The sequence below is a fragment of the Paracoccus tibetensis genome (assembly GCF_900102505.1).
Taxonomy (GTDB): Bacteria; Pseudomonadota; Alphaproteobacteria; order Rhodobacterales; family Rhodobacteraceae; genus Paracoccus; species Paracoccus tibetensis.
Map to the genome: position 1 here is coordinate 110,379 of NZ_FMVT01000001.1, position 51,734 is coordinate 162,112.

Annotated in this window: 67 protein-coding genes and 1 tRNA gene (1 of these 68 only partly in view); 29 read left to right on the forward strand and 39 right to left on the reverse strand. The window is 67.6% G+C overall.

The window, feature by feature from the left end:
* Positions 1-147 precede the first annotated feature (147 nt).
* The 9 genes from BLP73_RS00540 to BLP73_RS00580 all read right to left on the reverse strand — a co-directional run bounded on the left by BLP73_RS00540 (position 148) and on the right by BLP73_RS00580 (position 7,267).
* Entirely contained in the window at positions 148-531 is a 384-nt protein-coding gene (locus BLP73_RS00540) for a DUF3168 domain-containing protein (RefSeq protein ID WP_090739577.1), read from the reverse strand.
* Entirely contained in the window at positions 528-857 is a 330-nt protein-coding gene (locus BLP73_RS00545; protein WP_090739578.1) for a phage head completion protein, read from the reverse strand. The genes BLP73_RS00540 and BLP73_RS00545 overlap by 4 nt, the downstream gene beginning before the upstream one ends.
* Positions 854-1,369: a head-tail connector protein gene (locus tag BLP73_RS00550; RefSeq protein ID WP_090739579.1), complete on the reverse strand. Its 516-nt coding sequence runs from the start codon at positions 1,367-1,369 to the stop codon at positions 854-856. Before BLP73_RS00550 ends, BLP73_RS00545 begins: the two co-directional genes overlap by 4 nt.
* Positions 1,369-1,662 (reverse strand): hypothetical protein, encoded by a 294-nt coding sequence (locus BLP73_RS00555; RefSeq protein ID WP_090739580.1) that lies wholly within the window; start codon positions 1,660-1,662, stop codon positions 1,369-1,371. Before BLP73_RS00555 ends, BLP73_RS00550 begins: the two co-directional genes overlap by 1 nt.
* A 76-nt stretch (positions 1,663-1,738) precedes the next feature.
* Entirely contained in the window at positions 1,739-2,980 is a 1,242-nt protein-coding gene (locus BLP73_RS00560; protein ID WP_090739581.1) for a phage major capsid protein, read from the reverse strand.
* Positions 2,981-2,988: 8 nt separating this feature from the next.
* Positions 2,989-3,822: a head maturation protease, ClpP-related gene (locus BLP73_RS00565; RefSeq protein WP_090739582.1), complete on the reverse strand. Its 834-nt coding sequence runs from the start codon at positions 3,820-3,822 to the stop codon at positions 2,989-2,991.
* Positions 3,800-5,071 (reverse strand): phage portal protein, encoded by a 1,272-nt coding sequence (locus BLP73_RS00570; protein ID WP_090739583.1) that lies wholly within the window; start codon positions 5,069-5,071, stop codon positions 3,800-3,802. The genes BLP73_RS00565 and BLP73_RS00570 overlap by 23 nt, the downstream gene beginning before the upstream one ends.
* Positions 5,071-6,774 (reverse strand): terminase large subunit, encoded by a 1,704-nt coding sequence (locus tag BLP73_RS00575; protein ID WP_090739584.1) that lies wholly within the window; start codon positions 6,772-6,774, stop codon positions 5,071-5,073. Before BLP73_RS00575 ends, BLP73_RS00570 begins: the two co-directional genes overlap by 1 nt.
* A gap of 1 nt (position 6,775) precedes the next feature.
* Complete coding sequence (locus tag BLP73_RS00580; protein WP_090739585.1) at positions 6,776-7,267, reverse strand: helix-turn-helix domain containing protein; 492 nt, start codon at positions 7,265-7,267, stop codon at positions 6,776-6,778.
* A 274-nt stretch (positions 7,268-7,541) separates the two neighbouring features.
* Between BLP73_RS00580 and BLP73_RS00585 the strand changes: the two genes are divergently transcribed.
* On the forward strand, positions 7,542-7,742 hold the full coding sequence (locus BLP73_RS00585; protein ID WP_090739586.1) for a hypothetical protein: 201 nt from the start codon (positions 7,542-7,544) through the stop codon (positions 7,740-7,742).
* A 2-nt stretch (positions 7,743-7,744) separates the two neighbouring features.
* On the opposite strand, the gene BLP73_RS00590 is transcribed toward BLP73_RS00585, so the two are convergent.
* From BLP73_RS00590 to BLP73_RS19980, 9 genes are all read right to left on the reverse strand, one after another.
* Complete coding sequence (locus BLP73_RS00590; RefSeq protein WP_090739587.1) at positions 7,745-8,077, reverse strand: HNH endonuclease; 333 nt, start codon at positions 8,075-8,077, stop codon at positions 7,745-7,747.
* Positions 8,078-8,497: 420 nt separating this feature from the next.
* The gene (locus BLP73_RS00595; protein ID WP_139165864.1) at positions 8,498-9,238 is read right to left on the reverse strand and encodes a hypothetical protein; all 741 of its coding nucleotides are present in this window, start codon (positions 9,236-9,238) and stop codon (positions 8,498-8,500) included.
* A 634-nt stretch (positions 9,239-9,872) separates the two neighbouring features.
* Positions 9,873-11,702, reverse strand: a complete 1,830-nt coding sequence (locus tag BLP73_RS00600; protein ID WP_090739589.1) for a DNA primase family protein — start codon at positions 11,700-11,702, stop codon at positions 9,873-9,875.
* A complete protein-coding gene (locus BLP73_RS00605) occupies positions 11,702-12,844 on the reverse strand; it encodes a DUF7146 domain-containing protein (RefSeq protein WP_090739590.1) in 1,143 nt (380 codons plus the stop codon). The genes BLP73_RS00600 and BLP73_RS00605 overlap by 1 nt, the downstream gene beginning before the upstream one ends.
* Positions 12,834-13,085, reverse strand: a complete 252-nt coding sequence (locus tag BLP73_RS00610; RefSeq protein WP_090739591.1) for a hypothetical protein — start codon at positions 13,083-13,085, stop codon at positions 12,834-12,836. Before BLP73_RS00610 ends, BLP73_RS00605 begins: the two co-directional genes overlap by 11 nt.
* Positions 13,086-13,135: 50 nt before the next feature.
* A complete protein-coding gene (locus BLP73_RS00615) occupies positions 13,136-13,432 on the reverse strand; it encodes a hypothetical protein (RefSeq protein WP_090739592.1) in 297 nt (98 codons plus the stop codon).
* Between the two features lie 3 nt (positions 13,433-13,435).
* Complete coding sequence (locus BLP73_RS00620) at positions 13,436-13,723, reverse strand: hypothetical protein (protein WP_090739593.1); 288 nt, start codon at positions 13,721-13,723, stop codon at positions 13,436-13,438.
* Between the two features lie 350 nt (positions 13,724-14,073).
* Positions 14,074-14,409, reverse strand: coding sequence for a hypothetical protein (locus BLP73_RS19275; RefSeq protein WP_175453170.1), 336 nt, complete (start codon positions 14,407-14,409; stop codon positions 14,074-14,076).
* The gene (locus tag BLP73_RS19980) at positions 14,369-14,635 is read right to left on the reverse strand and encodes a helix-turn-helix domain-containing protein (protein ID WP_090739594.1); all 267 of its coding nucleotides are present in this window, start codon (positions 14,633-14,635) and stop codon (positions 14,369-14,371) included. The genes BLP73_RS19275 and BLP73_RS19980 overlap by 41 nt, the downstream gene beginning before the upstream one ends.
* An 11-nt stretch (positions 14,636-14,646) precedes the next feature.
* Here BLP73_RS19980 and BLP73_RS00630 point away from each other — a divergent pair, with 11 nt between their 5' ends.
* The 12 genes from BLP73_RS00630 (at position 14,647) to BLP73_RS00680 (ending at position 19,630) form a co-directional block, all read left to right on the forward strand.
* The gene (locus BLP73_RS00630; RefSeq protein WP_217630619.1) at positions 14,647-15,060 is read left to right on the forward strand and encodes a helix-turn-helix domain-containing protein; all 414 of its coding nucleotides are present in this window, start codon (positions 14,647-14,649) and stop codon (positions 15,058-15,060) included.
* Positions 15,061-15,294: 234 nt separating this feature from the next.
* The gene (locus BLP73_RS00635; protein WP_139165865.1) at positions 15,295-15,504 is read left to right on the forward strand and encodes a hypothetical protein; all 210 of its coding nucleotides are present in this window, start codon (positions 15,295-15,297) and stop codon (positions 15,502-15,504) included.
* Complete coding sequence (locus tag BLP73_RS00640) at positions 15,501-15,731, forward strand: hypothetical protein (RefSeq protein WP_090739596.1); 231 nt, start codon at positions 15,501-15,503, stop codon at positions 15,729-15,731. Before BLP73_RS00635 ends, BLP73_RS00640 begins: the two co-directional genes overlap by 4 nt.
* Complete coding sequence (locus BLP73_RS00645; RefSeq protein WP_090739597.1) at positions 15,728-15,985, forward strand: hypothetical protein; 258 nt, start codon at positions 15,728-15,730, stop codon at positions 15,983-15,985. Before BLP73_RS00640 ends, BLP73_RS00645 begins: the two co-directional genes overlap by 4 nt.
* A complete protein-coding gene (locus tag BLP73_RS19280) occupies positions 15,982-16,155 on the forward strand; it encodes a hypothetical protein (RefSeq protein WP_175453187.1) in 174 nt (57 codons plus the stop codon). The genes BLP73_RS00645 and BLP73_RS19280 overlap by 4 nt, the downstream gene beginning before the upstream one ends.
* Positions 16,156-16,157: 2 nt before the next feature.
* The gene (locus BLP73_RS00650; RefSeq protein WP_090739598.1) at positions 16,158-16,550 is read left to right on the forward strand and encodes a hypothetical protein; all 393 of its coding nucleotides are present in this window, start codon (positions 16,158-16,160) and stop codon (positions 16,548-16,550) included.
* The gene (locus BLP73_RS00655) at positions 16,547-16,813 is read left to right on the forward strand and encodes a hypothetical protein (RefSeq protein WP_139165866.1); all 267 of its coding nucleotides are present in this window, start codon (positions 16,547-16,549) and stop codon (positions 16,811-16,813) included. Before BLP73_RS00650 ends, BLP73_RS00655 begins: the two co-directional genes overlap by 4 nt.
* Positions 16,810-17,046, forward strand: a complete 237-nt coding sequence (locus BLP73_RS00660) for a hypothetical protein (protein WP_090739600.1) — start codon at positions 16,810-16,812, stop codon at positions 17,044-17,046. Before BLP73_RS00655 ends, BLP73_RS00660 begins: the two co-directional genes overlap by 4 nt.
* On the forward strand, positions 17,043-17,687 hold the full coding sequence (locus tag BLP73_RS00665; protein ID WP_090739601.1) for an HNH endonuclease: 645 nt from the start codon (positions 17,043-17,045) through the stop codon (positions 17,685-17,687). The genes BLP73_RS00660 and BLP73_RS00665 overlap by 4 nt, the downstream gene beginning before the upstream one ends.
* 64 nt (positions 17,688-17,751) lie before the next feature.
* Entirely contained in the window at positions 17,752-18,327 is a 576-nt protein-coding gene (locus BLP73_RS00670) for an MT-A70 family methyltransferase (RefSeq protein WP_090739602.1), read from the forward strand.
* Complete coding sequence (locus BLP73_RS00675) at positions 18,327-18,566, forward strand: helix-turn-helix domain-containing protein (protein WP_175453188.1); 240 nt, start codon at positions 18,327-18,329, stop codon at positions 18,564-18,566. The genes BLP73_RS00670 and BLP73_RS00675 overlap by 1 nt, the downstream gene beginning before the upstream one ends.
* Positions 18,530-19,630, forward strand: a complete 1,101-nt coding sequence (locus BLP73_RS00680; protein ID WP_217630620.1) for a tyrosine-type recombinase/integrase — start codon at positions 18,530-18,532, stop codon at positions 19,628-19,630. Before BLP73_RS00675 ends, BLP73_RS00680 begins: the two co-directional genes overlap by 37 nt.
* A gap of 81 nt (positions 19,631-19,711) precedes the next feature.
* Here BLP73_RS00680 and BLP73_RS00685 read toward each other — a convergent pair whose 3' ends face one another.
* The 6 genes from BLP73_RS00685 to BLP73_RS00705 all read right to left on the reverse strand — a co-directional run bounded on the left by BLP73_RS00685 (position 19,712) and on the right by BLP73_RS00705 (position 23,162).
* Positions 19,712-20,662, reverse strand: coding sequence for an SDH family Clp fold serine proteinase (locus BLP73_RS00685; RefSeq protein ID WP_090739604.1), 951 nt, complete (start codon positions 20,660-20,662; stop codon positions 19,712-19,714).
* Positions 20,634-20,840 (reverse strand): hypothetical protein, encoded by a 207-nt coding sequence (locus BLP73_RS18905; protein WP_139165867.1) that lies wholly within the window; start codon positions 20,838-20,840, stop codon positions 20,634-20,636. The genes BLP73_RS00685 and BLP73_RS18905 overlap by 29 nt, the downstream gene beginning before the upstream one ends.
* Positions 20,841-21,092: 252 nt before the next feature.
* Positions 21,093-21,169 (reverse strand) — tRNA-Arg (locus BLP73_RS00690).
* Positions 21,170-21,213: 44 nt separating this feature from the next.
* The gene (locus BLP73_RS00695) at positions 21,214-21,513 is read right to left on the reverse strand and encodes an MliC family protein (RefSeq protein ID WP_175453189.1); all 300 of its coding nucleotides are present in this window, start codon (positions 21,511-21,513) and stop codon (positions 21,214-21,216) included.
* Complete coding sequence (locus tag BLP73_RS00700) at positions 21,513-21,977, reverse strand: GNAT family N-acetyltransferase (RefSeq protein WP_090739606.1); 465 nt, start codon at positions 21,975-21,977, stop codon at positions 21,513-21,515. The genes BLP73_RS00695 and BLP73_RS00700 overlap by 1 nt, the downstream gene beginning before the upstream one ends.
* 57 nt (positions 21,978-22,034) lie before the next feature.
* On the reverse strand, positions 22,035-23,162 hold the full coding sequence (locus BLP73_RS00705) for an aminotransferase class V-fold PLP-dependent enzyme (RefSeq protein WP_090739607.1): 1,128 nt from the start codon (positions 23,160-23,162) through the stop codon (positions 22,035-22,037).
* Positions 23,163-23,300: 138 nt separating this feature from the next.
* Between BLP73_RS00705 and BLP73_RS00710 the strand changes: the two genes are divergently transcribed.
* Genes BLP73_RS00710 through BLP73_RS00720 form a run of 3 tightly spaced genes read left to right on the forward strand, consistent with a single transcriptional unit; the run spans position 23,301 to position 26,646 of the window.
* Positions 23,301-23,999 (forward strand): type 1 glutamine amidotransferase, encoded by a 699-nt coding sequence (locus BLP73_RS00710; RefSeq protein WP_090739608.1) that lies wholly within the window; start codon positions 23,301-23,303, stop codon positions 23,997-23,999.
* On the forward strand, positions 23,996-25,351 hold the full coding sequence (locus BLP73_RS00715) for a glutamine synthetase family protein (protein WP_090739609.1): 1,356 nt from the start codon (positions 23,996-23,998) through the stop codon (positions 25,349-25,351). Before BLP73_RS00710 ends, BLP73_RS00715 begins: the two co-directional genes overlap by 4 nt.
* Positions 25,348-26,646: an NAD(P)/FAD-dependent oxidoreductase gene (locus tag BLP73_RS00720; RefSeq protein ID WP_090739610.1), complete on the forward strand. Its 1,299-nt coding sequence runs from the start codon at positions 25,348-25,350 to the stop codon at positions 26,644-26,646. Before BLP73_RS00715 ends, BLP73_RS00720 begins: the two co-directional genes overlap by 4 nt.
* 105 nt (positions 26,647-26,751) lie before the next feature.
* Here BLP73_RS00720 and BLP73_RS00725 read toward each other — a convergent pair whose 3' ends face one another.
* From BLP73_RS00725 to cobD, 4 genes are all read right to left on the reverse strand, one after another.
* A complete protein-coding gene (locus BLP73_RS00725; protein ID WP_090739611.1) occupies positions 26,752-27,207 on the reverse strand; it encodes a tellurite resistance TerB family protein in 456 nt (151 codons plus the stop codon).
* Between the two features lie 115 nt (positions 27,208-27,322).
* A complete protein-coding gene (gene ppk2, locus BLP73_RS00730; RefSeq protein WP_175453190.1) occupies positions 27,323-28,228 on the reverse strand; it encodes a polyphosphate kinase 2 in 906 nt (301 codons plus the stop codon).
* A gap of 56 nt (positions 28,229-28,284) precedes the next feature.
* A complete protein-coding gene (locus tag BLP73_RS00735; RefSeq protein ID WP_090739612.1) occupies positions 28,285-28,755 on the reverse strand; it encodes a hypothetical protein in 471 nt (156 codons plus the stop codon).
* Between the two features lie 49 nt (positions 28,756-28,804).
* Positions 28,805-29,767 carry a threonine-phosphate decarboxylase CobD gene (cobD, locus tag BLP73_RS00740; RefSeq protein ID WP_090739613.1) on the reverse strand — a complete coding sequence of 321 codons (963 nt, stop codon included), beginning with the start codon at positions 29,765-29,767 and terminating at the stop codon, positions 28,805-28,807.
* Between the two features lie 209 nt (positions 29,768-29,976).
* Between cobD and BLP73_RS00745 the strand changes: the two genes are divergently transcribed.
* From BLP73_RS00745 to BLP73_RS00770, 6 genes are all read left to right on the forward strand, one after another.
* Positions 29,977-30,480: a type III secretion system chaperone family protein gene (locus BLP73_RS00745; protein ID WP_090739614.1), complete on the forward strand. Its 504-nt coding sequence runs from the start codon at positions 29,977-29,979 to the stop codon at positions 30,478-30,480.
* Positions 30,481-30,514: 34 nt separating this feature from the next.
* Positions 30,515-31,327 (forward strand): pyrroline-5-carboxylate reductase, encoded by an 813-nt coding sequence (proC, locus tag BLP73_RS00750; RefSeq protein ID WP_090739615.1) that lies wholly within the window; start codon positions 30,515-30,517, stop codon positions 31,325-31,327.
* The gene (locus BLP73_RS00755) at positions 31,324-31,656 is read left to right on the forward strand and encodes a tRNA-binding protein (RefSeq protein WP_090739616.1); all 333 of its coding nucleotides are present in this window, start codon (positions 31,324-31,326) and stop codon (positions 31,654-31,656) included. Before proC ends, BLP73_RS00755 begins: the two co-directional genes overlap by 4 nt.
* Positions 31,653-32,615, forward strand: coding sequence for a 2-hydroxyacid dehydrogenase (locus BLP73_RS00760; RefSeq protein WP_090739617.1), 963 nt, complete (start codon positions 31,653-31,655; stop codon positions 32,613-32,615). Before BLP73_RS00755 ends, BLP73_RS00760 begins: the two co-directional genes overlap by 4 nt.
* 64 nt (positions 32,616-32,679) lie before the next feature.
* A complete protein-coding gene (locus BLP73_RS00765; RefSeq protein WP_090739618.1) occupies positions 32,680-32,877 on the forward strand; it encodes a CsbD family protein in 198 nt (65 codons plus the stop codon).
* A gap of 76 nt (positions 32,878-32,953) precedes the next feature.
* Positions 32,954-34,168 (forward strand): glycerate kinase type-2 family protein, encoded by a 1,215-nt coding sequence (locus BLP73_RS00770; RefSeq protein ID WP_090739619.1) that lies wholly within the window; start codon positions 32,954-32,956, stop codon positions 34,166-34,168.
* 76 nt (positions 34,169-34,244) lie between these two features.
* On the opposite strand, the gene BLP73_RS00775 is transcribed toward BLP73_RS00770, so the two are convergent.
* The 10 genes from BLP73_RS00775 to BLP73_RS00820 form a co-directional block, all read right to left on the reverse strand.
* Positions 34,245-34,523 carry a protealysin inhibitor emfourin gene (locus tag BLP73_RS00775; RefSeq protein ID WP_090739620.1) on the reverse strand — a complete coding sequence of 93 codons (279 nt, stop codon included), beginning with the start codon at positions 34,521-34,523 and terminating at the stop codon, positions 34,245-34,247.
* Between the two features lie 30 nt (positions 34,524-34,553).
* Entirely contained in the window at positions 34,554-35,627 is a 1,074-nt protein-coding gene (locus BLP73_RS00780) for a M4 family metallopeptidase (RefSeq protein WP_090739621.1), read from the reverse strand.
* A 72-nt stretch (positions 35,628-35,699) separates the two neighbouring features.
* Positions 35,700-36,707, reverse strand: a complete 1,008-nt coding sequence (locus BLP73_RS00785) for a sn-glycerol-3-phosphate import ATP-binding protein UgpC (RefSeq protein ID WP_090739622.1) — start codon at positions 36,705-36,707, stop codon at positions 35,700-35,702.
* A gap of 1 nt (position 36,708) precedes the next feature.
* Complete coding sequence (gene ugpE, locus BLP73_RS00790) at positions 36,709-37,557, reverse strand: sn-glycerol-3-phosphate ABC transporter permease UgpE (RefSeq protein ID WP_090739623.1); 849 nt, start codon at positions 37,555-37,557, stop codon at positions 36,709-36,711.
* Positions 37,557-38,435 (reverse strand): sn-glycerol-3-phosphate ABC transporter permease UgpA, encoded by an 879-nt coding sequence (gene ugpA, locus BLP73_RS00795; RefSeq protein ID WP_090739624.1) that lies wholly within the window; start codon positions 38,433-38,435, stop codon positions 37,557-37,559. Before ugpA ends, ugpE begins: the two co-directional genes overlap by 1 nt.
* 69 nt (positions 38,436-38,504) lie before the next feature.
* Positions 38,505-39,824, reverse strand: a complete 1,320-nt coding sequence (gene ugpB / locus BLP73_RS00800) for a sn-glycerol-3-phosphate ABC transporter substrate-binding protein UgpB (RefSeq protein WP_217630621.1) — start codon at positions 39,822-39,824, stop codon at positions 38,505-38,507.
* A 107-nt stretch (positions 39,825-39,931) separates the two neighbouring features.
* The gene (locus BLP73_RS00805; protein WP_090739626.1) at positions 39,932-40,930 is read right to left on the reverse strand and encodes a DUF808 domain-containing protein; all 999 of its coding nucleotides are present in this window, start codon (positions 40,928-40,930) and stop codon (positions 39,932-39,934) included.
* Positions 40,931-41,120: 190 nt separating this feature from the next.
* Entirely contained in the window at positions 41,121-41,684 is a 564-nt protein-coding gene (locus BLP73_RS00810; RefSeq protein WP_090739627.1) for a fasciclin domain-containing protein, read from the reverse strand.
* Positions 41,685-41,779: 95 nt separating this feature from the next.
* On the reverse strand, positions 41,780-42,499 hold the full coding sequence (locus BLP73_RS00815; RefSeq protein WP_090739628.1) for an anti-sigma factor: 720 nt from the start codon (positions 42,497-42,499) through the stop codon (positions 41,780-41,782).
* A complete protein-coding gene (locus tag BLP73_RS00820) occupies positions 42,496-43,050 on the reverse strand; it encodes a sigma-70 family RNA polymerase sigma factor (RefSeq protein WP_245686483.1) in 555 nt (184 codons plus the stop codon). Before BLP73_RS00820 ends, BLP73_RS00815 begins: the two co-directional genes overlap by 4 nt.
* Positions 43,051-43,267: 217 nt before the next feature.
* Here BLP73_RS00820 and cobS point away from each other — a divergent pair, with 217 nt between their 5' ends.
* Complete coding sequence (gene cobS / locus BLP73_RS00825; protein WP_090739629.1) at positions 43,268-44,239, forward strand: cobaltochelatase subunit CobS; 972 nt, start codon at positions 43,268-43,270, stop codon at positions 44,237-44,239.
* A gap of 48 nt (positions 44,240-44,287) precedes the next feature.
* Here cobS and BLP73_RS00830 read toward each other — a convergent pair whose 3' ends face one another.
* Positions 44,288-44,872, reverse strand: a complete 585-nt coding sequence (locus tag BLP73_RS00830; RefSeq protein WP_245686518.1) for an NADPH-dependent FMN reductase — start codon at positions 44,870-44,872, stop codon at positions 44,288-44,290.
* Between the two features lie 202 nt (positions 44,873-45,074).
* Here BLP73_RS00830 and cobT point away from each other — a divergent pair, with 202 nt between their 5' ends.
* The 6 genes from cobT to aspS form a co-directional block, all read left to right on the forward strand.
* Positions 45,075-46,943, forward strand: coding sequence for a cobaltochelatase subunit CobT (cobT, locus tag BLP73_RS00835; RefSeq protein WP_090739630.1), 1,869 nt, complete (start codon positions 45,075-45,077; stop codon positions 46,941-46,943).
* The gene (locus BLP73_RS00840; RefSeq protein WP_245686484.1) at positions 46,936-48,318 is read left to right on the forward strand and encodes an FAD-binding oxidoreductase; all 1,383 of its coding nucleotides are present in this window, start codon (positions 46,936-46,938) and stop codon (positions 48,316-48,318) included. The genes cobT and BLP73_RS00840 overlap by 8 nt, the downstream gene beginning before the upstream one ends.
* A gap of 52 nt (positions 48,319-48,370) precedes the next feature.
* Complete coding sequence (locus tag BLP73_RS00845) at positions 48,371-48,724, forward strand: hypothetical protein (protein WP_090739631.1); 354 nt, start codon at positions 48,371-48,373, stop codon at positions 48,722-48,724.
* Positions 48,725-48,886: 162 nt separating this feature from the next.
* Entirely contained in the window at positions 48,887-49,714 is an 828-nt protein-coding gene (locus BLP73_RS00850) for a glycoside hydrolase family 25 protein (protein ID WP_175453191.1), read from the forward strand.
* A gap of 17 nt (positions 49,715-49,731) precedes the next feature.
* Positions 49,732-50,349: a CPBP family glutamic-type intramembrane protease gene (locus BLP73_RS00855; RefSeq protein WP_245686485.1), complete on the forward strand. Its 618-nt coding sequence runs from the start codon at positions 49,732-49,734 to the stop codon at positions 50,347-50,349.
* A gap of 60 nt (positions 50,350-50,409) precedes the next feature.
* A protein-coding gene (gene aspS / locus BLP73_RS00860; protein WP_090739633.1) for an aspartate--tRNA ligase crosses the window boundary here: on the forward strand, positions 50,410-51,734 show its 5' portion. 451 nt of this gene lie beyond the right edge of the window; the window shows 1,325 of its 1,776 coding nt (coding positions 1-1,325); its start codon is at positions 50,410-50,412; the stop codon falls past the right edge of the window.

Consider the following 51,734-nt stretch of genomic DNA (forward strand, 5'->3'; position numbering starts at 1 on the left):
TGCCGTTGCTGATGATGACTGCCGCGCCCCTGGCGACTGCCGCCTCGGCGCAGCGCCGGGTGACCCGCAGGCGCTGGCCGGCGCTGTAGCGCGTCACCACACCCGGATGCGGGCGCCAGCGGAAGTTGTCGGTGAACTCGACCCAGCTCATGCGTCCTCCACCATTGCCTCGATCTGAACCACGCCGTGCAGGTCGCCGCTCGGATCCTCCAGGGTCTGCGCCAGCGTCACGCGGAACGGGTGCATGGCAAAGCCATCGACCTCCCATTCTTCCAGCGCCGCCGCGACATCATCGACCAGATCCTCAACCGCGCCCTTGGCGGCCTTGCTGTGCCAGATGTCCACCTGCAGCGACCAGATCCGCCCGTCGATGCAGTCGGCGTCCTGCCGCGTCCAGTTGCTGGGTCCGAGGGTGCAGTAAGGGTATGGCGTTGCCGCCACCGCCTGGTCGCTGACCCTGTTCTCAAGGTCAGGCACCTCAACCTCGATCCGGGCGATGATCGCGCGGCGCAGCGCGCGGCCCGCCCTCATTTCCGCCGCCCCTCAACTTGGAACAGGACGAAGGCGCGGTCCTGCGACAGGAACGGGTTCCCCCTGATCTGGTAGCGGCGCCCGTTGGCCTTGATTTCCCACTCGGAGGACATGCGGCGCGTGATTTCCGTAGATGGCACAGCGACGGTGGCGGGGTCCCGGGCCGCCATGCGGGCCTGTTGAAACGCCTCGCTGCCCGGGCGATGCTGGATGCTTCCCCAAACATCGCCGCGCTCCTCGAAGTGCTGCGTGATCAGGCCGTCCTCGTCCCGCGACTGAAAGGGTTCGAGCAGCGTGATGCGGACGGAGAGGTCGCCGAGGTTCATACGCGCCAAACCCGCAAGGGTGAGATGAGCGCTTCGACTTCCGCCGGGATCCCTGCCGCAGCACCTCCATCGCCTCTGTTCTTGAAGAAGTGCGCGACCAGCATCAGCGCAGCGCGCTTGATCGCCACAGGTACAGCCTCGGGCGGACCGAAGCCCGCGGTGAAGATGATCCGGAGCGGAAGCCCGCGCCGCGTGCAGATGACGGCCCCGGTCTGGTGATGCTCAATCCTATGCGGCACGTCCTCTCCGTCAGCAGACTGCACGAGGATCTCGCTCACGTCCGGGAAGCTGAGCCTCACCCTGCCGGCCGGCGGGAGGACGTCCAGCTGCCACCTCTGCGTCACGATGCATCGCCCCAGGATCCCGCGATAGCCGTCGAGGTAAGACACAGCGGCGTCGATCGCGTTTTGCAGGTCGCGGTCAATCTCGGGGTCCGACGGCATCTTGCACTGCCGCCTGGCCTCCTCGAGGCGGATCAGCTCGGCTGGAGCCTCGAGGAGGGTGAGGCGCATCAGGCTTGCCCGTCCTTGCCGTAGACGGTCGTGTCGAGCCCCTCTCCGGCGAAATCCGCGTCATGCGGCTTCGCCCGCTTGGCGTCGTTCCAGTCGATCTGGTTCTGCTCGACCGTCGTGCCCTCGCGAGGGTTGGCATCGACGCTCTCGTGGGAAAGGTCGATTGCCTGCATCGCTTCCGGCTCGATGATCGCGCCGGAGGGATGCTCCATCTGCGTCGCCGGCGCCAGATCGGCAGCTGCGGAACCCGCCGCGTCGGCTGCCTTCGCCTTGTCGTCTTCCTTCTTCGCCATGATCGTGGCTCCTCTGTTGGACCAAATGCCGAGCCCCGCACGACGGGATCCGGCAGGTTCATCGCACGGCCTGCGATCAGGCAGCCATGCGCAGCGCGCGCAGCGCCTGCGGATCGAGCAGCCCGCCGCCGACGCGCTTCGTGGTGTAGAAGTGCACGTAGGGCTTGTTGGTGAACGGATCACGCAGGACCCGGACGCCCGTCCGGTCGATGATCAGGTAGCCGCGGCGGAAGTCGCCGAAGGCCACCGGCACGGCGCCGGCGACAGCGTTCGGCATCGCCGCCATCTCGGTCACCGGATAGGCCAGCAGCGTCTGCGGCTGCCCGGCGCTGAACGAGGGCTGCCAGAGGTAGTTGCCTTCGCCATCCTTCAGCTTGCGGATCCGGGCGAGCGTGGTGCGGTTCAGCACGAACCGGGCGTTCTGCGACATCGCCCCCGGCAGGTCGTAGACCAGGTCGAGCAGCTGGTCACCGGTGATCTCGGTCGCGGACGCCGTGGTGATGGCCCGGATCGCGCCGAAGGGATGCGCGGCGGCGTTTGCGGCGCCCTCGACATAGGTCAGGAAACCGTAGGGCTTGTTGACGCCGTTGCCCGCGACGAAGGCCAGGCCCTCCTGGTAGGCGAACTCGCTTTCGACCTCGTTCGCGATCCACTCGTCGAGGTTGATGGCCGAGTCGTCCAGCATTTGCTGCGTCGCCGCCGGGTTCGCGTAGATCTCGCCCGGGGTGTAGGTGACCACGCCGAACTCGGGCGTGACCGTTTCCGGGCGAGGCGCGACCTCGCCGACCCAGCCCGATCCCATGCCGCGCTGATTAAAGACCTTCTTGAAGCCGGTGCCGGAGATCGTCTGAACGGTCGCGATCTGCCGCATGGGCGAGACCTCGACCAGGCGATCGGTGATTGTGCGGTCCCACTCGACCGGCGCCAGATAGCCGCCCTCCTCGGATGCGCCCTTGTTCAGCGCCGCCTGAACCTCGCCCTTGCGGAAGTGGGCGCTGAAGGCGTCAGTGTACTCCGGATCGGTCGGGCGCCCGTCGGTGCCGGGTCCGCCGATCTGGAGGGCGGTCATCTGCGCCGCCTGTGCATCCATGGCCGACTGCAGGCTGCCGAGGCGGTCCTCGATCTTCGCCATGGAGGCTTGCCGGACCACGTCGTCTTGCCCGGCCTTAAGCTCCTTCAGCTGCTGGCTGTGCTCGGACTTGAAATCCTCGAACGCCTTGTTCAGCTCGGCGAAGATCTTCTTGGGGTCGCCGGACGCGTCAGCGCGCACAGCGAGGATCCCGCCCGCCAGACGGGCAGGGGAAAAGTGCTTGCTCATCGTGTTCCTCACTTTCTGAGCGTGTTGATCATCGACTGCGCGAGGGCAGCCAGTTCGGCGTCAGCGCCCGGCGTGACGCGGGCGGCAGCGCCAGGCATGCCACCCGTGATCTCGGCCAGAAGCGCGCGGCGTTCGGACCGAGAAACATTGGACTTCGCAAGGATTGTGTCGACGCGGCGGAGGGCGTTTGTACCAGCTCCTTCGCGCTCCTCGATGTCGGCCGTCAGGAGACTGTCCGCGAGACCAGCGGCCACGGCGTCTTCGCCGTTGAACCAGGTCTCGCCGTCCATCCACTCCGCTGCCTTCTCGCGGTCGACGCCGGCCTTGTCCGCATAGACTGCGGCCATCGCTGCATCGAAAGGCTCCATCGTCGCCGCCGCCTCGCGCATGTCGTGGCGGTTGCCGACCGCGACGACCCACGCATTGTGGACCATGAGGAAGCCGGCGCGGCCGATCTGCACCTCGTCACCGGCCATGGCGATTACTGACGCGGCCGAGGCAGCGAGGCCGAGCACACGCACCGTGATCCGGCGCTCGTCCTGTCTCAGTAGGTTGTAGATCGCGACGCCCTCGAAGAAGTCGCCTCCGGGGCTGTTGATGTCGACGATCACCTCATCCGACTTGATCGAGCGCAGCGCGGCCGAGATCCGTTTTGCCGTGACGCCCTCGCCGGACCAGTAGTCCTCTCCGATCATGTCGAGGATGCTGATGACGTTGGCCCGGTCACTGTCGGCCGCCCGGATGTTCGACTGCCACTTGTCCAGCATCTGCGGCGACGGCTCCAAGGCCTGAACCTGCGGCGGACGCGCGGCCTTGATTTCAGGTGCTGCGCGGAGGGTCATTGCGCTCTTCCTTTCTGGTGATCGGGCCCGGCAAGTCGTCGCGAGGCGGCAAGTCCAGCCAGTCTCGAACCTCTTCCTGGTGCAGGAACGACTGCTGGTTGTTGACGCTGAGCCCGCGGGCGAAGAAATCGGCCTGGTCCTTCATGCTGCCGCGGAGCAGGGCTGCGGCGTTGAACTTGGCGTAGTACTGGTCCTGCTCGCGCTCGCTGAGGAGGCACCGCCAGATCGCCTGCTCCCAGGCCTCGAACCACGGGTTGAGGCCGTAGCGCACGAACATCTGCCCGAGGACGTCGATGCCCGAGCCCCAGGACGTGTCGTCGACCATCAGCAGCGGGCGCGGCGTGCCGAAGATCCGCGCGATCTCCTCCACTTGGTGGCTGCGCATTTCGAGATGCTGGCTGCCCTGCGCCGACTGGCTGAACGGCTTCGGCTCCATGCCCTCTTCGGCGATCATCCAGCGATGCGCGTTCTCCGATCCCTCCCGCTCCTCCATGCTCGCGAGGAGCCGGTCATAGGCCTCCTGCGACAGCTTGCGGTTCTGCGGCATCACGAGCGCCCCGCCGACGATCATGCCGTTGCGGAAGAGCCGGGCCGCCGCTTTCTCTGCCTGCAGCGCCAGCCCGATCGCCTCGGCGGCCTGCTTGAGCAGGGAGCGGCCGCGGATGCCGTCGAGGGTGAAGCCGCGAAGGTGGAAAACGTCGCGCGCTGGAAGCCAGCGGTGGCCGCCCGAGGGCGGCGTAAACTTGTACCAGACCGAGAGGTCGTCGCGCTGCTCGACACTCATCCGCCTCGGGTCCATCGGCAGGAGGCCGATCACCTGGTCGCCGCGGCGGACCTTGGCGGCGAAGGCGTCGCCCTCGATCAGCGCCCAGCTTTGCATCAGCTGCCGGAACTCGAAGGCTGTCTGCCAGTCGTTCGGCTTGCGGTGCAGCACCCGGAAAAGCGGGTGGTCGGTCGCCTTCTCCTTCTCAGCGCCGTTCCGGTGCAGATGAAGCGGCAGCATCGCGATCGAGTAGGAGATCAGCGAGACGCAGCGGAAGACGGCCGTGTTCTTCAGCGCCAGCTCCGGCGTCACGGTGGCGCCGCTCTGAGTCAGGCCGCCGTCGCGCAGGTGCTGGAGCAGCGCAGGATCGTTCAGGCTTGCGAACTGGGCACCCTCGAACGACGCACGGGCCGCCAGGGCCGGCGCCGGGCCTGCGCTTGGCGCTTCACTGCGGCCGAGCGATCCGAGCCATCCCAGGATGCCCATCAGACCAGCCTGATCCCGCGCGTCTCGTAGATCGACGGCCCGGCAGCTTCGGGATTACCAAACATGAGCATCGCGGCGTTGAAGGTCGCCATCAGGGCGTCGATCTTCGCGCTTCCGGCGGTTTGCTTCGTCACGATGTAGTTGCTCCCCTTGAGCTCGGTTTTGGCGTTGCCGACGTTCCAGGCCATGAGGCTTGAAGCGCCGTGGATGAAGCGGCGGTCTTTCATCCGGCGGGGCAGCGTCAGGACAGCCTGCTGGAGCTTCCAGCCCTGGCCGACGCTGATCCAACGGTCCTCGCCGAAGCCCGCCTCGTCCAGCTCGTCCAGCAGCTCGGCGATCCCGGCCGCGTCGAGACCGATCGCCGGGCTCTCGAGTGGCAGGAGGCCCGCGGCTTCCAGGCGCTGGATGACCCGGAGCGCGCCACTGACGTCGTCCCCCACCTGGTGGCAGAATGTCAGTTCCCCCGCCTTCTCGAAGTCGGCCAGCCTCGAGGCGATCTCCTTGCGCTGCTGAGCCACCTCCGGAAAGGCCCAGGCATGAGCCCAGTGGAGCCAATTCCGCGTCTCTCGCTCGCGGCCGATGACCGCCAGCGCGAACAGGTCGTCGAGGCCGCCGCCGTCGACGCCGACCACGCAGACCTCGCTGCGGTCAATCAGGCGCTCGAGCGTGAGCTCCTCGTCGCCGCAATCCTCCCAGTGCGGCGCCCCGGGCCAGCGGTCAGCGCGAAGGGAGAGGCCGATCTGCACGTTGAAGTGCTGGCTGGCGAGCAGCATCAGCGCCTCGGGCCCCTCGGCCTCCGCCGCGATCAGTTCGTCCGCCAAGAACTCCGGCTGGACCGAGGCCCCGAGCGCCGGGTTGACCAGCGGCCAGGTCTTCGGGTCCTTCCAGCCTCCGTCCTTCGCGATCTCGGACGGGAGCTCGTAGAGCACCGCGAGGAGGGGCAGGGCGATGTCTCCGTCCCGCACTGCCCGGGCCTTCGACAGCTCAGCCTTGAAGACGCCTGCAGGCGGCTTCTTCGATTGCGTGGTGATCGTCAGCAGAAACCCGTCTGGCCGCGCCGCGAGTCCGCCCTTGATCTCCCGCATGACGGCCGCGGCGCGCGACATCTCGGCGAACTCGTGCAGCTCGTCGATCAGCACGTAGGCTGCCTTCGTGCCAGTCACCACCTTTGGATCAGCCGCCTTGATGACCAGCGTGGCTCCAGTCAGCCGGTGCGTGATTGTCCGCGAATGGCCCTGGACGTGGAACATCGCACTCAGATCAGCATCCAGCGCAATAATGCCCGCCGCCTGGTCGAAACTGATCGCGGCCACGCTGATCGTCGGCGCGATCAGCAGCAGCTCGCAGAGCGGGCGCTCGTTCAAGATGATCGCCGTGACCATGATGGCCGCGGCAATCGACGACTTCCCGTTCTTCTTCGGCACCAGGAGGAAGAACTCGCGGAGCATCCGCTTCTTGGTGACCGGGTCGTAGCTTCCGAAGATGGCCCTGACGAAGTCGAAGACCCACTCGCCGCAGACCTCGCCGTAGGTCGGCGTGCCGATGATGTCCGGCACCCGGAGCCGCTTGAAGATCCGCAGCGCCTTCTCTGCGACCTCGTCGTAGAGGGGCAGCGCAGGCACGAGGCTCTGCCGCGACATGAGCCGGTCGACCCACTCCGGCATTGCCGTTGACCAGGCCGTGTCGCGGATCGGCGCGTTCATGTCAGTTCGGGCGCCGGTAGCCCGGCGTCAGGTCCGACCCCCAGAGGCTGCCTTCGCCGCCGGCGGTCTCGGCCGCTTTCTGCGCTGCCTCCTTCTTGCCGAGCGGCTTCTCCGGCTTCTCGGCCGGCGGAGCGTCCTGCGCATCCTGGAACTTGCGCCCGGCGACCATCTGGTCATTGCGCTCCAGCATCTTGCCTAGTTCCTTGATGGCGCCGACGTTGCCCTTGTTCGCCTCTCCCATCAGCAGCTCGAACCGGCGAAGGTCCAGCTGGTCGCGCGCCAGGTCCCGCGTCTTGAGCTCGGCTCTAAAATAGCGCTTCAGCGTCGCCGCCGAGATCCCGACGCCGTTCGCGATGCGATCGTTCGACCAGCCGAGTGCCAGACCGAGCCTGATTTTGTTCGCGATTTCCGGCGTCGCCTCGAACCGGGGGCGGCCGCGCTCGCCCCGGCCCGGCCGGACCGGGTTGCCGAAGAGGTCGAATTTCGCGTCCATCAGAAAAAAATCTCCGGCTGAGGGGGACGTGGGTCGTGGCGCTCAGGTGCTCCGAACTTTTGACCCACCCCCCTCTCATGCAGGCTTTTTTTGGTTGCACAGTTTCTGATCAGATCGGGCAGACCAAGTGATATTTTAAGGGCCGGCCCGGCGGCTGCAGTACTCACGAGAGATCCGCTCTGCACCCCGCATCTCCGGCGAAGGTGGCAGTAGCCCCGCTGATCATTCGGTGCTCATAATCAGCGATCATCAATCAGCACGAGAGGAGGTTCTAGTGCAGGTCTTTGATTATCTCGTTATTAGGAAGTCCGATGGCGCTGAGATTGTCTCAGCATCCATTGTTGACGCCATGGATGCCGGCCTTGAGCCAATGAAGCTCGCAGTTGCCGCAGCATTGCTGCACTCGCACCCCATGGCGAAGGGGCTGAAGTTGAGTGATCTGGAGATCCACATGGCCCCGCAGCATCTGCCGTAAACCTACGCCGGAATGACGCGCCGCTCTTCCCTCTGCTTGTCGCTGTTGTGGCAGCCCGCGCATAGGCACTGCAGGTTCTGCCGATCAAAGAACAACTCATAGTCTCCGCGGTGCGGCTGCACATGGTCCGCAACCATTTCCCGGCTCTCGCCAACATGCGCGCACCGTCGGCAGGTGAAGTGCTCCTGCACCAGGACCTCCCACCGCAGCGCCTTCCATTGCGGTGTCTTGTACCAGCGGCGCCAGGTATCGACGCGGTCCCTCGCTCGGACGGGTGCGGGCGTGTCAGCGCCACGCGGCTTCATCTGGCGCCCGCGCGGCGTGAGCTGCTTCATCCTGCGCACGAGCAGCGCCCTCCCGTCAGCAGCCTATCAAAATGAGCGAGGAAGTTGCGGAGTAACGCGAATACCCTGTGCAAAAGGGCAACTTCCGGATGTGACAACCTGAGAGTAGGTAAGACGGGTAAAGAGTAACCAGAAGGTGTTCCGTGTTCCCTGCTCAACAAGTTCCAGTTTCCCGACTTCCCCTGACCACTGCAGACTGGCAGCTTATCATGACCGCAATCAGCGCCTATGGGCACAACAGCCAGTATCGCGACTTGATGAACCGTCTGCAGGCCCCCGCGCCAGCGAAGAATGTTCCGGGCTCAAACGTCTGGCTGCACCACTCCTAAAGACGAGCGCCCGCGGGGGATGATCCCTGCGGGCGCACGTCTGGATAATAGTGATTCTGGTCTCACAGAGCGCCATAACTGGTCAAGAGGTTTTTTGCGACCGGTAGCCGATCATGGCATCCAACGCCCCGCTCAACGCCTCCAGCGCAGCCTTGGCGTTGCGACCATTGTCCTGCCAGCTGAACAGCGCCAGAACCTGCTTGATGCTGTAGCCCTTCAGGCAGATGCCGTCGATCAACTCGCGGCGCGTGAAGATGTAGGGCGCCCGCTCGCCGGGCGCCAAGACACGGCCACGCTGCGACGGCCGGATACGGCGCAGCACCATTGCTGGCTCATCACCGAGGCGGAGGCGCATCCTCTCCAGCTCGGCCGTGTACTCCATCCGCAGATCCATCCAGTCGCGACCAGCGCCACTTCCGAATGAGGCTTCAAGACTTGACAGCTTTGTGCCATCAGCCGCCAGCAGCTCAACCAGGTGGCCGTAGCGCCGCCCGATGGCAATCTGGCCCGGCGTCAGCGGGGCAGGGCGCTTGGCGCGAGCAGCGGCTGCCAGCATGGCGTCGAAGACATCAGCTGCACGGATAGCCGACCTGCCGCCGTAGCCGCGGTGCACGGCCTCCACCTTGTCCGAGCCGACCGGCAGCAGTTCGACCTGCCGTGCCAGGACAAAGCCACCGCGGGCCGGGGAAGGCGCGATGTCCGGCCCGCAGCGATCGGGGATCGAGCACGCTGCCGCGGCCGCCCGCAGCCGCGCCGCCTCCGCTGCGATCCGGTTCTCGGGCTGCTTTTCGGCCATTGCCGCCATCCGATCCAGATAGGTCATCCCCTGGTCCCGCCCGTGATCCTTCATTTTGTGGTTCTTAACCATGGTTCTACTACCCGTTGTTTCTTGTCTTCTAGGTTCAGGGAGGACAGGGAGGTTCTGAAAAAAGTGAGGGAGGAAAAAGGGAGGATAGAGAAAGGGAATAAGTCAGGGAGAACAGGAGGTTGAAGCGTTCAGGGAGTGTAGGGAGGATATTTCCGGACTAACGCATATGAGAGACATCTCCATCTGACCCTCTTACTCCGCGCGCGCGCGCATATGCGTAGGTCGCAAATTACCTCCCTACACTCCCTACACTCCCTCAACGCCCCCGAACCCCCTGATTTTGCTACATCCACACCCCGCGCCCCTGTCCTCCCTATCCTCCCTGCAGGGAGGAATTACCTCCCTGATCGCAACAGGCGAGAGGGGGGTGCGGGGGCCTGCGCATTCCTGATCGAAGGCCGGCCAGTGCCACCGGCCGGCATCCTCCCTCATCTTCGCGACGATCTCGGCGACGGGCACTGGAACGCGGCCGCGCCCGCCGCACGGCTCGCAGCGCTCCGGTATGCCGATCGGCCAGCACCGGGTGTAGCCGGCGCCCTCGCAGACGTCGCAGGGCCGGCCATGGCCGCACAGGTAGAGGTTCGGGCCGCTACCCACGCCGCGCCCCTGTCCAGGTGACGTGGCCATCGATATCGGTTGGCAGGTCCTTCCTGAAGGTGTCGGCAAAGCGGATCCCGTCGTAGCGCATGATCCCGCTCGATTTCCGGTCGGTGAAGCCCTTGCCTGTCTTAGGACTTCGCCAGTTGCGGCTCTTCTCCTTCAGGCGCCGAGATATGGTCTTGTCGCCCCACTGGCCTTCGCCGCGACGGTCGAGCCAGAAGTTGAACGCGGCCACGAGGTCCTTCGTGTAGAGGCTATCGGCCGGATCACCGCTGACGACGCAGGCGGTGTCGAGGAACATGCCGATCGGGTCTGACTCCTCGCGGTACTCGCGGGTGGCATCGAGGACGGCTGCCGGCTCCTGGAGTCCGCTTACGAGGTAGGACTGAAGCCCCTCGACCAGCCAGTTGAGGATGCCGGACCGCTCGGCCCAGAGCTTGTCGCCGAGGTTCGGGTCACGCTCGTGCTTCGGGATCTGGACGTCGAATGGCACCAGGAGCACACGGCGCCAGATCCCGTCATCGAGGCCGCGGATCTCGGGCTTGTGGTTGCCGCTGATCGTCAGCTTGAAGATCGGCTTCACCTCGACGAAGTCGCTGTGGAGCGCACGGATCAGCATTGGCTCACCTCCGGTCAGCTCCTTGATGATGCCTTCCTGCAGCTTCTCCCCCTCTTCAGGCTCCGAGGCCCGGACGAAGCGGGCGCCCATCAGCGGAACGAGGTCGGGCGTGGCGTCTCCGCCGCCACGCCTGTTGCGGCCGGTCAGAGACTCGATCTTGGCGGTGCTGGCATAGTCTCCCATCATCCGGGCGATCAGGTCGACGAGGACTGACTTTCCGTTCGCGCCGCCGCCGTAGAAGAAACACAGCTTCTGCTCGCCAGTCAGCGCCGTCATGCTCAGGCCGAGCCAGCGCTGAAGGAAGCCTCGCATCTCGGGCTGCGGCTGGACCCGTTGCAGGTAGGCGTCGAAGATCGGGCAGGTGGCGCGGGGATCGAATTCGACCGGCATGATCTTGGTGGCGTAGAGGTCGCGGGCGTGCTCGAGCAGCTGCACCGTGCCGGCCGGGCCGAAGCCCATGTCGCCGGTTGGATCGACGGAAAAGCGCAGCACCCCGGAGGCGCAGTTGACATCGAGCGGCTGTGCGTCGAGCAAGTCCAGCGGCCGCGCCAGGCTCGTTTGCGCCTCGGTCATCGCAGCCTGGATACGGGCCGTGTTGCCCGAGGTCCTCGCAAAGCCTCTATGATCCTTCCGCTTGCTGGTAAGCACCTTCTCGAGGTTCGCCAAGTCCGCCAGGCGCGCCGAAAGCGTGTCGCGCTCGGTACGCGCCGCCTCGGCCTCCTCGCCGCCTCGCGAGATGACGTCGTCGAGCTCACGGGCGCGAATCCGGACCGCGCGCAGCTGGCCGAGCTTCTCCATCTGCCATTCCTCGAGGACGAGGTAGGGCACTTCCTGCTCGATCAGGGAGCTGAGCTTCTGCGCCCGGCGGCGCGCCTCGATCTCGTCCGCGTCCTTCTGCCAGCGGGTGCCGGACCAGACGAACCAGCCGACCCGAGGCACCCACAGGACGTCCTCGCCGAAGTGGCAGTAGAAGCGCTGCCCGTTGCCAAAGTCGTTCAGGGGGAAATGGGCGCAGTCGCGAGGAGGATTCGGGCCATCGGCATCAGGGGGCGCGGGGGTGTCCGAGTTGTAGCTGGCGCCGGGATCCTGTGGGTCCGGCTGCTGGTCGCCCTCGTCCGGCAGGTCCATATCCTCGGGCAGATCCACTGTCTCACCTGCGGCCATGGCCGCGCGCACCTTCTCGATACCGTCGTTGCTCATCAGTCCCCCTTGCAGACGGGTTCTGCGCCCATCAGCAGGTCGTTCATGTCGATGCCATCGCCCGGGTGGACGATCTTGGCGGTGAGGCCGCGGCGCAGCGCCATCGCACGACGCAGGCCAGCCTGAAGCTTCGCCTTGGTCAGCTTGGGCTCGCTGTCGCCATCCTGGACGTAGACGAGGTGCTTCACGCTCGCCGGGGGCACGAAGGCCTCCTGGTCCGTCAGGTCGGGAATACCGGCGTACTTCAGGCCGGGGCCAAGCTTGCGGGCGCCGGCCATGTTGCCGAGGTCGACGCCTGCCCAGTAACCGGTTCGGCCGCGCGGCCCCCCGATCATCGCGGACATCGTGGTCTCGATGCCCTCGGCCATAATAAGGTGCTCCATCTCGATCGGCGTATGGATGCGGATGGCGCCACCCTTCTTGCTGCCATAGACCTTCTTCGACGGCAGCAGCTCGTCCGGCTTCTTCGGGTGCCGTGCAACGACCTTGCCCTTAGGCTGGTCCAGGTCGATCCAAGTCCGGTGCACGCCTGTGATGCTGTGGTCGGGGCCCTGGATGGCCGCCAGCATGGCAGGGCCCTCATGCACCGTCACATATTCGCCGCGCCGGCTGTCGTCTGCCACGACCAGGCGCGCGGCCGGTTCGTACCGGAAGCAGCGGGGCAGCCGGGCGTTTGCGCGTACGGTGAGGCCGCGCCGCGCCAAGTAATCCACGACCAGCGTCCCATCGGCAGGCAGCGCATAATTCCAGATCTCGCGCGCCTGGCGGATGGCAAGGCACCGACGGCGCTCGGCCTCGGCCTCTCGCTCGCGCTTGTGCGCCGCCGCCCGCCGCGCCTGCTCGGCCCGCTGCTCTCGAGTCAGCTCCTGCGGCGCGCCGACAAGCCAGTCCAGGGCAGCCGGGAAGTCGAGGCCAAGCACCAGGCGCACCAGCGCGACCTGATCACCCTTGGCTTCGCAGCGGCGGCAAAGGAAGACGGCCTTCTGCAGGTTCACGCCAAAGCGGTCCGTGCCGCCGCAGCTCGGGCAGGGCCCGACCAGTTCTGCGCCAGCGCGCCGCAGCGAAGGAATGGCGAGCCGATCGACGAGCTCATTCATCGGCACCTGGTGGGCCAGCTGCAGGCGACCATCGTCACGCGTCATCGCTCGCCTCCTCCGCCGGTTGCCGGGCCAGCAGGAGCTTCGAAAACTCGCGCCGCGGGAGCGCGATCAGTCGCAAGGCCGAGGCAACGTTCAGTTCGATCCCGGCGCGCGCGGCGATGGTCTGGCCGTCCTTGCTGTCCAGGTAGCGGCGGGCTGCCTCGAGGACTCGGCCGCCGCCCTGCGGAGATCTTGCCTTGCGATCATGCTCGGCGTTGAAGTCGCTGATCGCGGAGAGGAGCACGGACGCCCAAAGACGCCGGCAAGCCGCCGCATGGTGTCCGCTGCGCAGAGTCACTTCACGCCCCGGGCTGCGTCCCAGTAGGCGCCGAGCGCCCACCGGTCGAACTCGTTCATGGCGTCTGCCAGCTGATGCGCTGCACCGCGATGCAGCCGCGCGTCCGGGTGGACGCTTGCGGCGCATGCGATCAGCGGCTCGAGGCAGGGCAGGGGGCTCGCGCGCTCGGCGCAGGTGCTGACGATTTCCTCCAGCATGCGGTGATCTTGCGAGTTGATGATCAGCGGCGGACGGGAGAGGACTCCGAGGCCATGGATCAGTGCGCGGTCCCAGTGGGTGAGCTTCAACGACATGGCTCACGCCTCCAGGTCGGCGCGGCTGCAGACCGGCCAGGTTGCGCGGCGCACGGCATCAAAAAGCTTTTCACCAGCCGCCTGCATCTCGAACTGGTCGAGGGGCGTGCAAGACATGCGATCGGCAAACTCATGCAAGGCGACTCGCAGTGGATCGTCAGGCGGAAATTCTCGATCTACCGCGATCACCGTGAGACGCAGCGCACCGGGTTCCGGCGTGCCGAGCTTTGCCTGCATGGCCACGGCGAGCGTGAAGCGCATGGCTGCAATTCTGCGGTGCGGGGTCTGCATGCTCGCCTCATCAGGTTGGACCCGGGGCGCCGATCGGGAGGAGGGATGCCGGCGCCCCGGTAGCCGCGCAGAGGGGCCGCGCGGATGGGGAAGAAAAGGACGCGGCGGTCAGGCCGCCGCGCCAGTGGTCGGCGCGAAGCAGTCAGGCACCGAAACGGTTGAAGTTTGCCCCACCGCCTTGCGGCAGCTCTCGGCCGGGCCAGCCGCAGGTTCCACGATCTCGGTGTTCCGACACCCGAGGCGGCCGAGATCGTAGCGGGGTGCACCGAACGCCGTTGCCAGCGCCAGCGGCCAGGTGCTGCGACCCGACCGGACTCCCCGCCCCGGGCAACCTGAAAGCCCGACGCCCATCATTTTCCGGTCATGATCTCGACGTAGCGCGGCAGGGTCCGCACCGCATGGTCGACGTGATGCCCGTACGGGGAGCAGTTCCCGTCGAACCAGTTGCAGGCGGTCTGGAACGTGACGTCGAAATGGACCGCGCAGATCTCGCGACTGGAGAAGCTGCTGATCATTAGCAGCGACCAGCGGCGCAGGAACGCCTCGCGGTCCGGGTTGATCCGGTGATGGACACGGCGCGCAGCCTCTCGACTGCGGCCGCGCCCCTCGAAGGGGCTGACATGGGACTTTTCAGAACGCAGTCGGCTAGGCTGCGTCGGACGCAGTGTCGGACGAGGATTGTGCATGAGAGGTCTCTTGGTTGGAGGAATTTGCAGCACGGGAACTGGTGACCCAGGCTTCGAAATCCACGGCGCCTCCGGTTGCCGCCTTAATGGCTGCAGCCATGTCGATGCTCGGCGACGCAACGCCGCGTACGAGCCGCGAGATGGTCGCCTGAGTAACACCCACACGAGAGGCAAAATCCTCCTGTCGGGTACCGCTTGCGCGCAGATATTCGCCAAGTGTCATCATGAGGTAAGTGTATGCGCGACACGCATATGCCGGTCAAGCATAAAAATACGCCGGGCGTATTCGACTTGCCGTGGGTTCCGCATGAGAATGACGCGATGAACAACATCGCGCGGTTACGGAAAGCACGAGGCTTGAGGCAGAACGACTTGGCCGACATGGTCGGGGTCACACAGCCGCACATTTCCAGGATAGAAAAGGGAGATGAGGGGCCGCCGTTGGCGCTTTTTCGACAAATTGCAGACGCCCTGCAGGTGCAGCTACCAGCGCTCTTTACTGACGAACGGACGGAAGTCGAAGAGGTGTTGATCTCGGTCTTCCGTGATCTTCCTGAGTCGCGTCGGCAGGCATGGCTTGAGATGGCACGCCTCGTTCAGATCGAAGCACAAGTAGCCGCTCAAGAAGCTGATCCAGCGAGCCATCGCTGAGCGATCGCACGATGTGAGCAAATTCACTACTTTCTTGCGGCATCTCATCCCCTCAATTGCAAGTAGAACGATAAGCGAACATCGACAGTGGCAGCAACCCGCCACGGTCGGGTGAGTTGCCTCTCCCATGACTGCCTCTAAGTAGAAATATGCGTAACAGGAATAAATATCCTTGACGCGCATATACCCTACAAGCATGTTTGCTCCTATCGCAACCCGATGGAGCCCACGGCCATGCCCTACGCCGACCAGCAGCGTTCCCAAGCCCTTCAGGCTAAAGCGCGCTTCCTCGTGACCCACCCCGAGCTGGCAGCAGCCGCCGGGCCCTTCATCCGCCGCGCCGCCTGGAGCATCCTTGTCAGCGAGCGCGGATCAACCCCGCGCCAACGGCACCGCGCCGCCAACACCACCAGCCCGGCCGATCCGGAAGGCGGTGCGGCATGAGCGCGGATCCCGATCTGCGGCAGCGCCGCCTGGACGATGATGACGACACCGGCAGCTTTGCTCGCGGTCTCTACTCCGCCTTCCTCATCTACGCTCTGGGCGCGGTGATCGTCTGGATGCTCTGGATAGTGGCCACTACGGCCTTTGCCGGCGCGGGCCGTATGCCCTCAGCCTGCGCAGAGGTCAGCCGGGCGGACTGTCCTGCGGCCGTCGAGGAGGCACGATGAACCCGCGCATGGCCGCCCTCCGCTTCCGCGCTTGGCAGATCAGTCAGGCGCATGACGGCAATCTGACGATGGCGCAGCTGGCCCAGATGCTTGACGTGCCGAGCCGAAGCCTGAGCGCTGCCCTACGCGGGCAGAAGTGGGTCCGCGCGCTGCGGCCGTCGGCGCTGGACATGCCGATCAAGCCGGAGTTCGCGAGCAGCGTCGGCTTCGAAGACATGGTGGACGCCAGGTCGTTTCTCGGGGTGCCGGCATGATTAAGGCGCCGCCCCTGGACGACCTGGTCAACACGGCGCTGGCAGCGCTCGTCTGCACCTTGGCGCTTACCGCATGCGAGCGCGCGCCTGCGCAGGCCAGCGCGCCCTTCCTCACCTGCAATTCCGACCGCAGCGGATGCGCGTCATCGACTTTGGAGATCACCCCGTGACCATGCTCGACATCACGCAAGAGCGGATGGGCCCGCACATGCTGAAGGTCCACGTCCCCGGACTCGGCGTCCTGCACCACTTCACCGCACCAGATCTCGGCGACTACCACGATCATCCGTGGGAGTTCCGCAGCACGATCCTCAAGGGCAGCTATATGGAAGAGATCCTGCTGCCAGACGGACGGGTGTTAACCGCTCCCCGGCACCAAAACGACTCGTTCATCATCACCGCCGGCTGGATGCACCGGATCATCGAACTGCCTGAAGGCCAGTGCTGGACCTGCATCGAGGTGCTGACGCCGAAGGTGCAGGAGCCGGCCTTTTACCGGCACGAGGGTGGCCGCCTGCTGCGGCGGCAATGGAACGAAGCGAATTTTGCCCAGGTGGCCGCATGAGTGATCCGATCCAGGCACAGTACGTGCAGCGCATGAACCGGCTAGCCCTTGTCATCGACGAGAAACTCAACGGCCGGCGCAAGCCGGGCAGGCCGCGGCAGCTCGCGTTCATTCTGCTCACGGCCGAGTTCGGCAAGATCGATGGCGGCCGCGTCAACTACATCTCGAACGGCGAGCGCGCCGACATGATCGCCATGCTGCGCGAATATCTGGCGCGCGTCGAAGGCCGCTACGTCGAGCCGAAGAAAGGAATGCAGCAATGAAGAACAAGCTCGGGGATTTGAACAATCACCTCTTCGCGGCACTCGAGCGCTTGAACGACGAAAGCCTCTCGGCCGAGGAGATCGAGAGCGAGGCAAAGCGTGCCAGCGCGATCGTCGCGGTCGCCGACCAGGTCGTCAGCAACGCGGACCTGCAGCTGCGGGCGGCCAAGCTCTTTGCCGATCATGGCCAAGCGGTTCTGCCCATGCTGCCGCAGATCGGCAAGAGCGAATGAAGGGGCGCGCCATCACCTACGAGCCGGAAGAGCTCGCTTGGATTGAGGCGCGCAAGGAGATGCCTCGTGCCGAGCTGCACGCGATGTTCTGCGCCTACTGGAGGCGAAAGGATGTCACGCCCGACGCGCTGAAGGCACTTTGTTTGAGGAAGGGGTGGGAGACTGGCCGCACCGGATGCTTTGTGAAGGGGCAAGTGCCGCCAAACAAGGGCAGGCGTATGCCCGAACACGTCAAGGCCAAGACCCGCGCGACGATGTTCAAGGCCGGCCATCAACCGGCGAACTATCGCGGCCCCGGGCACGAGCGCGTCGACGCCAAGGACGGCTACGTCATCTTGATCGTGGCTGAGCGAAACCCTCACACCGGGGCCGACACGCGTCCCGTGCAGAAACACCGCTATCTCTGGGAGAAGGCCCACGGACCGGTGCCGGAGGGCTATGTGTTGAAGTGCCTGGACGGAGACAAGACCAACACGGACCCGACGAACTGGACACCAATCCCCAAAGGCATGCTGCCACGCCTCGCCGGGCGCTGGTCGCCCTTGGCTTACGATGCGGCGCCGGCCGAGCTCAAGCCGACCGTCATGGCCGTAGCTCGGCTTGAGCACACCGCGCGCGAGACACGAAAAGCAAAGCGATGACCGCCGAGAGCTATGGATCCGCTTCGCCGTTCCAGCGCGTCCAGATGATCGGGGCGCTGCTGCCATGACCTCAACCCTTCGCCAGTTCCACGCGCTCCGACCCTTCGGCGGTTTCGACCTGATCATGGCCGACCCGCCCTGGAGCTATGAGATGCGCACCGAGAAGGGCGAGGGGAAGTCACCGCAATCGAAGTACGCTTGCATGTCGATCGATGAGATCCGCGAACTGCCCGTCTCCGCCTTGGCTGCTAAGGACAGCTTGCTTTGGCTCTGGGGCCTGAACACGATGCTGCCGCAGGCACTGAGCGTGATCCAGGCGTGGGGCTTCGAGTACAAGACCGGCGGTCACTGGGTGAAGATGACCAAGAATGGGAAGCTGAACATGGGCACCGGCTACTTGCTGCGCGGCGCTGGCGAGCCCTTCCTGATCGCGACCCGAGGCGCGCCGAAGACCACGAAGGGCGTCAGGTCGGTGATCGTGGGTCAGATCCGCGAGCACAGCCGCAAGCCTGAGGAAGCCTTTGCCGCCGCCGAGAAGCTGATGCCGCACGCCAGGCGCATCGAGGTCTTCAGCCGGCAGAAGCGGGCAGGGTGGTCGAACTGGGGCAACGAGACCGAAAAGTTTAAGGAGGCGGTCTGATGCCGCGCCAGGACATCTCATTCGCGCCGCGCCTGCTGCCGACGCCAGAGGCCGCAGCATATCTCGGCGTCAGCGAGACGACTTTGCGCGGCCTGCCCATCCCGCGCAAGATGCTCGGCGCTAAGCGCCTCTACGACCGCCTGGTGCTTGACGAGTTCGCCTCGAGCCTGCCCACTGAGGGCGAGGCGGAGGAGGTAAACTCGTGCGACGAAATCCTGCGGGCAATGCAGTGCGGCTGAAGCACCTCAAGACAGTCGCCAAGCCAAACGGTCGGACCTTCACTTATCTGGCCATACCCGGCCACAAGATGGTGCGGCTGCCCGACAGCCCGAGAGACAGCGCAGATTTTCTGATGGCCTATGCGGCTGCCATGGCCAGCGCGGATCCGCTACAGAAGGGACGAAAGCACGCGCCTGGCAGCATCGCAGCAGCCGTGTCCGCCTATCAGTGCAGCCCCGCTTTCATTCAGCTGGCGAGCAGCACGAAAGACCAGCGCCGTCGGCATCTGAGCCGAATCGCCGATGTGTGGGGCAGCGCGAAGCTCGCAGATCTCCGGGCCGCCCACATCGAAGCGGACATCGGGAAGCTCGCGCCCCACCCGGCGAACAACCGGCTGAAGACGTGGCGAGGTCTTTTGTCTTGGTCGCGCGAGACGAGGGCAATTTCCAAGGACCCCTCGGCCGAGGTCAAGAAGCGGAGCATCCGCAAGACCGACGGCTTCACGCCGTGGACCAAGTCGGATGTCGAGAAGTTCCGGGAGCACTGGGCCATTGGCACGCCTCAGCGACTCGCGATGGAGCTGGCCTACTGGACCGCGGCACGCGCGGCCGATCTGGTGCGGCTCGGCCCGGGCATGGTGACGCGCGACGGCTGGCTGACGTTCCGCCAGGAGAAGACCGGCGGCGAAGTTTCGATCCCGTTCTTTCGAGCTCTTCCGTCGTTCGCCTCGAGCATGGCCGCTGATCTCGCCTACCTGAAAGACGCAATCGCCGCCGCGCCCCGGCACATGACATGGCTGGTCACAGCCCACGGCACCTCCAGGTCGAAGAAGGCCTTCAGCAGCTGGTTCTCGCAGGCGGCAACGGAAGCAGGGATTGCCACTGAGAAGTCAGCGCACGGGCTCCGTAAGGCGCGAGCTCAGGCGTTAGCTGAAGCCGGTGCGACCGGGCACCAGATCGCCGCCTGGACAGGGCACGAAACGCTCTCCGAAGTACAGCGATATTCGAAGGCCGCTGACCGCCGTAGGATGCTAACTCGCGCCGAGCCGGAGCAACTTAGTTCTCCCGGTCAAGCAAAAGCCTGAAGCAACTGCAATGATCAGGCTTTGCGCACCGGTGTTGTCCAGCTTACTAGCCGGCGGCTCATCGCCCCACGAGTAGGCATATTAGTTTTGCTGAGGCTGCATCATCTGTAGTTGTGGCATCTGTTGAGCAACATGCCTGATGTTGGCTCTTCCTTCATGCGTTTCAACTATCTTGATAGCGGTTGAACTTGCCATCGTATGTGAAAAGCAGTGATGCACTGTGAGAACCGCGTCCTGAAGCTGCGGATCGTCTTCCAGCTGTATCGTCGCAATCCCTAAGTCGCGCACATGCTGGATGCTAAGATGCTTATCATGAGCCCGATTGGCCATCCCGTCTGACAGCTCGTTAACAATTGCTTCGGCCAACTGGGTCCTGTCTGGACGGTCCGCAAGCATGTTACGTTCCAACGCTTCTTGCACGAAGCGTTTGGACCAACTAATAGCGTTCTCGCACTGCGTCAGGAACGATGGAGTGTACCGGTTTAGGATAGGCGCCCACACGTGTGCTTTCACTGGGTCCTGCTGAATTTCCGCGTACGCACGCTGAAATTCTTTAACAACAATATCCGCAGGGATGCCTCCCAGCTGCGGATCGATTGGACCAAGCGAGGACTGCTTGCCCATCACAACCTCGCGACAGGAAAGCGCCATCATTGTTCCGGCAGACATCGCGATCTGCGGAATAATGGCGCGAATATTTTGTCCAAACATCTGACGCAAATAATGAACCAGAGCTTCCGTCGCAGCAATTCCGCCTCCGGGAGTGTGCAGAATTAGGTCAAGACCCCTTGCTCGCTCCATTCCGTGAATGCAGCTCATAAAGGCGTTCATGTCGTCATCATTGATGTCGGTGCCGTGGACGCCAGGCTTCGTCAAAAAGCCAGAGTAGTACGCGATGACGTTTCGTCCAGTCAGATCAGATAGAGCTCGTAGATACTTACGCCGAACTATATCAAGGGTGTTTTGTGCGGCGACGCTGTGAGTGGTCGCATGTTCGTGCAGTTCACCGAGAATGTCGTGCCAATTCGGCATAAAAAACCTCCTGCTGGGCCATGTTGGGATTGCGCGTGCTGGTGCTATCAAACACCGGCATAACCAACATGGCCGAAGGGAAGTCGTTCAGCGGATAGGGATTGGAGCTCACGAGGCCCGTTTCTATCAGGCTAGCAAGCTGCGCGCCGAGCGGCGACAGCGGTTCCTTGTGCGTCATGTTTTCCCCCGTCAACTTCTTCCAGGTCTAGACCTTGGGCGGCCCAAGCGGCTGCTGAGCACATCCTTCATCTACAGTCCACCATCCTACGAGCGAAATCTACAAAAACTCCTAATCGTGAGGCCGCTACTATGTTCCAAAACGGTAGCGGCGGCAATCCGAGCACAAAGATGAAGCGAATTTGGAAACCGCTCCGGCCCATGCTGGAAACCGCGACGCAGCCCGCTGAATATAAACAAACATTTCTGCTACTGGCGACCCCGGAAGGACTTGAACCCTCAACCTGGCGATTAGAAGTCGCCTGCTCTATCCAGTTGAGCTACGGGGCCGCACGTGCTGCCCTCTTAGCGCCGGGCGGGGCCGGCGGGAAGCCCTATCGCGCGGCCGTGCACTCGGACAGCAGCACCGCGTCCGCGTCCTCGGGGCCGTGACTGATCGTCGCGCTCTCGCCCTTGGTCCAGAGCTGGTAGCCCGCCCCTGCCTCGCGGTAGCGCGCGCCCGAGGCCGAGATGGCCTGCGGCATCACGCGCAGCCCGTCCTCGATCCAGGCCACCGCCAGTTCGTCCGTGAAGACCACCGGCACGCGGACCTCCCGCTCGCAGAGGAAGGTCACGGCGAGCGGCTCGGCCGCGGCCGGGCCGGCCAACAGCGCCGAGAGGAGAAGGGCACGCATCATCCAAGCTCCAGCGTCATGAAATGCGAGTTGGGATCGGGCCGGTAGCTGCCGAAAGGCGGGCAGTCGGAAAAGCCGGCCGAGGCGTAGAGGCCGCGGGCCGCCGAGAACCCCGGCTGCGTGCCGGTCTCCAGCGACAGGCGGCGGAGGCCGGCGGCGCGGGCGTGATCCAGAAGCGCGGCCAGCATCAGGCGCGAGAGGCCGCGGCCGCGATGCTCGGCCAGGACATGCATCGACTTGATCTCGGCCTCGTCCCCGTCCAGCAGCTTCAGCGCGCCCATGGCCACGGGCGCGCCGCCCTCGCGCGCGACGAAGAAGGTGAGGCTAGGGACGGCCAGCGCCTCGCGCGGCAGCATGTGGATCGACTCGGGCGGGGTCTCTGCCTGCATGGCCGCGGCGTGGCGCTGGAAGAGAAGGTCCAGATCCGCGCCGCGCGGGTCTTCCGGACGGATGGTGAGGGTCATCGGCGCCTCCTGCTGCTGCCGGCCCGTGCTAGCCGTGGGCGCAGGCGCGGGCAAGGCTCAGAGCACCTCGTCCAGCACCCGGCGCAGGCGGCCGACCGTGCCCTCCACGTCCTTCAGCTTGTCCAGTCCGAAGAGCCCGAGCCGGAAGGTCGAGAAGTCCGCCCCTTCCTCGACCGCCAGCGGCACGCCTGCCGCGATCTGCATCCCCTTGGCAGCAAAGGCGCGGCCCGACTTGATCTCGGGATCGGCGGTGTAGCTGACGACGACGCCCGGCGCCTCGAAGCCCTTGGCCGCGACCGAGCGGACGCCGCGCGCGGCCAGTTCATCCCGCACCAGCCGGCCCAGCTGCCATTGCGCCTCGCGCGCGGCGTCAAAGCCCATGCCGCGCGTCTCCTCCATCGCCGCCATCAGCCCCGTCAGCGCGTCCGTCGGCATGGTCGCGTGATAGGCGTGGCCGCCATCCTCGTAGGCCTTCATGATGGCGCGCCATTTCTTCAGGTCCAGCGCGAAGCTGTCGCTGGCCGTCCGCTCCAGCCGCTCGGCCGCCCGCGCCGACAGCATCACCAGACCTGCGGCGGGCGAGGCCGACCAGCCCTTCTGCGGGGCCGAGATCAGCACGTCCACGCCCGTCGCCGCCATGTCCACCCAGATCGCGCCCGAGGCGATGCAGTCCAGCACCATCAGCGCGCCGACCTCATGCGCGGCCTCGGCCAGCTGCGCGATGTAGTCGTCGGGCAGGATCAGCCCGGCCGAGGTTTCCACATGCGGGGCGAAAACCGCATCGGGGCGCGTCTCGCGGATGCGGGCGACGACGTCCTCCACCGGCGGGGGCGCGTAGGCGGGCTGCGGCGCGTTCCCCTGCGGGCGGGCCATCACCACCGTCGTCTCGCGCGCAAAGCCGCCGGCGTCGAAGATCTGGCTCCAGCGATAGCTGAACCAGCCGTTGCGGACGATCAGGGCATGGGCGTCCCGGCCGAACTGCCGCGCGACGGCCTCCATCGCGTAGGTGCCGCCGCCAGGGACAATCGCGACCTCGGCCGCGCCATAAACCTCGCGCAGGGTGGACGAGAGGCCGCGCATGACGCCCTGAAAGCGCGCCGACATGTGGTTCAGCGAGCGGTCGGTGAAGACGACCGAGAATTCGTCCAGCCCCTCGGGGTCGATCTGCGGATTCAGGTGCGGCATGGGCACTCCTTTCGGCTTTGCCCGGAAGCGTAGCGAAAGCGCGGAGCAGGGGCCAGCCAGCCAAAGGCCGCAGGACCCCTTGCGGGCCCCGGTGCCGGGCGACTACCTTGAGCGCAATCCGCAACTGCAAGGTTTTTCATGCGTATCGGCATACTTCAATGCGGCCAGTCGCCCGCCCAGTTGAAGGACGAGATGGGCGACTACCCCGACATGTTCCAGCGCCTGCTGGCCGGGCGGGGGTTCACCTTCCGCACCTGGCATGTCGAGGCGATGGAGTTTCCGGCCGGTGTCCATGACGCCGAGGGTTGGCTGCTGACCGGCTCGCGCCACGGCGTCTACGAGGATCACGCCTTCATCCCCCCGCTCGAGGATTTCATCCGCCGCGCCTATGCCGCCCACGTCCCGCTGGTCGGCATCTGCTTCGGCCACCAGATCATCGCGCAGGCCCTTGGCGGGCGCGTGGTCAAGCATCCCGGCGGCTGGGTGGTCGGCACGCATGACTACGACTTCGACGGAACGCCCCTGCAGCTGAATGCCTGGCATCAGGACCAGGTGGTCCAGCTGCCCCCCGGCGCCGAGGTCGCCGCCCGCAACGAGGCCTGCGAGAACGCCGCCCTCGTCTATGGCGACCGCGCCTTCACCGTGCAGCCGCATCCCGAGTTTCAGGACGACTTCGTGCAGGGCCTCATGGACACCCGCGCCAAGGGCGTCGTGCCGCCCGAGCTGCTGGAGGGCGCCGCCGCGCGGATGGGGCAGGCGCGCTCCTCCTCGGCCATCGCCGACCGGATCGAGGCCTTCCTCAAGGCGCCCCGCCAGCTTCAGGAGGGCGCGGCATGAGCGACTGGACCGACCAGATCCCGCAGGCCGCCCGCGACTTCATGGCCGGCCGCCGCCTCGACGAGGTGGAATGCATCGTCGCCGACATCGCCGGCGTCGCCCGCGGCAAGGCCATGCCCGCCTCGAAATTCGTGCGGCAGGAGAAATTCTACCTGCCCAACTCGATCTTCCTGCAGACGATCACCGGGGAATGGGCCGACAACCCCTCGGGTGCCTTCACCGAGCCCGACATGGTCATGCGCCCCGACTACACCACCGCCACGGCCGCGCCGTGGACCGCGGACTGGACCATCCAGGTGATCCACGACGCAATGGACCAGCAGGGCAATCCCGTCCCCATCGCGCCGCGCAACGTCCTGAAGCGCATCGTGAAGCTGTATGAGGAGAAGGGCTGGAAGCCCGTTGTCGCGCCCGAGATGGAGTTCTTCCTCGTCGCGCGAAACATCGACCCCAACCAGCCGATCATCCCGCCGATGGGCCGCACGGGCCGGCGCGCGGCGGCCAAGCAGGCCTATTCCATGTCGGCCGTCGACGAATACGGCAAGGTCATCGACGACATCTACGACTTCGCCGAGGCCCAAGGCTTCGAGATCGACGGCATCCTGCAAGAGGGCGGCGCGGGCCAGGTCGAGATCAACCTCAACCACGGCGATCCCGTCGCCCTGGCCGACGAGATCTTCTACTTCAAGCGCCTCATCCGCGAGGCGGCCTTGCGCCACGACTGCTTCGCGACCTTCATGGCCAAGCCCATCGAGGGCGAACCGGGCAGCGCCATGCATATTCACCATTCGGTGACGGATCTGGCGACGGGGAAGAACATCTTCTCCGACGAGAAGGGGCGCGAGACGCCCGCCTTCCTGCATTTCATCGCCGGGATGCAGAAGCACCTGCCGGCCGCCGTCGCGCTGCTGGCGCCCTACGTGAACAGCTACCGCCGCTACGTTCCCGACTTCGCCGCGCCCATCAACCTCGAATGGGGCCGCGACAACCGCACCACGGGCCTGCGCGTGCCGATCTCGGGCCCCGAGTCGCGGCGCATCGAGAACCGGCTGGCGGGCATGGACTGCAACCCCTATCTCGGCATCGCCGCCAGCCTCGCCTGCGGCTATCTGGGCCTTCTGGAGGCGGAAAACCCACGCGCCGAATGCCTCGGCGACGCCTACATGTCCGAGGACGAGCTGCCCTACAATCTCGGCGACGCGCTGGACCTGATGATCGAGAACGAGGCCATGCGCGGCGTCATCGGCCACGAGTTCACCGCGGTCTACGAATCCGTCAAGCGCAACGAATACAAGGAGTTCCTGCAGGTCATCAGCCCGTGGGAGCGGGAACACCTGCTGCTTAACGTATGAACCTGCTGCACCTCAACGACAGTCCGGGCGCCTACCCGCCCAGCCTCTACGCCGCGCAGGCCGGCGAGCCGCCGCGCCGCCCGCCGCTGCAGGGCGAGGCGCGGGCCGACGTGGCGGTGATCGGCGGCGGCTATACCGGCCTCTCGGCCGCCCTGCACCTTGCCCGGCGCGGCTACCACGTGGTGCTGCTCGAGGCGCAGCGGATCGGCTTCGGCGCCTCGGGCCGCAATGGCGGGCAGATCGGCTCGGGCCAGCGGCAGGAGGTGGACTGGCTCGAGGCGCAATTCGGCCGCGCCACGGCCCGCCGCCTCTGGGACATCGGCGAGGAGGCGAAGGCCCTGACCCTGTCGCTGGCCGCCGAGGCGGGCGTGCCCACCACGCTCGGCATCGCTCATGCCTGCCGCAGCGCCGCCGAGGTCGAGCACGCGCGCCAGCTCGCCGACCACCTCGCCCGTCACTACGACTACGACAAGGTGACGCCGCTGCACCGAGACGCCTTGGCGCGCACGCTCGGCAGCGCGGCCTACGCCGGAGGCGATCTCGACAGCGGCGCGGCGCATGTCCAGCCGCTGGCGCTGGCCGTCGGCATGGCGCGGCTGGCCGAAGCGGCCGGCGCAGTCCTCCACGAGCTGAGCGAGGTGACAGCGCTGGATCACGGCGCCCCCAGCACGATCCGCACCTCCGACGGCATCCTGCGCGCGGAGCACGTCATCCTCGCCTGCAACGGCTATCTCGGCAGCCTCGACCGGAAGATCGCCGCCCGCGTCATGCCGATCAACAACTACATCGCCGCGACCGAGCCCCTCGGCGATCGCTTCCCCGAAATCCTGCCGCAGCGCCCCGCCGCCGCCGACACCAAGTTCGTCGTCAACTACTGGCGCCTCGACGAGGAGCGGCGGCTGATCTTCGGCGGCGGCGAGACGGTCACCTACCGCTTCCCCGACGACATCAGGGCCAAGGTGCGCCCGCATCTGCTCTCGGTCTATCCGCAGCTCAAGGACGTGGCGCTGACCCATGCCTGGGGCGGCACGCTGGCGATCACGATGAACCGCATACCCTGCTTCGCGCGCCCCGCGCCGAACTGCCTCTCGGCCAGCGGTTATTCCGGCCATGGCGTCGCCCTGGCCACGATGGCCGGCCGCATCATGGCCGAGGCCGTCGCAGGCCAGGCCGAGCGCTTCGACGTGATGGAGGCAGTTCCGACGCGCCCCTTCCCCGGCGGCGCGGCACTGCGCCAGCCGCTGCTGGTCGCGGGCATGGCTTGGTACGGGTTGCGGGACAGGCTGGGGTTCTAGCGTCCCGCGACGGCCGGGGGCTCTGCCCCGTCGCCGGCTGGTTCTCGAACCAGTGGCGAACCGCCGGCGACCCCCGGGACATTTAGGCACAGAAGATGAGGGCTGCTACGGCGCCAGGCCCATGCGCGCCTTCACCTGCTGCCGGATCTCAGCGCTTTCGCGGTCGGTGATGCCGAGAAGGCTGGCGACGAGGCGGATCAGGCTCTCCTCGTCCGGGCCGCGCTGCGCGTCGGCGTAGGCGACCTCCCACATGGCGGCGATCACGCCCGCGCGATCCTCCAGTCCGATCCGCTCCTTGATCTGGCGGGTGAAGCGCACCGTGTCCGAGGCGCCGGCCTCCAGCTCCTCGGCCTCGGCGCGGCGCGCGGCGGCCTCGGTGGGCGAGAGGCCGCGGCGGCAGGCGAGGATGCGGTCGATCCGCGCCTTCTCGACCTCGCGATAGGTGTCGTCCGACCGGGCCAGCCGCACCAGAAGCGCGGCGATGGCCAGTTCGGCATCCTCGCCGTCCAGCTCCGGCGCCTGCGTTTCGCCCGTCAGCCGAGCCAATAGATCTCTGAACATAAGCCTAACCTAGGATGCTCCGCCCGGAAGGCAAGCTGCCCCCATCTTCTGTGCGGAAATGTCCCGGGGGGAGTCGCCGCAGGCGACGGGGGGCTGGCCCCCCTTGCACCGCGTCTCAATACAGCTGCGGGACATACAGCTCGCGCGGCAGCACCTCGCGCTCGTAATCGGGGTTGAAGACGCGCTCGGGCAGGCGGACCTCGTCATGGGGCACGTCCTCGTAGGGGATCATCGACAGAAGGTGGCTCATGCAGTTCAGCCGGGCGCGCTTCTTGTCGTTGCCGGGCACGATGTACCACGGCGCCTCGGGGATGTTCGTGCGCTCGAACATCTCCTCCTTGGCCTTGGTATAGGCCTCCCACCGGACGCGGCTCTGCAGGTCCATCGGCGACAGCTTCCACTGCTTGAGCGGATCGTGGATGCGCATGAGAAAGCGCATCTGCTGCTCCTCGTCGGTGACCGAGAACCAGTACTTCACCAGCCGGATGCCCGAGCGGACCAGCATTCGCTCGAACTCGGGCACGTCCTGGAAGAACTGCTCGACCTGGTCCTCGGAGGCAAAGCCCATCACCCGCTCGACGCCGGCGCGGTTGTACCAGCTGCGGTCGAAGAGGACGATCTCTCCGCCCGCCGGCAGATGGGGGACGTAGCGCTGGAAATACCACTGCGTCTTCTCCCGGTCCGAGGGCGCGGGCAGCGCCACGACCCGCGCCACGCGCGGGTTCAGGCGTTGCGTGATGCGCTTGATCGCGCCGCCCTTGCCGGCGCTGTCGCGGCCCTCGAACAGGACGACCACCCGCTCCTTGTGGTAGCTCACCCAGTCCTGCAGGCGGATCAGCTCGGATTGCAGGCGCAAAAGCTCGCGGAAATAGAGCTTGCGGTCCATCTGGTCCGGGTGATGGCTGCGGTAGATGCGGCGAATCTCGGCCGAGAGGACGGCGTCCTCCAGCTCGATCTCGATGTCCTCGTCCAGCGTCTCCTGCAGTTCGGCTTCCAGCCAGTCCTTCGCGGCGTCGTCCATGATCCTCTCCGGGGTGTCGGGCCTTGTCTCTAGGACGCTCGTGTAACGATCGCGCGTCAGTGCCGCAGGAAGTCCCGCGCACATTCCGGCGTCACCGCCAGCACCATGCCGCCGCGGCTCTGGTCGACCGTCCCGCACCATTGCCCTGCCGTGGTGAACAGGCTGCGCGTCCCTCGCGCCGGCCGGTAGGCGATGCGGCGGCCGTTCACGTCGAAGAGGTTCAGCACCCCGCCGGCGTTCTGGGCATAGTAGCCGCGCACCTCGCCATCGGCCGTGAAGATCAGCCGCTGCTCGTTGGCGGGGTTCGAGGGCCGGTTCTCCCAGGCCTGCGACGAGTTCGCCGTGTTGCCCGCCGAGTTCCACGCGGCGTGCGGCGCGTTGCTGGCGCGGGCCGGGTTGTTGGCCGGATGTCCGGGGCCCAGATCGAAGGGCAGCTGGCCGCGGTCGAGGATGACCATCGGCGCATCGGCCGCGGCGGGCGCGGGGGCGCCGAGAAGCGCGAGGATCAGGGGCAGGGCGGGTCGCATGGCGGCTCCTTTCGTCTCAACTCTGCCGCATCCGCGCGGCCTTGCCCAGTCACCCCTGCAGCGCGGCGGCCAGCCGGTCCCATTCGCCGCGATCGCCGGGAATGCCGAGCCGCAGCCAGGTCCGGGAATAGGGGAAGCGCCGGGTCCAGATCCGCGCCCGCGCCAGCCGCGCCTGCGCGGCGCCGGCATCGGGCGTGCCATAAAGCCGGAAGAGGTGCGTGCCGCCCAGGGCCTGCCAGCCCGCGCCCGTCGCCAGCCGGTCGAGGCGCAGGCTCGCCTCGCTGTGATAGACGATCTCGCCATCGGCCCAGGCCGCGTCGGCCATCGCCTGTGCGCCGATCTCGAGCGCCGGGCCGCCGACCGCCCAGGGCCCCTGCGCCTCGCGCAGCCGCGCCAGCAGCTCCGGCCGCGCCAGCGCGAAGCCGAGCCGCAGCCCGGCCAGCCCCCAGAACTTGCCGAAGCTGCGCAGCACCACGGCATTGGCCGGCAGGGCCGGTGCCAGCGACAGGTCCGGGCGGGGATCGGCGAAGCTCTCGTCCACGACAAGCGTGCCGACGCCTGCGGCCAGCGCCGCCAGCCGCGCGGGCGGCCATTCGCGGCCGTCCGGGTTGTTGGGGTTCACGACGACGGCCAGGTCCGCCCCCTCCATCGCCGCCAGATCGGGCGCCGGCGTGACCTGCCACCCGGCGGCGGCGAGGCTGGCGCCATGCTCGTTGTAGCTGGGGCTCAGCACCGCGGCCCGGCCGCGCGGCAGAAGGCGCGGCAGCAGCTGGATCGCGGCCGAGGCGCCGGCCATCGGCAGCACATGCGAAGCTGGGCAGCCGAACCAGCGCGCCGCGACCTCGACCAGCGCCGATTCGGCCTCGGCCGTCGGAAGGGCGGTGAAGGCCTTGGGCGGCAGCGCCGGGACCGGCCAGGGGCGGCGGTTGATGCCTGTGGACAAGTCGATCCAGTCGCCGGCGCCGAACTCGCGCCGCGCCCGGTCCAGATCGCCCCCGTGGTCCCGCTGCATCTGGTGTTCTCCGGCTTATCCACACCCGTCATCTGGTAGCGCCGCCCGCCTGTGGACACAACGCGTTAACGAAATATGACTTTACACGCGCCGCGCCGTTCCCCACGATATATGGTGAGAACATTCGGGCGACCCCGCCCGATATGGGACGGCGGACAAGGCATAGCGGCATCAGAACCGCAGCCCGGCCCGCCCGGCAGGAGGCAGGCATGGCACAGACCGACCCTTACATCGCCAGCGATGACATCCACCCCATCGACATCGTCGAAGCCGTGGCCAACCACCACGCATGGGAGTTCGACCGCCTCGCCGACGACCAGATCGCCATGGTGGTCGAGGGGCAGTGGCGCAGCTACTCGCTGACCCTCGCCTGGTCCCCGCGCGAGGAGGTGCTGCGCCTCATCTGCACCTTCGACATGGACCCGCCGGCCGATCGCCTGCCGCTGATCTACGAGACGCTGAACCTTGCCAACGACCAGGTCTGGGACGGCGGCTTCACCTTCTGGGCGCAGCAGCGCCTGATGGTCTGGCGCTACGGGCTGGTGCTGGCAGGCGACGCCATCGCCTCGGCCGAGCAGGTGGACACGATGATCGCGGGCGCGCTGATGGCCTGCGAGCGGTTCTACCCCTCGTTCCAGCTGGTGGGCTGGGGCAACACCGCCCCCGCCGCCGCGCTGGACATCGCCCTTGGGGAAACCTACGGACGGGCCTGAGGGGGCGTCCGGCCCCGCAGGGGAGAGGGAGCCAATGAGCGATTTCGACGATGTGAACAAGCGCGGGCTGGTGCTGGTCGGCTGCGGCCGGATGGGCGGCGCGATGCTGGAGGGCTGGCTTGCGAACAAGCTCGAGCCCGAGGCCGTCACCATCATCGACCCGCGCCTGTCCGACAACTGGCAGCGCAAGGGCTTCCGCATCAACGCCCCGCTGCTGCCGCACCCGGCCGTGCTGGTGCTGGCCGTCAAGCCGCAGATGATGGCCGAGGCGCTGACCGGGCTTCCGCCGCTGACGGACACGCTGGTCCTGTCGGTCGCCGCCGGCACCACCATCGCCACCCTCGAGCGCAGCTTCCCGGCCTCGCCCATCGTCCGCGTCATGCCGAACACGCCTGCGGCCATCGGGCAGGGCATCTCGGCCCTGATCGGCAATGCCCGCGCGGGCGACGCCGATCTCGCCCTGGCCGAGATGCTGATGCGCGCCGTCGGCCGCACCCTGCGCCTCGACGACGAGGCGCAGATGGATGCCGTCACCGCCCTGTCGGGCAGCGGCCCGGCCTATGTCTTCCACCTGATCGAGGCAATGGCGGCCGCCGGCGAGGCCGAGGGACTGCCCCGCCACATGGCGCTGGAGCTTGCGCGCGTGACCGTCGCCGGCGCGGGCGCGCTGGCGGTGCACGAGGATGCCGACCCGGCCGAGCTGCGCGAGAACGTCACCTCGCCCGGCGGCACGACGGCGGCGGGGCTCAGGCACCTGATGGACCCCGAGAGCGGCCTGCCGCCCCTGATGGCCCGCACCATCCGCGCCGCCGCCGAGCGCGGGCGCGAGCTGGGGCGCGCCGAATGACCATCACCTTCGACGACTTCCTGAAGGTCGACATCCGCACCGCCACCATCACCCGCGCCGAGCCCTTCCCCGAGGCGAGAAAGCCCGCCATCAAGCTGTGGCTGGACGTGGGCGGGCTGGGAGAGCGGAAATCCTCGGCCCAGATCACCCGCCACTACGCGCCCGAGACGCTGGTCGGCCGGCAGGTGCTCTGCGTCGTCAACTTCCCGCCGCGCCAGATCGGCCCGGTCATGTCCGAGGTGCTTGTCCTCGGCGTGCCCGACCCGGATGGCGAGGTGGTCCTGATCGCCCCGGACCAGCCGGTCCCGAACGGAGGACGCCTGTTTTGAAACTGCTCGTCACACGCCCCATGACCGAACGCGGCGCCGCTGCCGTCCGCGCCGAATTCGACGCCACCTTCCGCGACAACGCGCCGCTGACCGAGGCCGAGGCCGCCGAAGCGCTGCGCGCCTATGACGCCATCGTGCCGACGCTCGGCGATGCCTTCTCGGCCGGCGCCTTCGCGGGCGGCGGGCTGCGCTGCAAGCTGCTGGCCAATTTCGGCGCCGGCTACAACCACATCGACGTCAAGGCCGCCGAGGCCGCCGGCGTCGCCGTCACCAACACGCCCGACGTGGTGACCGACCCCACCGCCGAGGTCGCGCTGACGCTGATCCTGATGACCCTGCGCCGCGCCTCCGAGGGCGAGCGGATCCTGCGCGCCGGCCAGTGGCCCGGCTGGAACCCGACGCAGCTTCTGGGCCGCAGCGTGACCGGGCGCAGCCTGGGCATCGTCGGCATGGGCCGCATCGGCAAGGCCATCGCCCGCCGCGCGCATCTGGGCCTCGGCATGGAAGTGCGCTTCTTCAACCGCTCGTCCGTCTCGAACCTGGACTTCCCGGCCGAGCAGGTCGAGACGCTGCACGAACTTCTGCGCCTCAGCGACGTGGCGGTGATCGCGGTGCCGGGCGGCACGGCGACGCGCGGCATGATCGGCGCGGCCGAGATGGCGGCGCTTGGGCCGCAGGGCGTGCTCATCAACATCGCCCGCGGCGACGTGGTGGACGAGGACGCGCTGATCGCGGCGCTGACCAGCCACGGCATCGCGGGCGCCGGCCTCGACGTCTATGCGCGCGAGCCCAAGGTGCCGCAGGCGCTGATCGACGCGCCGAACGCCACCCTGCTGCCCCATCTTGGCACCGCGACCGAGGAGGCGCGCACGGACATGGCGCTGCGCGCCTTGGCGAATCTCACGGCCTTCCGCGACGGCCAGCCGATGCGCGATGTCGTGGTCGCTCCGCGCGGATGAAGAGGAACCTGCCGCCGGCGCTGTGAGTTGACATTTCATAACTCACCTAGCGACGGAGCAGAACATGAACTGGGATATCATCCAGGGGAAATGGAAGCAGCTGAAGGGCGCCACCAAGGAGAAATGGGGCGAGCTGACCGATGACGAGCTCGACGTCATCGACGGCAACAAGGACAAGCTGGCCGGCAAGCTGCAAGAGAAATACGGCTGGACCAAGGACGAGGCCGACCGCCAGATCGACGACTACTACCGCGATCGCTGACGCCTTGACGCCGAGGCTGAGGATGAGAGGGTGCCCTTCGGGGCGCCCTTTTTCATGGGCGCGAAGGGAGGACGCGATGCGGGACAGGGTGATGGCGCTTCTGCAGGCGGGCGTGGCCGCCGCCGATCCGGGCCGTGCCGTGGCGGCGCACATGGCCGATGTGCTGGCCGACCCGCCGGGGCCGGGCGGAGGCTGGACCGTCATCGCCCTCGGCAAGGCTGCCCGCGCGATGGCGGCCGCGGCGCTGGAGGCGCTGCCCGAGGCCGAGGCGCTGGTCATCACCAATCGCGGCAACGACGCACCCTTGGCCCGCGCGCGTGTCCTCGCCTCGGGCCACCCGGTCCCGGACGCGGCGGGCGAGGCCGCCGCGCGCGAAGTCGAGGCGCTCTTGCACCGCGCCGGACCGGCGGACAGGGTGCTGGCGCTGATCTCGGGCGGCGGCTCGGCGATGCTGCCCGCGCCGGTGGACGGGGTGAGCCTTGCGGAGAAGCAGGAGGTGAACCGCCTTTTGCTGGGTTCGGGCGCGGACATCACGCAGACGAACCTCGTGCGGCAGGCGCTGTCGCGGCTGAAGGGCGGCGGCTGGCTGCGGGCGACGCGGGCGCCGGTGACGGCCCTGATCCTCTCGGACGTTCCGGGCGACGATCTGCGCGTCATCGCCTCGGGCCCGACGGTTTCGCCCATCGGGTCGGTGGCCGATGCGGCGGCAATGGCGCGGCGGCTCGGGATCTGGGACCGGCTGCCGGGGCCAGTGCAGGCGGCGCTTTCCGGCACCCGCGCGGCAGAGGCGCTGCCACCGGCGCGCAACATCCTCGTCGGCTCGAACGGGCAGAGCGTCGCCGCCATGATCGCGGCCGGTGCCGCAGATGGTGGCGTGCCGCTGGCGGGGGATGTCGAGGAATGCGCGCGGGCGCTGCTGGAGGTCGTGCGCGATGCGGCGCCCGGCGCGACGCTGGTCTTCGGCGGCGAGACGACGGTGCGGCTGACCGGCGACGGGATGGGCGGGCGCAACCAGGAACTGGCGCTGCGCTTCGCCCGCGCGGCATCGGACCTTCCGGGGCCCTGGGTCTTCGCGGCGATGGGCAGCGACGGGCGCGACGGGCCTGGCGAGGCGGCGGGCGGGATCGTCGATGACGGCACGCTTCGGCGGATCGCGGCGGCGGGGCTGGATCTGGAGGACGTGCTGGCGCGGAACGATTCCACCCCGGCCTTGGCGGCGGCCGCCGATCTGATGGAGACGGGCGCGACGGGGACCAATGTGGCCGATCTGGCGGTGTTCCTGCGCGGATAGAGGGCAGGGGGCTGCCGCCCCCGCCGCGCAGCGCGCGGCTCCCCCGCGGATATTTGGGCACAGAAGATGAGCGGGCTCAGAGCCGGTCGATGAGGTCGAGCATCTCGGGGGGCAGCTGGCCTTCGCGCAGGGTGAAGCTGCGGGTTTCGGTTTCGGTGACGGTGATGCGGTAGCTGAGGCCGTCGGGGCAGGTCCGGCAGGGGGCGGCGGCAATGCGGGCCAGGGCGTCGGGGGCGAAGGCCTCGCGCAGTTGCCGGGCGAGCGGCGGGGCCAGCGCGTCGGGATCGATGCGCTTGTGCATTCCGGCAGCGGCGATGCCGGCGAAGCCGCCGGCGGCGCTGATCTCGATCTCCATGCGCGGCCTCCTTTGGCCGCGACGCTACGCCTAGACGCGGATGCCGACAAGCGTCCAGGCGCGGCGGAGCATCTGCTGCTCGTGGCTGCCCTGGCCCGCGAGGGTGCTGGCGGTGCGCAGCGTCTGGTCGGCCCAGTCCGTGAACGAGGCCATCGGGTTGTTCAGCTCCTGCAGGGCGCGGTACCAGATGCGGCCGGGCAGGTGCCAGGAGGGGCCGCCGAGATAGGCGCAGAAGAGATAGAAGGCGTGGTTCGGGATGCCGGAATTGATGTGGACGCCGCCATTGTCGTCGGTCGTCGTGTTGAACCCGTCCATGTGCCAGGGCTGCGGATCGCGGCCGAGAAGGTCGTCCGCATAGGCCGTGCCGGGCGCCTTCATGCTGCGCAGCGCCCGCCCGTCGATGCCGGGGGCCAGGATGCCGCGGCCGATCAGCCAGTCGGCCTCATGGACGCTCTGCCGCAGGACCCGCTGCTCGGAGAGGGCGCCGAAGACATCGGCCACATGCTCGTTCAAGGCGCCCGACTGGTTCTCGTAGATGAGGCCGCCCGAGTGCTGGATGACGCCGTGGGCCATCTCGTGTCCGATCACCGACAGGTCGAGGAACGTGCGGAAAATCTTTCCGTCGCCGGTGCCATAGGCCATCTGCTCGCCGTTCCAGAAGGCGTTGTTGTAGTTCTGCCGGTGGCGGACGGTGGCGACCAGCGGCATCCCGCGCCCGTCCAGAGAGTTGCGGCCGTATTCCTCGGCGAAAAGCGCGAAGACATGGCCCGAGGCATCATAGGCGAGGTCGGCATCGGCGATGCCGGTCGGGGGCGCGCCCTCGGGGCGGACGAGGCGGCCGGGCAGGGCGGCGCGCCCCTCGCCGTCATGGATGCGGCGGTCGGGGCAGCAGATGTCGGGATCGGGCAGTAGGCCAGGCGCGCCCTCGGGCGGGGGGCTGGCATGGGCGGCGCGTTCGGCGCGCATCGCCTCGTCCTCGGCCAGCAGCATCCGCGCCATGGCGGCGGTCTCGGGGTCGCCGCGCAGGGCGATCACCCGCAGCATGTAGGGCGGGACGATGCAGTGCAGAGGGTTGTGGTGGGACGCGTGGAGGCAGAGGCACATGGGCGGCTCCCGATCTGGATCGCCCTAGGGTAGCATCGCGCTGGCCGAGGGCAAGCGCGATTTGTTCACGTTTTAGTCCAAACGCCGCCCCGTCTCGCGCTGGAAGAGATGCAGCTGCTCGCGCCGGAAGCTCAGGCGCATCCTGTCCGTCAGCGGCGCGTCCGAGGGCAGGGTGGTGGTAATCTTCTCGCCGCCCGTCAGCCCGTGGATCAGTCGTTGCGCGCCCAATTCCTCGACCGCCATGACCTGCATCTCGATGGGGCCGTCGGGGGCCACGGTCAGGTCCTCGGGGCGGATGCCGACGGTGCCGGCATGGGCGGTGCCCGGCAGGTGCGGGACGGCGCGGGCGTCGATCAGGTTCATCGCCGGGCTGCCGATGAAGCCGGCGACAAAGGTCGAGGCGGGGCGGCGGTAGACGTCCAAGGGCGTGCCGATCTGCTCGATCCGGCCGCCGTTCAGCACCACCAGACGGTCGGCCAGGGTCATCGCCTCCAGCTGGTCATGGGTGACGTAGATCGAGGTCGTCTTGAGCCGGCGCTGGAGCTGCTTGATCTCGAGCCGCATGGTCACGCGGAGCTTCGCGTCCAGGTTCGAGAGCGGCTCGTCGAAGAGGAACGCCGCCGGCTCGCGCACGATGGCGCGGCCCATCGCGACGCGCTGGCGCTGGCCGCCCGACAGGGCGCGGGGCTTGCGGTCGAGGAAGGCGCCGATCTGAAGGATCTCGGCCGCCTCGTTCACGCGCCGTTCGATCTCGGCCTTGGGCGTGCCGCGGTTCTTCAGGCCATAGGCGAGGTTCTGGCGCACCGACATATGCGGGTAGAGCGCGTAGTTCTGGAACACCATCGCGATGTCGCGGTCGGCGGGCTCGATCTGGTTGACGACGCGGTCCCCGATGCGAACCTCGCCCTCGGAGATGCTCTCGAGCCCCGCGACCATGCGCAGCAGCGTGGACTTGCCGCAGCCCGAGGGGCCGACCAGCACGATGAACTCGCCATCTTGGATGTCGATGTTGACGCCCGTGACCGCGTTGCCGCCGCCGCCGTAATTCTTGCCGAGATTGCTGAGGGTGATGGATGCCACGTTACTTCTCCGTCTCGACGAGGCCTTTGACGAACAGGCGTTGCATGCCGATCACCACCACGACGGGCGGGATCATGGCCAGCATCGCGGTCGCCATGACAAGATGCCATTGCGGCAGGCCGTCCACGGCATCCGCCATGCGCCTGATCCCCGCAACGATGGTGTAGTAGTCGGCGCTGGTCGTGATCAGCAGCGGCCAGAGATACTGGTTCCAGCCGTAGATGAAGAGGATCACGAACAGCGCCGCGATGTTGGTGCGCGACAGCGGCAGCAGGATGTCGCGGAAGAACTTCATCGGGCCGGCGCCGTCGATGCGGGCGGCCTCGGTCAGCTCGTCCGGGATGGTCAGGAAGACCTGGCGGAAGAGGAAGGTCGCCGTCGCGCTGGCGATCAGCGGGATCGTCAGGCCGGCGTAGCTGTTCAGCATCCCGAGATCCGCGACCACCTGGAAGGTCGGCACGATCCGCACCTCGACCGGCAGCATCAGGGTGATGAAGATGCACCAGAAGGCAAGGCCGCGGAACGGGAAGCGGAAATAGACGATGGCGAAGGCCGAGAGGACCGAGATCACGATCTTCCCGACCGCGATGCACAGCGCCATGATCAGGCTGTTCAGCATCATCGTTCCCACGGCCGGGGTGCCGCTGGTCGCCAGCCCGCGGTCCAGCATGCGGCTGTAATTCTGGACGAAATGGGGGCCGGGCCACATCGGGATGGTGCCGCGCATGAAGTCGGTCGGCCCGTGGGTCGAGGCGACGAAGGCCACCCAGACCGGCAGCGCGACGATGCAGACGCCGGCGATCAGGATCACATGCGCCATCAGGTGAAGGAAGGGACGGTTCTCGATCATCAATAGGCCACCTTCTTCTCGATGTAGCGGAACTGGATCACGGTCAGGGTGATGACGATCAGCATCAGGAAGACCGACTGCGCGGCCGAGCTGCCCATGTTCTGCCCGACGAAGCCGTCGAAATAGACCTTGTAGACTAGGATGTTGGTCCCCTGCGCCGGGCCGCCCCGCGTGGTCGTGTCGATGACCGCGAAGGTGTCGAACATGGCGTAGACGATGTTCACGACCAGAAGGAAGAAGGTCGTCGGCGACAGAAGCGGGATGGTGATGTCGAAGAAGCGCCGCACCGGGCCCGCGCCGTCGATGGCGGCGGCCTCGCGCAAGCTGGCCGGGATGGCTTGCAGTCCGGCAAGGAAGAACAGGAAGTTGTAGCTGATCTGCTTCCACGCGCTGGCGATGACGACCAGCGTCATGGCCTCGGCCGGGTTGCCGACATGGTTCCAGTTATAGCCGACCTGCGCCAGCATGTAGGGGATGATCCCGATGGTGGGGTTGAAGATGAACCACCACAGGATGCCCGCCACGGCCGGAGCGACCGCATAGGGCCAGACCAGCAGCGTCGTGTAGACCCTCTGCGCCTTGATCATCCGGTCCACCGCCACGGCCAGCAGCAGCGCCAGCCCCATGGACAGGATCGTGACCGAAATCGCGAAGATCGCCGTCACCTGCAGCGAGTTCAGGTATTCGGGGCTGTTCAGCAGCCGGCGGAAGTTCTCGACGCCCACGAAGGTGGTGCGGGTGCCGAAGGCGTCCTGGCGCAAAAAGCTCTGCCGGATCGCCTGCGCGGCGGGCCAGAGGAAGAAGACGAAGGTGATGGCCAGCTGCGGCGCCAGCAGAAGCCAGGGCAGCAGCTTGTTGTTGAAGATCGTGCGCTTCATCCGGGGGCCTTTGGCTGAACGAAAGCAGGGGCCGCGCCGTGGCGGCCCCTGCGATGCGGTAAGAACCGCTTACTGGTATTGCGCCTGGAACTGCTCGAGCAGCTCGTTGCCGCGCGAGACGACCGAGTCGAGCGCGCCCTGCGCGTCCTTGTTGCCGGCCAGCATCTGCTCGAACTCCTCGTCGATGATGCCGCGGATCTGGACGTAGTTGCCGAAGCGCAGGCCACGCGAGTTCTCGGCCGGCTCGTTCTGGGTGATCTGGTTGATCCCCGTATCGGCGCCCGGGTTCTCGTCGAAGAAGCCCCGCTCGGTCGACAGGTCAAGGGCGGCCTGCGTGATCGGCAGGTAGCCGGTCGGCTCGGACCAGTCGGCCTGCACCTCGGGCTGGGTCAGGTAGTCGAAGAAAGCCGCGACGGCGGCATATTCCTCGTCCGATTTGCCCGACAGGACCCAGAGCGTCGCGCCCCCGATGATCGAGTTCTGCGGCGCGCCCTCGACATCATCGTAATAGGGCAGCATCCCGAAGCCGAGATCGAAGTCGGTGGCGTTGGCGATGACTCCCGCGCGGGCGGCCGAGCTGGCCATGTAGATCGCGCATTCCTGCGCGTAGAAGGCCGGGGGCGCGTTGTCACCGGCGACCGGGCCGCCATAGCGGAACAGCCCCTCGTCGGCCCATTCCTTCAGGTTCGTCCAGTGCCGCACCTGCACTTCGCCGTTCAGCGAAAGGCGAGCGTCGAGGCCGCCGAAGCCGTTTTCCTCGGTGCCGATGGGCTGGTTGTGGCGGGCCGAAAGGTTCTCGGTCTGGATCCAGCTGACCCACTGGCTGGCAAAGCCGCAGGGCGCGGCGCCCGATTCCATGATCTGGCGGCTGAACTCCTCGACCTGCTGCCAGGTCTGCGGCGGCTGCTCGGGGTCGAGGCCCGCGGCCTCGAACACGGTCTTGTTGTAATACATGATCGGGGTCGAGCTGTTGAACGGCAGCGACAGCATGTTGCCGTCGGTGTCGGTGTAATAGGCCACGACCTGCGGCAGGAAGGCCGAGGGATCAAAGCCCTCGCCATGCTCTTCCATCAGCTGGTAGACCGGCACGATGGCGCCTTCCGAGGCCATCATGGTGCCCGTGCCGACTTCGAAGACCTGCACGATGGCCGGCTGCTGGTTCGCGCGGAAGGCGGCGATCGCGGCGGTCATCGTCTCGGGATAGGTGCCCTTGTAGGAGGGCACGACCCGGTATTCGTCCTGGCTTTCGTTGAAGCCCTGCGTGATCTCGTCCAGCCGGGCGCCCAGTTCGCCGCCCATGGCGTGCCACCACTCGACCGTGGTCTGGGCATTGGCGCTGGCGACCGAGGCCACAAGCGCCAGCGCGGAAACGCTGCAAATCCGTTTCATTGTCTCTCTCCCCATGTGGGTTGCTCGTCGCCGTCCCGCCTAGCGGCGCAATGTGACGCTTCTGCAACCGTCTCCCGACGGAAGGGTGACAATAATTGATCGGCCGGTCAATTCTTTTTGGCTGCACCATTTCCGCCGCGCAGGCGCCTGAAGAAGGGGCTGACGGTGCGCTCGATCAGCGGGTTCAGGACATGGATCGCCAGCGGCACCAGCGCCAGCCCAAGCGCGAGGCCGATCACCCCGTCCAGCGCCGCCGTCACCAGCCAGCGCACCAGGCCGGCCGCCGCGGGCACGGCGTGGGCGGCCTCCTCGGCCATGTGGGCGATGAAGTGATGCGGCGCGCCCCAGCCCAGCTCGTAGAGGCCGTGGGTGATGATCTGCCCGCCGACCCAGATCATCGCGGCGGTGCCGACGACGGTCAGCAGCGTCATCACGCCGGGCATGACGCGCACGATCCCGCGCCCGAGGGCCGCGACAAGGCCGCGTCCGCGCTGCGCCAGATGCAGCCCCACGTCATCCGCCTTCACGATCAGCGCGACGACGCCGTAGACGGCGACGGTGATCGCGACGGCTACCACGAACAGGATCACCGCCTTCATCACCAGGCTGTCCTCGACCGGGATGGTCGAGAGGGCGATGGTCATGATCTCGGCCGAGAGGATGAAGTCGGTCTTGATCGCGCCGGCCACCCGCGTCTCTTCCAGCGAGGGGCCGTCCTCCTCGGGATGGACATGCGCCTCGGCGTCGTGATGGCCGGTCCACCAATGCGCGACCTTGTGCGCGCCTTCGTAGCACAGATAGGCGCCGCCCAGCATCAGCAGCGGCGGGATCGCCGCCGGCAGCAACGCCGACAGGGCCAGCGCGACCGGCAGCAGGATCACCAGCTTGTTGAACAGCGAGCCGCGGGCGATGCGCCAGATGATCGGCAACTCGCGGCTGGCGTCGAAGCCGTGGACGTATTTTGGCGTCACCGCCGCGTCGTCGATGACCGCCCCGGCGGCCTTGGCCCCGGCCTTGACGCTGTGCGCCGCCACGTCGTCCAGCGACGCCGCCGCCATCTTCGAGATCATCCCGATATCGTCGAGAAGCGCGATCAGCCCACTCATGTGACGTCCTGTCGATGCCGCGGCGGTTTGCCGCGGGCCATCTGGCGTCGGTGCCGCGGCTTCGGCAAGGGCGATCTTTGGGGGCGGCGGCGCGGCGCCGCCGGCGGGGCAGCAGAAAGCCCGCATCCGGGGGGCGGATGCGGGCCAGCCGCGGGGTCCGGGGGGCGGCCCCCGCGGTGTCGCGGTCCGCTTACGAGGCGGCGGGCGTCAGCACTGCGTCGATGACGTGGATGACACCGTTCGACTGGTCGACGTCGGGGATGTTCACCACGGCCTCGGTGCCGTTCTCGTCGGTGATCAGCAGCGCGTTGTCGCTCTCGCGGATCGAGGCGGTCAGCGTGCAGCCACCCACGGTCTCCAGCTCGGCCGAACCGCCGCCGGCGGCGATCAGGTCGCCCACGGCCGGCGAGAATGCCTCCATCGCCACGACGTGGCAGGTCAGGATCGTCTGCAGGGTCTCGAGGTTCTCGGGCTCCAGCAGGCTTTCCACGGTGCCGGCCGGCAGGGCTTCGAAGGCGGCGTTGGTGGGCGCGAAGACGGTGAACGGGCCTTCACCCGACAGCGTCTCGGCAAGTCCCGCGGCCTGGACGGCGGCGACCAGCGTGGTGTGGTCGGCCGAGTTCACGGCGTTCTCGACGATGTTGCGCTCGGGCAGCATCTCTGCGCCGCCGACCATGGTGTTCTGGGCCAGGGCAGGAGCGGCCAGCATCATGCCGCCAGCCAGGATCGACGCGCCGAATTTCGTGAAGCTCATGGTCATAAGTCCTCCGGGTAAGTTGCAAGGGCGCTTGTCTGCGCCCGGTGCAAACAGACACGGAGGGAATCCGGTTCGGGTGCTGCGTCAGCCTGTCACAGTCGCGTGAGGGGGGCGACGGCCACCACCGGGCCGGTCGCGACACCGGTGGGCGATCCGCCTTCGGGCTCGTCCGAAAGGGCGATCTGCACGCCGTCCTCCAGCTCCAGCCCCTCGGGCAGGGTCAGGCGCAGGACCCCCTCGCGCGGCACGAGGCCGATCGAGATGACCGCGCCCCCCTCGGGCTCGATCCACCAGATCTCCCAATCCCGGCCGGCGGGGGCGGGGCCGCGCTCCAGCGCCACCTCCATCTCGCGCCCGCGCGCCGTGGCGCTGACCGCAAGATCGGCATCCGCCGCCACCAGCTGCGCCTGATAGCCCGGCACGGCCGGGTCGGGCGCGCCGTCCCGCAGGCCCGGCAGGACGAGCAGCAGCGCCACCGCGGCGACCGCGGCCAGCCCGAGGATCGCGCCGACGGGCCCGCGCCACCAGGCGGTGCGGGCGCCCGGATCGGTCGAGAGGGGCGGGACCGCATGGCCAAGCCGCTCGCGGATGTTCTGGCGCGCGCGGGCCGGTGCCATGACCGGCACCAGCCCTTCGGCCAGATGCGCCAGCCGCTCCTGCCAGGCGCGCACGGCGGCGGCGAAGCGCGGATCGTCCTGCAGCCGGCGCACGGCCGCCTCGGCCTCGGCCCCGTCCAGCAGCCCGAGCGCCAGCTCGGCGGCCAGCGCCTCGTCCTCCTCGGGCGGGCTCAGCGGTGTGGTCTCGTCGCTCATTGGCTCACGCAGTCCTTCAGCCGCAAGAGGCTGCGGCGCAGCCAGCTGCGGACGGTATTGATCGGCTTGCCCTCGCGCTCGGCTAGGTCGGCATAGGTGATGCCTTCCAGATAGACCGCCCGCACCGCGCCCGCCTGCGGCTCGGCCAGCTGCGCCAGGCATTCGTCCAGCATCTGCCGTTCCTGCGCGCGGATCGTCGCCGTCTCGGGACCGGGCTCGGCCGAGGCGACCGAGGCCGCGGCCTCGGCCGGCGCCGTCGAGGGGCCGGAATTGCGCGAGCGCAGGCGGTCGATCGAGCGGTTGCGCGCGATCGTGATCAGCCAGGTCATCGGCGACAGCCCGTTCGCGCTGTAGCGCGCCGCGCTCTTCCAGATGCGGATATAGACCTCCTGCAGCGTCTCCTCGGCCTCGGGCCGGTCCTTCAGCACCGACAGGCAGACCGCGTGCAGCTTGGCCGAGGTGGCGTCATAAAGCGCATCGAAGGCCGCGCGGTCCCCCAGGGCCACCCGCGCGATCAGGTCTTCCAGCTCTTTGCGGCGTTGATCGCTCACGGGCGCCCCTCGGATCTCGTTCGGGCGCAGCTTATGGATGTGTGCCGGGGGCGTCAACGCGGCCCCCCTCCGGTCAGCCGGCGCCCGCCTGCCTTCCCGCGACCGGCGCGCGCTTGCACGTGCCCGGCGAATGCGCGACCCCGCGACCGGCGCGCGCTTGCGCGTGCCCGGCGAATGCGCGACTAATGCCGGCGATATGTTGGAGAGGGCCACGGCAATGCTGGACATGAACGCGAAACCCACCGAGGAGATCGACCTGCGCGAGGTCTTCGGCCTGGACAGCGACATGAAGGTGAAGGGCTTTGCCGAGCGCACCGAGCGCGTGCCCGAGATCGACAGCACCTACAAGTTCGACCCCGACACCACGATGGCGATCCTGGCGGGCTTTGCCTACAACCGCCGCGTCATGATCCAGGGCTATCACGGCACCGGCAAATCGACGCATATCGAGCAGGTGGCCGCGCGGCTGAACTGGCCCTGCGTGCGCGTGAACCTTGACAGCCATGTCAGCCGGATCGACCTGATCGGCAAGGACGCGATCAAGCTGGTGGACGGCAAGCAGGTGACGGTCTTCCACGAGGGCATCCTGCCCTGGGCGCTGCGCAACCCCACCGCCATCGTCTTCGACGAATACGACGCGGGCCGGGCGGACGTGATGTTCGTGATCCAGCGCGTGCTGGAGACAGACGGCAAGCTGACCCTTCTGGACCAGAACGAGGTCATCACCCCGAACCCCTATTTCCGCCTGTTCGCCACGGCCAACACCGTCGGCCTCGGCGACACGACAGGCCTCTACCACGGCACCCAGCAGATCAACCAAGGCCAGATGGACCGTTGGTCGCTGGTTGCGACGCTGAACTACCTCAGCCACGACGCCGAGGCCGCCATCGTCCTCGCGAAGGTGCCGCAATACAACAACGAGAAGGGCCGCAAGACGATCAGCCAGATGGTCACGCTGGCCGACCTGACCCGCACCGCCTTCATGCAGGGCGACCTGTCCACGGTCATGTCGCCGCGCACGGTCATCAGCTGGGCGCAGAACGCGCGCATCTTCGGCAACGTGGGCTACGCCTTCCGCCTGACCTTCCTCAACAAATGCGACGAACTGGAACGCCAGACCGTGGCCGAGTTCTACCAGCGCCTCTTCGACGAGGAACTGCCGGAAAGCGCGGCGGCCAAGGCCAGCTGATCGCCGCCGGATAGGGCGAGGCGCGCGGCGCGCCTCGCCTGCGGCGCGTCAGACCCGCGCGTCCTTCAGCAGTTTCGCGTAGAAGGTCAGCTCTTCCAGCGTGCCCTTCAGCGCGCCCTTGAGGTTCTCCTCGATCTCACTGATCGGCGCGTTCTGCCCGAGCGGCGAGACCTTGAAGAAGTCGCCCCCGCCGATATGGATCGCGTTGCGCAGCGGCACCATCTGCAACTCGATCGAGATGAGGCGCAGCTGCTCCATCGCCCGCGCCCCGCCGAGGCTGCCATAGGCCAGCGCCGTCATCGGCTTGCGGTTCCACTCCTTGTAGGCCTGGTCCAGCGCGTTCTTCAGCGCCCCGGTGATGCTGCGGTTGTATTCGGCCACCACGAACATGAAGCCGTCGAACCCCGCCAGCTTCTGCTGCCAGGCGACCGCGCGCGGGTCCTCGGACGGCATCCACAGGTTCGAGGCCTTCTCGTCGAAGAAGGGCAGGTCCTGGTCGCGCAGGTCGACCAGCTCGAAATCCAGCTCGGCATGATCCTTGACCTTGTCCATCAGCCAAGCGGCGGGCTTGTCGGCGAACCGCGCCTCGCGGGTCGAGCTGATGATGACGGCGATTTTCGGGTTGGCCATGATGTCCTCCATGTGAACTTGCGCCGCCGTCCAACGCGCCGCCCCTGCGCCGGTTGCCGCCGGCCCCGCACAGGCGCTGTGCGCCGGGGAACGGTGCACGAACGGTGCACATCCGGTGCATGCGCGGTGCGCGCCCGGTGCCCGCTCGGTGCGGGCGGCGCGGGCCTCTTGCGGGCCCCCGCCGGGGGTGGTCTATGATGAGGCCATGAAGAACAGCGACAACCCCGCCGACCCCTTCAAGAAGGCCCTGACCGAGGCGACGCGCGCCCTCTCGGGCGAGCACGAGCTGAACGTGACCTTCAGCGCCGACCCCTCCGGGGTCGCGGGCGACACGATGCGCCTGCCGCAGGTCAGCCGCCGCATGAGCCGGGACGAGGTGCTGCTGGCCCGCGGCACCGCCGACGCGCTGGCTATGAAGCTGCGCCACCACGACGCGGCCACCCACAGCCGCTACGCCCCCGCCGGCCCCATGGCGCGCGAGCTTTACGAGGCGCTTGAGACGGCCCGCTGCGAGGCGCTTGGCGCCCGCGACATGCCCGGCGCGCTGTCGAACATCGATGCGCGCATCGGCGTAGAGGCTGAAAAGAAAGGCTATTCCCAGATCAAGGCGCCCGCCGACGCACCTCTGTCGGTGGCGGCGGGCTACCTGCTGCGCCAAGCCGCGACCGGCCGCGCGCTGCCCGCCGGCGCCCAACATGTCGCCGATCTCTGGCGCCCCTTTGTCGAGCAGCAGGCTGGCGGCGCGCTGGCCGATGCCGATGCCGCGCTGGCCGATCAGGCCAGCTTCGCGCGCCTCTCGCGCCGGATCATCAGCGATCTCGGCTATGGCGACCAGTTGGGCGAGGACCCCGACGAGCCCGAGGAGGACGAGGGCGACGAGAACGCCGAGCAGGACGAGGAGGCCGGCGACAACCAGGCCCGCGACCAGGACGACAGCGAGGACGCCGAGGCCAGCCCCGAACGCAGCCAGGAGCAGACGCAGGACGAGCGTCAGGCCCAGGTCAGCATGGACGACAGCTCGGACGAGGAATTCGCCGACGAGGCAGAGATGCCCGAGGCCGAGATGCCCCCCGACCAGCCGCCCCCGGTCAGCGAGGCCAGCGCCGAATACAAGGTCTTTTCCCAAGCATGGGACGAGGAAATCCGCGCCGAGGACCTCGCCGACCCGGCCGAGTTGGAGCGCCTGCGCGCCTATCTGGACAAGCAGCTCGAGCCTCTGCGCGGCGCAGTCAGCCGCCTTGCCAACAAGCTGCAGCGCCGTCTTCAGGCCCAGCAGAACCGCAGCTGGGAGTTCGACAAGGAAGAGGGCGTGCTGGATGCCGGCCGCCTTGCGCGTGTGGTGGCGAACCCGACAACGCCGCTGAGCTTCAAGGTCGAGAAGGACACCGAGTTTCGTGACACCGTGGTCACGCTGCTGATCGACAATTCTGGCTCGATGCGCGGCAGGCCGATCAGCATCGCCGCGATCTGCGCCGACGTGCTGGCGCGGACGCTCGAGCGCTGCAGCGTCAAGGTCGAGATCCTCGGCTTCACCACCCGCGCCTGGAAGGGCGGGCAGGCGCGCGAGGCTTGGCTGGCCGGCGGGCGGCCCGCGCAGCCGGGGCGGCTGAACGATCTGCGGCACATCATCTACAAGCCCGCCGACGCGCCGTGGCGGCGAGTGCGGCCGAACCTTGGCCTGATGATGAAGGAAGGGCTGCTGAAGGAGAACATCGACGGCGAGGCGCTGGAATGGGCGCATCGCCGGCTGGTCAAGCGCGCCGAGGCGCGCAAGATCCTGATGGTCATCTCGGACGGCGCGCCGGTGGACGACTCGACGCTCTCGGTGAACCCGGCGAACTACCTGGAAAAGCACCTGCGCGACGTGATCGCCATGGTCGAGAAGAAGCGCGCGGTCGAGCTGCTGGCCATCGGCATCGGCCATGACGTCACGCGCTATTACGGCCGCGCCGTGACCATCACCGACGCCGAGCAGCTGGCCGGCGCCATCACCGAGCAGCTGGCGGCCCTGTTCGACGCGGACCCGCGCAAGCGCGCGCGGGTGCTGGGCATGGGCTCGATGCGCCGTGGCTGAGCTGCCCGAGGCGCTGGCCGGCCAGCTTCAGGCGCTGCTGGGACCGCGCTTCTCGACCGCCAGGGGCGACCTGGACCAGCACGCCCATTCGGAAAGCTTCCACCGCGCGCCTGCGCCGGATGCCGTCCTCTTCCCCGAAACGGCCGAGGAGATCGCCCAGATCCTGCCGGCCTGCGCGGCGGCCGGCGTGCCGGTCGTCCCCTGGGGCACCGGCACCTCGCTGGAGGGGCATGCGCTGGCGACGCAGGGCGGGGTCAGCCTCGATCTCAGCCGGATGAACCGGGTGCTCGAGGTGCGGGCGGGCGACATGCAGGTGGATGTCCAGCCCGGCGTCACGCGCGAGGCGCTGAACCGCGAGCTGCGGGCGACGGGCCTGTTCTTCCCGGTCGATCCGGGGGCGGATGCCAGCCTCGGGGGCATGGCCTCGACCCGCGCCAGCGGCACCACGGCGGTGCGCTACGGCACCATGCGCGAGAACGTCCTGGCGCTGGAAGTGGTGCTGGCCGACGGCCGCATCATCCAGACCGGCACCCGCGCCGCGAAATCCAGCGCGGGCTATGACCTCACCGGGCTCTTCGTCGGCTCCGAGGGCACGCTCGGCGTCATCACCCGCCTGACCCTGCGCCTGCACGGCCAGCCCGAGGAGGTCGCGGCGGCGGTCTGCGGCTTTGACGACCTTGAGGCGGCGGTAGAATGTGTCACCGCGACGATCCAGAGCGGTATCCCGATGGCGCGGATCGAGTTCGTCGACGCGGCGACGGCGCGGGCCTTCAACCTCCATTCCGGCGCCAGCCTGCCCGAGACGCCGCATCTGATGGTCGAGTTCCACGGCTCGCCCGGCGCGGTGCGCGAGGATGCGGCCCGCTTCGGCGAGATCGCCACCGAGTTCGGCGCGACCGGCTTTGACTGGGCGGCCAGCCCCGAGGACCGGGCGCGCCTGTGGCGGATGCGGCACGGCGCCTATCACGCCGCCTTTGCGCTGCGACCGGGTGCCGCAGGCGTCGTCACCGATGTCTGCGTGCCGATGTCGCAGCTGCCCGAAGCTGTGGCCGCCGCCGCCCGCGACATCGCCGAGGCGGGCATGATCGGCCCCATCGTCGGCCATGTCGGCGACGGCAACTTCCACTCGCTGCTGCTGGTCGATCCGGCCTCGGAGGCCGAGCTGACAGCCGCCAAGGCCATCGCGCGCCGCATGGCCGAGCGCGCGCTGGAGGTCGGCGGCACGATCAGCGGCGAGCACGGCATCGGCACCGGCAAGCGCGGCCTCATGGCGGCGCAGCACGGGGATGCCTGGCAGGTGATGGGCGCGATCAAGGCGGCGCTCGATCCCTGCGGCATCCTGAACCCCGGAAAGCTGGTGCCGGACCGGAACTGACCCCGGCGAGGTGGCGTTCGCTTGACAACCAACGAGTTGCAAGGAGGACGTCATGTCCCACAACCACGAGCCGGAGCGCGCGGCGCGGCGGCACAAGCCTGCGATCATCGCGATCGCGGTAGCCCTTCTGGCCGCCCTGCTCGCGTTCTGGGTGTTCCGCCCCGGCGTTCCCGAAGAGGGCGGCGACGGGCTGGCCAACACGCCGCCCCCCGCCGACATGCCGCTCGGCGATGCCGAAGGCCGCTCGGACACGACCGAACCGCCGGTGACGCCGGGCGCCAATACGCCTGCCGATGCCGGTATTCCGGCCGGGACGGTCGATCCCCCCTCGGGCGCGACGGCTCCGGGCGAGACGGCGCCCTCGACGGCTCCGGGCGTCGATCCGGTCACCGCGCCGCTGAACTGAGGCACGCTGACCCGGAGGTTGTGCGATCATCCGTCATCCCTCCTGACGGTTTCGTGACCTGGCTCATGCGGTGACACCGCCCGCTGTTCCTGAGATAACGGCAACAATCATGCGCAAAGCATGGCGAAGCAAAGTCTCACGAACAGACAAGGGCGGGGCAGGATGAACTATCTGGGAAAACTGGTGCTTGGCGCACTGGTGTTGGCGGTGGCCGTGGCATGTGCGCGGACACCGCCGCGCGGCGGTGGCGGGTATCCCCCCTCGGGCTACGGAGGCGGCTACCAGGTCGCGCCGGGGCCGGGCGCCAATCCCCAGCTAGGCGATCGCAAGCCGCATCCCTGGCGCAACGGCGCGCCCTACGGCCACGCGGTCCACGGCATCGACATCTCGCGCTGGCAGGGCGACATCGACTGGATGCAGGTCCGCAACGCCGGCATCAGCTTCGCCTTCATCAAGGCGACCGAGGGAGGGGACCATTCCGATCCGAACTTCCAGCGTTACTGGCGCCAGGCGGCCCAGGCCCGCATTCCCCGCGGCGCCTATCACTTCTACTACTTCTGCCGCACGGGCGCCGAGCAGGCGGCCTGGTTCATCCGCAACGTCCCGCGCGAGGCGGGCTCGCTGCCGCCGGTCCTCGATCTCGAATGGACCAACTCGCGCAACTGTCCCCGGCGTCCCCCGGCGCACGAGGTGCAGCGCGAGGCCGAGATCTTCATGCAGATCGTCGGCCGCCACTACGGCCAGCGTCCCGTCATCTACACCACCGTCGATTTCTACCGTGAGAACCGCATGGGCCAGATGAACGCCGAGTTCTGGCTGCGCTCGGTCGCGGACCATCCCAGTGTGACCTATCCGGGCCAGCGCTGGACCTTTTGGCAATACACCGGCACCGGCATCGTCCCCGGGATCAGGGGCGACACCGACATCAATGCTTTCGTCGGTTCGGCTGCGGATTGGGCGCAATGGTTGCAGAGACGCATGGTGCGGTAGCCCCGCGCCGCTGGCTGATGGTTGAGTTCGCGGCGCTCTACTTCGGCGCGCCGCTGGCCATCGCGCTGTTCCTGCCGCCGGGGCACCTCTTCACCGCGCTCGCGGTCTTCAGTCTGGCCGGGATGCTGCTTCTGTGGCTGACCGGCGGCTTTCGCTGGCGCAGCCTGGTGCGCGGCTGGCGCCGCATCCCTTGGCTCGAGGTGGCGGGCATCGCACTGGCGACGCTTGTCGCGGGCTGGGCCATCCTGTCCTGGACCCGGCCGGGATCGCTGTTCCTGCTGCTGCAGGCGCGGCCGGACTTCCTGCTGGTCATCTTCGCGCTCTACCCGATCCTCTCGGCCCTGCCGCAAGAGCTGATCTTCCGCCCGCTGTTCTTCCATCGCTACGGCGCCATCCTGCCCGCCGGCAAGGCGGCCATCGCGCTGAACGCCTTCGTGTTTTCCTTTGCGCATCTGATGTACTGGTCCTGGATCGTCGCGCTGATGACCTTTGTCGGCGGCTGGATCTTCGGCCGGGCCTATTTGCGCTACGGCTTCCCGGCGGCCTTTGTCCTGCACGCCGTCGCCGGCAACATGCTGTTCGCCGTAGGCATGGGCGCCTATTTCTACACCGGCAACGTGCAGCGCCCGTTCTGAGCGGTTGACTTCCCCACGCGCCCGCTGTTTCTGCGGGGGCTGAACAAGTGGGGACCGATCATGCACGCCTATCGCAGCCATACCTGCGGCGACCTCCAAGCCGCCCATGCCGGGGAAACCGTCCGCCTGTCGGGCTGGGTGCACCGGGTGCGCGATCATGGCGGCGTGCTGTTCGTGGACCTGCGCGACCATTACGGCATGACGCAGGTGCTGGCCGACAGCGACAGCCCCGCCTTCGCCGCGATGGAGAAGCTGCGCGCCGAGACGGTGATCCGCATCGACGGCCGCGTGAAGCTGCGCGACGCCGCGCTCGTGAACCCCAAGCTGCCCACCGGAGAGATCGAGGTCTACGCGACCGAGCTGGAGATCCTCGGCCCCGCGGACGAGCTGCCGCTGCCGGTCTTCGGCGATCAGGACTACCCCGAGGAAACGCGCCTCGCCTACCGCTTCCTGGACCTGCGCCGCGAAAGCCTGCACGCGAACATCATGCTGCGCTCGCGCGTCATCAAGTGGCTGCGCGACGCGATGTGGGGCGCCGGGTTCACCGAGTTCCAGACGCCGATCATCACCGCCTCCTCGCCCGAAGGGGCGCGCGACTTCCTGGTGCCCTCGCGCCTGCATCCGGGCAAGTTCTACGCCCTGCCGCAGGCGCCGCAGCAGTTCAAGCAGCTGATCATGGTCGCGGGCTTCGACAAGTATTTCCAGATCGCGCCCTGCTTCCGCGACGAGGACCCGCGCGCCGACCGCTCGCCCACCGACTTCTACCAGCTCGACCTCGAGATGTCCTTCGTTGAGCAGAAAGACGTCTTCGCGGCGATCCAGCCGGCGATCCAGGGCCTCTTCGAGGAGTTCGGCGGCGGCCGCCGCGTCGATGCCGACTGGCCACTGATCCCCTATGCCGAGAGCCTGCTGAAATACGGCAGCGACAAGCCGGACCTCCGTAACCCCATCGAGATGCAGGTCGTCAGCGACCACTTCCGCGGCTCGGGCTTTGCGATCTTCGCAAAGCTGCTGGAGCAGGAGGGGACCGAGGTTCGGGCGATCCCCGCGCCGACGGGCGGCAGCCGCAAGTTCGCCGACCGGATGAACGCCTTTGCGCAGGGGCAGGGTCTGCCCGGCATGGGCTATATCTTCTGGCGCAAGGCCGAGGATGGTTCGACCGAAGCCGCCGGCCCCATCGCCAAGGCTTTGGGCGCCGAGAAAACCGAGGCGATCCGGGTGCAGCTGGGTCTGGGCGAGGGCGACGCGGCCTTCTTCCTGGGCGGCAAGCCCGAGCAGTTCGAGGCGGTGGCCGGGCGCGCCCGCAACGAGATCGGACGCGAGCTGGGCCTCATCGACGAGAACCAGTTCAAGTTCGCCTGGATTGTCGATTTCCCGATGTACGA

Coding starts and splice junctions, on each gene's coding strand:
- BLP73_RS00560 (WP_090739581.1), bottom strand. CDS start 2,980: ATGAGCAAGCACTTTTCCCCTGCCCGTCTGGCGGGCGGGATCCTCGCT.
- BLP73_RS00600 (WP_090739589.1), bottom strand. CDS start 11,702: ATGAGCAACGACGGTATCGAGAAGGTGCGCGCGGCCATGGCCGCAGGT.
- BLP73_RS19275 (WP_175453170.1), bottom strand. CDS start 14,409: ATGCACAATCCTCGTCCGACACTGCGTCCGACGCAGCCTAGCCGACTG.
- BLP73_RS00810 (WP_090739627.1), bottom strand. CDS start 41,684: ATGAGCTTCACGAAATTCGGCGCGTCGATCCTGGCTGGCGGCATGATG.
- BLP73_RS19280 (WP_175453187.1), top strand. CDS start 15,982: ATGATTAAGGCGCCGCCCCTGGACGACCTGGTCAACACGGCGCTGGCA.
- cobD (WP_090739613.1), bottom strand. CDS start 29,767: ATGCAGCGGGACCACGGGGGCGATCTGGACCGGGCGCGGCGCGAGTTC.
- BLP73_RS00675 (WP_175453188.1), top strand. CDS start 18,327: ATGCCGCGCCAGGACATCTCATTCGCGCCGCGCCTGCTGCCGACGCCA.
- BLP73_RS00745 (WP_090739614.1), top strand. CDS start 29,977: ATGGCACAGACCGACCCTTACATCGCCAGCGATGACATCCACCCCATC.
- BLP73_RS00700 (WP_090739606.1), bottom strand. CDS start 21,977: ATGACCCTCACCATCCGTCCGGAAGACCCGCGCGGCGCGGATCTGGAC.
- BLP73_RS00550 (WP_090739579.1), bottom strand. CDS start 1,369: ATGCGCCTCACCCTCCTCGAGGCTCCAGCCGAGCTGATCCGCCTCGAG.
- BLP73_RS00590 (WP_090739587.1), bottom strand. CDS start 8,077: ATGAAGCAGCTCACGCCGCGCGGGCGCCAGATGAAGCCGCGTGGCGCT.
- cobS (WP_090739629.1), top strand. CDS start 43,268: ATGCTGGACATGAACGCGAAACCCACCGAGGAGATCGACCTGCGCGAG.
- BLP73_RS00555 (WP_090739580.1), bottom strand. CDS start 1,662: ATGGCGAAGAAGGAAGACGACAAGGCGAAGGCAGCCGACGCGGCGGGT.
- BLP73_RS00630 (WP_217630619.1), top strand. CDS start 14,647: ATGCGCGACACGCATATGCCGGTCAAGCATAAAAATACGCCGGGCGTA.
- BLP73_RS00715 (WP_090739609.1), top strand. CDS start 23,996: ATGAGCGACTGGACCGACCAGATCCCGCAGGCCGCCCGCGACTTCATG.
- BLP73_RS00540 (WP_090739577.1), bottom strand. CDS start 531: ATGAGGGCGGGCCGCGCGCTGCGCCGCGCGATCATCGCCCGGATCGAG.
- BLP73_RS00580 (WP_090739585.1), bottom strand. CDS start 7,267: ATGGACGCGAAATTCGACCTCTTCGGCAACCCGGTCCGGCCGGGCCGG.
- BLP73_RS00780 (WP_090739621.1), bottom strand. CDS start 35,627: ATGTGCCTCTGCCTCCACGCGTCCCACCACAACCCTCTGCACTGCATC.
- BLP73_RS18905 (WP_139165867.1), bottom strand. CDS start 20,840: ATGACGCACAAGGAACCGCTGTCGCCGCTCGGCGCGCAGCTTGCTAGC.
- BLP73_RS00845 (WP_090739631.1), top strand. CDS start 48,371: ATGTCCCACAACCACGAGCCGGAGCGCGCGGCGCGGCGGCACAAGCCT.
- BLP73_RS00605 (WP_090739590.1), bottom strand. CDS start 12,844: ATGACGCGTGACGATGGTCGCCTGCAGCTGGCCCACCAGGTGCCGATG.
- BLP73_RS00565 (WP_090739582.1), bottom strand. CDS start 3,822: ATGACCCTCCGCGCAGCACCTGAAATCAAGGCCGCGCGTCCGCCGCAG.
- BLP73_RS00775 (WP_090739620.1), bottom strand. CDS start 34,523: ATGGAGATCGAGATCAGCGCCGCCGGCGGCTTCGCCGGCATCGCCGCT.
- BLP73_RS00805 (WP_090739626.1), bottom strand. CDS start 40,930: ATGAGTGGGCTGATCGCGCTTCTCGACGATATCGGGATGATCTCGAAG.
- BLP73_RS00765 (WP_090739618.1), top strand. CDS start 32,680: ATGAACTGGGATATCATCCAGGGGAAATGGAAGCAGCTGAAGGGCGCC.
- ugpE (WP_090739623.1), bottom strand. CDS start 37,557: ATGATCGAGAACCGTCCCTTCCTTCACCTGATGGCGCATGTGATCCTG.
- BLP73_RS00650 (WP_090739598.1), top strand. CDS start 16,158: ATGCTCGACATCACGCAAGAGCGGATGGGCCCGCACATGCTGAAGGTC.
- BLP73_RS00570 (WP_090739583.1), bottom strand. CDS start 5,071: ATGGGCATCCTGGGATGGCTCGGATCGCTCGGCCGCAGTGAAGCGCCA.
- BLP73_RS00640 (WP_090739596.1), top strand. CDS start 15,501: ATGAGCGCGGATCCCGATCTGCGGCAGCGCCGCCTGGACGATGATGAC.
- BLP73_RS00655 (WP_139165866.1), top strand. CDS start 16,547: ATGAGTGATCCGATCCAGGCACAGTACGTGCAGCGCATGAACCGGCTA.
- BLP73_RS00705 (WP_090739607.1), bottom strand. CDS start 23,162: ATGCCGCACCTGAATCCGCAGATCGACCCCGAGGGGCTGGACGAATTC.
- BLP73_RS00710 (WP_090739608.1), top strand. CDS start 23,301: ATGCGTATCGGCATACTTCAATGCGGCCAGTCGCCCGCCCAGTTGAAG.
- cobT (WP_090739630.1), top strand. CDS start 45,075: ATGAAGAACAGCGACAACCCCGCCGACCCCTTCAAGAAGGCCCTGACC.
- BLP73_RS00720 (WP_090739610.1), top strand. CDS start 25,348: ATGAACCTGCTGCACCTCAACGACAGTCCGGGCGCCTACCCGCCCAGC.
- BLP73_RS00615 (WP_090739592.1), bottom strand. CDS start 13,432: ATGTCGTTGAAGCTCACCCACTGGGACCGCGCACTGATCCATGGCCTC.
- ppk2 (WP_175453190.1), bottom strand. CDS start 28,228: ATGGACGACGCCGCGAAGGACTGGCTGGAAGCCGAACTGCAGGAGACG.
- BLP73_RS00635 (WP_139165865.1), top strand. CDS start 15,295: ATGCCCTACGCCGACCAGCAGCGTTCCCAAGCCCTTCAGGCTAAAGCG.
- ugpA (WP_090739624.1), bottom strand. CDS start 38,435: ATGAAGCGCACGATCTTCAACAACAAGCTGCTGCCCTGGCTTCTGCTG.
- BLP73_RS00850 (WP_175453191.1), top strand. CDS start 48,887: ATGAACTATCTGGGAAAACTGGTGCTTGGCGCACTGGTGTTGGCGGTG.
- BLP73_RS00770 (WP_090739619.1), top strand. CDS start 32,954: ATGCGGGACAGGGTGATGGCGCTTCTGCAGGCGGGCGTGGCCGCCGCC.
- BLP73_RS00545 (WP_090739578.1), bottom strand. CDS start 857: ATGAACCTCGGCGACCTCTCCGTCCGCATCACGCTGCTCGAACCCTTT.
- BLP73_RS00620 (WP_090739593.1), bottom strand. CDS start 13,723: ATGCAGACCCCGCACCGCAGAATTGCAGCCATGCGCTTCACGCTCGCC.
- BLP73_RS00815 (WP_090739628.1), bottom strand. CDS start 42,499: ATGAGCGACGAGACCACACCGCTGAGCCCGCCCGAGGAGGACGAGGCG.
- BLP73_RS00645 (WP_090739597.1), top strand. CDS start 15,728: ATGAACCCGCGCATGGCCGCCCTCCGCTTCCGCGCTTGGCAGATCAGT.
- BLP73_RS00595 (WP_139165864.1), bottom strand. CDS start 9,238: ATGACCTATCTGGATCGGATGGCGGCAATGGCCGAAAAGCAGCCCGAG.
- ugpB (WP_217630621.1), bottom strand. CDS start 39,824: ATGAAACGGATTTGCAGCGTTTCCGCGCTGGCGCTTGTGGCCTCGGTC.
- BLP73_RS00735 (WP_090739612.1), bottom strand. CDS start 28,755: ATGCGACCCGCCCTGCCCCTGATCCTCGCGCTTCTCGGCGCCCCCGCG.
- proC (WP_090739615.1), top strand. CDS start 30,515: ATGAGCGATTTCGACGATGTGAACAAGCGCGGGCTGGTGCTGGTCGGC.
- BLP73_RS00665 (WP_090739601.1), top strand. CDS start 17,043: ATGAAGGGGCGCGCCATCACCTACGAGCCGGAAGAGCTCGCTTGGATT.
- BLP73_RS00670 (WP_090739602.1), top strand. CDS start 17,752: ATGACCTCAACCCTTCGCCAGTTCCACGCGCTCCGACCCTTCGGCGGT.
- BLP73_RS00755 (WP_090739616.1), top strand. CDS start 31,324: ATGACCATCACCTTCGACGACTTCCTGAAGGTCGACATCCGCACCGCC.
- BLP73_RS00855 (WP_245686485.1), top strand. CDS start 49,732: ATGGTTGAGTTCGCGGCGCTCTACTTCGGCGCGCCGCTGGCCATCGCG.
- BLP73_RS00685 (WP_090739604.1), bottom strand. CDS start 20,662: ATGCCGAATTGGCACGACATTCTCGGTGAACTGCACGAACATGCGACC.
- BLP73_RS19980 (WP_090739594.1), bottom strand. CDS start 14,635: ATGATGACACTTGGCGAATATCTGCGCGCAAGCGGTACCCGACAGGAG.
- BLP73_RS00695 (WP_175453189.1), bottom strand. CDS start 21,513: ATGCGTGCCCTTCTCCTCTCGGCGCTGTTGGCCGGCCCGGCCGCGGCC.
- BLP73_RS00725 (WP_090739611.1), bottom strand. CDS start 27,207: ATGTTCAGAGATCTATTGGCTCGGCTGACGGGCGAAACGCAGGCGCCG.
- BLP73_RS00660 (WP_090739600.1), top strand. CDS start 16,810: ATGAAGAACAAGCTCGGGGATTTGAACAATCACCTCTTCGCGGCACTC.
- BLP73_RS00575 (WP_090739584.1), bottom strand. CDS start 6,774: ATGAACGCGCCGATCCGCGACACGGCCTGGTCAACGGCAATGCCGGAG.